A 57,671-nucleotide genomic window follows, 5' to 3' on the forward strand; every position below is an offset into this window, starting at 1 on the left:
ACTTTAAGGTGTTTGATTTGGTATTCTTCTATGTCAATTATGGCTATGTCTGATGCCAGCATACTTTTTAGAACACCACCGAAAAATTAAGGCATTAGTGAATAGACGCTTATAAATTACTCAAAATACTCTGCTGCCCTACAAAATAGTGATAAAGATACAGGCTGTAACGCAAGGCAATCGTAATTTGGACATAGTTTACATAATCTGTGTATCGGTCATTATCCATAGGTTCCTATACTTTAGATGAATCAAGCAATACTGCTGATTTATAAGAGGTAATTTTTAGCAATTATTTTTATTGGTTAATTCTAATATTGCATAGTTTGTTAAATTTAACGCTTTATAAATGAGTGAACAATAAATCTAATATATAACAAATAATTTAAGGATAATATTATGAATAACGATGGACGTATTACCGACCCTAATAACCGCGTAGTGAATGATTATGTTGAAGTGGGCGACAGAGAACGTATTATCGATGATAACGATCGCCGCTTAGCAGGCACTGACCGTGATATTAATGGCAATAGAGTTGTCGGTCATGAAAACGACAATATCATCAACGACCACGATGCCATCGACCGTACTGCCGTTAAGCACATGTCAAAAGAAAGCAGAGAAGATTTAAACGCTGATCCAATTACAGGTGAGCCAGGTTCACATCCAATTGGTACTGGTATTGGTGGTGTTGGCGGGGCAGCAGCAGGCGCGGCAATTGGTACAATGGCAGGCCCATTAGGTACTTTAATTGGCGGAGCTATTGGTGCTATCGTTGGTGGCGGCGTAGGTCATGCAGCAGCAGAAGCGATTGATCCTACTCGTGAAGAAGCTTACTGGCGCGCAGAACATGCCAATGCCGATTATTACCGTGAAGGTCACGACTTTGACCGCGATTTACACCCAGCGTATGCAGTAGGTTATGCAAATCGTGCTCGTTATCCAGCTGGTGCTCGTTTTGAAGACCATGAATCAGACTTAGAGCGCTCATGGCATGAAGTGAGAGGTGAGTCGCGCCTAGAGTGGAATGAAGCACGCCGTGCCTCACGTGACGCATGGAACCGTATATCGTAATAAAGCGATGAGTTCATAGATACTGGCTATAAGTCAGGTTAGCCTTAAAAAATGAAGGATAAGTTACGTTTTGTTGAACTGCTTTTTGCTAAACATATAAGTTAAGTTTAACTAATGAGGTATTTAATATAAGTCAGCAAAGAATAAGAAAACTTACTCCTTCATTACTAGAGTTAGTTTGATTGTAGAACTGGCTCTGCTAACTCATAAATATAGTCAGTTCTATGTTATTTTAAAGCTTCCAAAGATGTCTTTGGAAGCTTTTTTAATGTATATTGTTATATATGAATATATGGTAGTAAAAGGTGATTCTAGAAAATAGTCATTATTAAACAAAGACAATCATCAAAAACAGTTACTCGTAAAAAAGACAATTATCAAAAATAATAATAATAGGTAATTCATGGTTAATAACGCTGAAGACAATAGCCCTAAGCAGTTTTATATAGCAACGGCCAATTTACTTAATTTTGCTAACCCTAATCGAATTTATTATGAAAACGCGCCGGCTTATAGCGATAACGAATACCAGCATAAGCTGCGCGGCATTACTGACTTACTGGCAAAGGCACATGCCGATATTATTGCTGTGCAAGAAGTATGGGACAGTCATGCGCTTGAAGCATTGGCAGTAGGGTTAGGATTCAAACCTGAGCATGTGGTTATTCCGCTGGCAAGTAATGATAAGGCCAGTCCTTATACCCAAGGCAAAGGCGCGCAACAGACGCCAGCTGTCGGAATTATTACGCGTTTTGAGCAGTTAGAAAGCACTTTGTTAGAACAGATAGAGCCAAAAGCGGTCATCGATATTCCTGATATCGGTCTTTATCAGCGCTTTAATCGTCCGCCGCTTGTATTACGAGTCAATGCCTTTGGACAACCGATTACGATTGTCACCGCGCATTTAAAAAGCAAACGGGCTTTTTTCCTACGCGATGAAAATGGTCAGTTACTAGAGGATATGGACGATCCAAATATTCGCGTCCGTGCCAAGCTGCGTAGTTTGTGTATGCGCGCCGCAGAAGCTGCCTCTATTCGTATGTCCATTATTGAGCGCCTGCATCATACGCGTGAGCCACTGATTTTATTAGGCGATATGAACGATGTCACTGGTAGCGTGACCACCCAACTGATGAGCGAGACAGGCGAAGTTAATTATGATAAAAGTATGCGCGATGTTGCGTTATTTGACGCCGCTCGTATTCAAGCACGTTATGGCTGGATGAAAGATGTTGCTTATACGCATATTTATCAAGGTATGCCTGAAGTAATTGACCAGCTGTTTGTCTCAGAAGAGTTTTTACCTGATAGTAAGTTTTCGCTTGGTCAGGTTGAACGAGTTGACTATTTTAATGACCATTTAAAGTGGGACTATGCCGATAGAGTCATCGATCATGGTATTATAAGAGCGAAAATTAAACTTCACAATTAACCCTGTTTACTTAGTAATTAGTGAGTTGTTTTTTAACCTATTCATGTCCCTTGCTTGATAGTTTACAAGCTTTTATCATGCTGCTTCATTTTAGTATAGTAGCGGTGCTATTGGCCCAAATTACCGGTTGATAGAAAATAGTCCTTCGATTTAGGACAAGTACTATCTGATGAAGACTATATAAAGTTAGGGCGTAACCTTAATAAAGTTAGGGCGTAACCTTAAGAGATTTATGATGATTGAAAATAAAGAAGACAAGATTGAAGATGTACTGGTAGATTCTGAGCTGGCGAAAAAGCTAGTGCCAAATAAATTCAAATTTACCAGTCAACAAGGCCGCGCACGCCGTCAAAAACTATTGATGGGCGCGAAAAAATTGAGTGAAACTCAAGCAATTAACGACATCACTTTGGCAGCTGTCTGCGAAGAAGCGGGTATTCCAAGAGCTTCTGCTTATCATTTCTTCCCTAATATCGAAGCGATATTTTTAGCACTGCGTTTTTTAAATGCCATCGATATTTTAGAAGTGCTGACAACGGTTGAAACGGTTGATTATGACAGATGGCAAGCGTACTTGACCGCGTTGATTGAGCGCTGTGTACAAATATTTGATGAGGATCAAACCAAAGCCAAATTAATTTATGACACCAATACGCCTGATTTTGAAGGGGACAGCTATGGTGAGCATATGGACAATCAAGTGGTGCAATTGGTCTATAAGCGCTTATCAGAGCGTTATGAGATGCCAAAATTCGAAGATATTCAAGATGTATTATTGATTACCTTTAGCATTATTAATGCCATCTTTACAGTTTCTTATCGCCGTCATCAAAGCATTACTGATAAGTATTTGCAAGAAGCCAATACGGCGTCTATCGCTTATCTGCGTTGCTATTTGCCAGAAAAATTACCGCGTAAAAACCGTTAATCTTTATTGAGTTAGACAAGAGTTTTGAGCCAAATGACGAATATAAAAAAGCCGACATCAAGTCGGCTTTTTTTTACGCGTCTTTATGAGGGTTTATTAATCGTTTAGTCTTTTAATAGGGTGCTTGATTTTTATTGATTGTCGGTAATATCTGACCATTGCAAGTATTATCGCTTGAATCTAAAGGAGCGTATTCTTCATAATAGCGCACGATAAGCGCTTCTAAAGCGACGTTCGCTTTTGAATCATGAGTATTTACAAAAGCCTCGCGCGCTTGCTCAAGCCAGCGGTCTGCCATCCGAAAGTGACTGTTTGATGATTTCGCGCCCCGCTCACACTGGTCGGTAGCTGCCCATATTAATGACACTTCGCTAAAGGCGATTTCGCGTGGCGCGCTATCGATACCGCCACTATCTTTAAGAGCGTTTAACGTTGCCCATAAATCAGGTCGCATGAGCGCAGAAGTAGACGGAATGTCTTCAATAAGTGCAAGCTCTTCAACCTTATCATTTTTTAACGCTTGCAAGATATTTTCTGCCGTTTGGGCAGCTTCCACACCAACGTCTGAGCGACTATTCATACTGTCTTTATGATTTGCATAGTTTAGCCAAGCTTGGGCTTTGTAAGCAAAGTATTGTTGCCGCGCGCTCATGTTTTTTTGTTGATAAGTTTGTAATTCGTTCAGCATGCAATCCATAGCACGCTGCTGTACGCTTTGTGATTTAGAAGGTGCTAGAGTTTTAGTATCGTTGCTGCTGCGACAGTAATCTGCTGTCTTTAATGTATTCTCTTTTGGCGTAAGACTTGTAGTTGATACACAAGAAACCGCTGACAATAGTAACGCAGCTGATAAGACAGTATATAAAGGTTTTTTATAGCCAGTGGCTTGAATGCTAGTGCGAGGCATAAGAACAACCTTATAGTAAGGTAATAAGTATTTCGAGAAAACTAATTTACCGTGGTATTTAAAGATACATTGGCAGATTTTCTTGCAGGTAAAAGTTTGATATTCCAACGGATATAGCGATATTCAGAAAGCGGCGTATTAGTCATTTTTCCAGCTACTTGACGCACTAAGGGTATATCAGCAAAGTTTTTTCCATCGGTACTAGCTTGAGCGCTAGCAGGATGTGCTTCACCAGTAAATGTCATACTTGAAGGAATTGGTAGAGTAATAATTAAGTCATTGATATCTTTGGCTAAAGTATTAGTATAAATGACTTTATACTGGATAATAGTGCCTACTGGAGCAGTTCTGACAGGTATATAAACTACTTTGCCTTGCTTATCACTCACTACTTTATTAGTTGTCAGTTCCATTTTTACTCCATTATTAGCATATCCCAGAGTTAATGAAAGCATAAATAATAAAACTGTTGACAAAATAACCTTTAAAAATCTAAGGCAATTCATAGTATATTTCTTCCTCAATTCTCATATCGCTATCTACTTGCTGACTGTATCAATGTTAAATGAGATATCACCTTCATTATTTAGAGATAATAAGGTAATTATAAGGAAGATGCTATTTAATTATAGGGGTGGTGAATATTTGCTAATCTGTGCAGTTATAAATATGTACGCTTTTGTTTTTATAGCTCTCTACTAGATTATAAATATTTTTTACCAATTCTCTTATAGCAGCTCTAAAAACGGACGAAAGGCAGTTTTAGTATGACCAAACACATCAAAATGCTAAATTTAAGTAATGGCTCCGTAAAATAAAACGACTAAACAATATTCTGAAGTATCACAAAAAAATATCCACTATTTATTTCAAAAATACTTGTCATATTGGCATTTCTTCATAGCTATAAACAAATCCACAATAAGTACCTATAATAGAGTGTCATTATCATTTGATAGTGAGAATCGCGTAGCGGATATCGTTTAATTTTACTACGATGTTTATTTGCTCCTATGCTACTCTACAGTGATACGATTTATTTAGAATTCTCTGTCATCACCACAAAATACAATTCAATGCTTAGATGCAGCAAGGACGTTATAAGGAAAGCATCAAGTAAAGTGATTGCTCATTAAAATACGTAACACACTCTGATTTAATAACACCCTGTCATCATGCAGGACTGACTGATAAAAAGGATTAATAAAGATGAACTATTATAAGGATGCTGATAGCACCGAAACCCAAGAATGGCTGGAAGCCTTTGAGTCGGTTATCAAACATGCCGATAAGGATCGAGCGCAGTTTTTATTAAAAGCGTTATACAACATGGCGGTACAAGAAGGACTGCCATTTAACCGTCTCGATACCGCTTATATCAATACCATCGCAGTCGAGGACGAGCCAATGTACCCAGGTGACTTGACGATTGAACGTAAAATTCGTGCTTTGATTCGCTACAACGCCTTAGCTATGGTCATGCGCGCCAATAAAAACGATGATGATTTAGGCGGTCACTTAGCAACTTTTGCTTCAAGTGCGACCCTTTATGAAACCGGATTTAACCATTTCTTTCGTGCGGCAAGCGATCATTTCGGCGGTGATATGATTTATTATCAAGGTCACTCAGCGCCCGGTATTTATGCGCGCTCTTATTTAGAAGGTCGTTTAGATGAAGAGCAATTAGATAATTTTCGCCGTGAAGTGGGCGGCAAGGGTCTGTCAAGCTATCCGCACCCATATTTGATGCCAGATTATTGGCAGTTCCCAACCGTGTCGATGGGTTTGGGCCCAATTATGTCCATTTATCATGCGCACGTGCATCGTTATATGGAAAACCGCGGCTTGCTAGAAAAAGAAGATCGCAAGATTTGGACCTTCTTAGGTGATGGCGAAACCGATGAGCCAGAAAGCTTGGGTGCCATTTCGCTTGCTGGTCGTGAGAAGTTGGACAATTTAATTTGGGTCGTCAACTGTAACTTACAGCGTCTCGATGGTCCTGTGCGTGGTAACGGCAAGATTATTCAGGAGCTTGAGTCGGTATTCCGCGGTGCAGGCTGGCGCGTGATTAAGGTGATTTGGGGCGGTCAGTGGGACACCTTGTTAGATAAAGATACCACCGGCGTGCTTAAATATCGCATGGAAGAAGCGGTCGACGGCGAATATCAGTTGTATGAAGCGCGTACGCCTGAATTTACCCGTAAAGAGTTTTTTGGTAAATATCCTGAGTTAGAAGAGATGGCGAACGAGCTGTCTGACCATGACATTTCGCGCCTAAACCGCGGTGGTCATGATCCGATGAAGGTCTATGCTGCTTTTAGTGAAGCGATGAAAACCAAAGGCCAACCGACGGTTGTGTTAGTAAAAACGGTTAAAGGTTATGGTCTGTCAAATCAAGCACAAGCAGTCAATAAGACGCATCAAATCAAAAAACTCGATCATGAAGCTTTGATGTACTTCCGTGACCGTTTTGACTTGCCATTTACTGATGAAGAGTTAGAGACGCTACCGTTTTATCGTCCAAAAGAAGACTCGCTGGAGATGAAATATCTAAAAGGTCGCCGTGAAGCCTTAGGTGGTCATCTGCCCAATCGCCGTAGTGGTCATATCCCATTAAATATTCCAGAGTTGTCTATTTTTGATCGCGTGCTAAAAGGCAGTAATGGTAAAGAGCAATCGACTACCATGGTGTTTGTGCGCTTGCTAGCAGCGATGTTAAAAAATAAAGACATCCAAGATCGCGTCGTGCCTATTGTTCCTGATGAAGCGCGCACCTTTGGTCTAGAAGGTATGTTCCGCCAATTGGGCATTTATTCAGCTTCTGGACAAAAATATACGCCAGAAGACAGTGAAGCTTTGATGGGCTATAAAGAAGCCATCGATGGTCACATGTTAGAAGAAGGCATTAACGAAGCGGGCGCAATGAGTACATGGATTGCTCTGGCAACCAGTTATTCTGTCAACGCCTTGCCGATGATTCCACTGTATATTTATTACTCTATGTTTGGCTTCCAGCGTGTTGGCGACTTGGCATGGGCAGCAGGTGACTGTCAGGCACAAGGTTTCTTACTTGGCGCAACGGCTGGCCGTACCACGCTAAACGGCGAAGGGTTGCAGCATCAAGACGGTCATTCACAAATTTTATTTAACGTCGTACCGAACTGCGTGACTTATGATCCTTGCTTCGGTTATGAGCTGGCAGTGATTATGCATGATGGGCTACGCCGCATGTATGGTGAGGGCGAGCGCGTTTATTATTACTTAACCTTGATGAATGAAAACTACGAACAACCTGCCATGCCAGAAGGCGTGGAAGAAGGCATCAAGCGTGGTATGTATTTGCTAGAAGACAATGGCTCAAGCCAAGTTCAGCTATTAGGTTCAGGCGTTATTTTACGTGAAGTGCAAAAAGCGGCGAAAATACTAAAAGAGGAGTTTAATATCTCATCTAACGTCTGGAGCGTGACCAGCTTTAATGAGCTAACCCGCGATGGTATGGCTTGTGATGATTATAACCGCCTGCATCCAATGGATGAAGAAGTGGTGCCATGGGTGACCGAACAGCTTGCCCCGCACGAAGGTATCGTCGTCGCAGCGACCGATTATATGCGCAATTATCCAGAACAAATCCGCGCGTGGTTACCTGACAATCGCCCTTATACGACTTTAGGTACTGATGGCTATGGTCGCTCAGACACTCGTGAGCAATTACGTAGCTTCTTCCATGTCGATGCCGCGCACATTGTGGTTGCGACACTTAAGCGCTTAGCTGATGAAGGTGAAGTTGAGATGCGTCTGGTAAAAGATGCGATTTCAAGCTTTGGTATCGAAGCGGATCAACCGCCTGCATGGCAACAACAGCCTCATTATGATCATTTCCCAGATGCCCCAGGCCCTGACAATGTACATCCGAACCCTGTGCCAGAGTTTGTCAGTGAAGATGATGACGAAATAAGCAGCGAAGGCCGCGCAGAAGATCCAGCCGATGCTGCTTTACTCAATGATGACGACGTCAAAGAATAGCCGAAAGACAAGGCAATATAATATAAGGAGAATTACGGATGGACATTAAAGCCCCCGATTTGGGTGTTGATAGCGCCGAAGTCAGTGAGATTATGGTCGAAGTTGGCGACGTTATTGCAAAAGATGACAATATTATCTTATTAGAATCTGATAAAGCCTCAGTAGAAGTACCAAGCTCGGCTGCCGGTAAAGTGACTAAAATAAGCGTAGCAGTCGGCGATCAAGTCAGCGAAGGCATGGTGCTCATTGAGCTTGAAAGCGATACTGATGCTAACAATGAAAACGACAGTGACAGCCAAAGCACTAACGCTGATACACAAAACAAAACAGCCGCTGCTGCCGACAAACAAAGTGAAGCGCAGGATAATCAGCAAGCAGATACTAATCCAACTGAGGCAAACACTTCTCAACCAGCAAACCAAGCAGGCGAGCAAGCAGGAAAAGCAACCACGCATGCTTTGCCAGACCTAGGCGTTGATGAGGCGCAAGTTTCTGAGATTATGGTCAGTGTCGGTGATATGGTCACGGCGGATCAATCCATTTTGCTGATTGAATCTGATAAAGCGTCGGTCGAAGTGCCAGCACCAGAAGCAGGCAAGGTTGAAAAAATATTGGTGCAAGCGGGCGATATGGTCGCCAATGGTCAAGACTTTATCGTGATTATTGGTGAAGGTTCAGAGAGCGCCAGTAATAAAGCTAGTGAATCTAAGGCTGATACTTCTGAGGCACAAGCGTCCAAGCCAGCTGAAGCAGAAGATAAAAGCGCTGATTTAGGCCGAAAGGCGAGTAAGCAAACAACTGGTGAACCTAAACAAGCCGCTAAATCTACGACTAATACTAGCGCTGCAAATGCTAAGCTAACCGAATCGCAAGTCAACGAAAAAATGGTCGATATTTATGCTGGTCCTGCCGTGCGTAAACTTGCGCGTCAGCTAGGCGTTGATATTACTCAAGTGACGGGTTCGGCCCTTAATGATCGTATCTTAAAAGAAGATTTGTTTGCCCATGTAAAAGACAGCTTGAGCAAGCAAAAAACTGCGCCTGTGAGTGGTAATATGGCAAGCTCAAGCCTGCCAAGCTTACCTGATATGAGCAATACTGAGATATGGGGCGAGAGCGAAGTACAAGATTTAAGCCGCCTACAAAAAGTCTCGATACCGCAGCTCAATTACAATACTTTGCTGCCGCAAGTGACGCAGTTTGATTTGTCAGACATCACGGACACTGAAAAATTACGTGGTGAGCTTAAAGGTGCTATGAAAGCGGAAGGTATCGGCTTCACGATTTTAGCTTTTGTCGTTAAAGCAACTGCTTATGCATTAACCCAGCATCCACGCTTTAACAGTCATTTGAGTGACGATAATACCCAAATTATCTTACGTAAAAGCGTCAATATGGGCATTGCGGTCGCGATGGATGACGGCCTCATTGTACCTGTTATCAAAAATGTGCAAGATAAAGGGCTTAAGCAGATTGCCATTGAGATTGGTGAGCTTGCGGTTAAAGCGCGTGATAAGAAGCTCACGGCTAAAGAATTACAAGGCGCAAGCTTTACCATCTCTAGTCAAGGTAACTTAGGTGGTACCGCATTTACGCCACTGGTAAATTGGCCGCAAGTAGGAATATTAGGGGTATCAGAAGCCAGTATGCAGCCGCGTTGGAATGCTAGTAAGCAATCTTTCGAGCCGCGTCTGATGTTGCCGCTGTCATTGTCTTATGATCATCGGGTGATTAATGGCGCCGATGCTGCGGTATTTACCCGTTATATCGCAAGTTTGCTGGCAGATCCACGTCGCATTTTGCTCTAGGCTTGCTTATTCATTATAATTAGATATATTGTTAAAAGGACTGTCTGCGGATGGTCTTTTTTATATCTCATTTATAAATGAATAAAAGGTATATGCAGACACAAAGAAGCCAGCTATTAAGCTGGCTTCTTTTACTTATTTTATAGCAATGGACTATATTAGAACTGTTTTACGAAAGCAACGCCATATACCCACGGGCTGATATCGATCTCACCAGCATCTACACCATTCAACTTAGCATCAGTTTTGATGTCCATATAACGCGCATCAATACGGAAAGACTCAGTCGGCGCAAATGGGATATCTAGACCGATATGACCAGCAACACCAACGCTATCGTCAAGATCTAAATCAGCGCCATTAGAAACCTTTTCTTTAAAGAAGGTCGTGTAGTTTACACCAACACCAACAAAAGGCTTTACATTCATAGGCATGTTATAGCCGTCGAAATGGTATTGCAGTGAAAGAGTAGGTGGTAAATGCTGAGTTTTACCTGACAAAACAGGATTGCCAGCTGCATCATTTAGATCAAAATCATGATGAAATGGAATGGCTGCTAATAGTTCAACACCAACGTTGTTAGCGATAAAGTATTCACCACTGATGGTCGGGCGTACATCGCCATCAACATCAACAGATAGGCCGTTATTTAAAGTACCGTTATCACTTTTAGGGTCAACATAATGTGCGCCAGCAGCGATAGACCAAGTACCAGCAGGTACCGCAAAAGCAGTGGTCATAGTAAGGGCAGTTGCAGCAGCTAAAACTAGGGATTGTAGTTTCATCGTTAAGTTCCTCAACATAATAGATGTTATTGGTCAGTTTCTAATGAGGGATGGCATCAGTGACCATTAGATAACGTTAGAGTCAGGATATAACTCGTAACATTATTTCTCTATTATAGTACAAAAACCTCACGAGGAGTAAGATTTTAAACAGGAAGTTGGCTTAATTGTATTTTATGTTACAGTCGTGACGGATTTTATGGGTTAAATTACTCTTTCCATTTTTAAATGCTTGTCTTATGCTACATCTGCGTTTTTAAACATTAATATTAAACAATGACATGGATAGAAGGACAGATTGGATATTATGCTCGGTTATTGTAGTAACTCTCCGCTGCGCTGCGAAAATGCCCGCTCAATTAAGCTTTTAAACCAAATAGATGCCTGTTGTCCTAAATGTGGCTTGTTTTTATTACCAGCCCAAAACTTAAGCAATCAATTACGAGCGGATGAGCGTTTTTTACGTTTGGTCTTTTTTGTCACGGCGCTGCTATTGGTAATCACGACCTACATTTATTACATAAATTTTGTATAATCATAACGTCTGAAGCAAAAATTGCGATAAATTGTTTAAAAAACCCTCATTGAGTCTGCAAGCGCAACTGCCTTTTTGTTGATATCTCCCACCTGATTTTTAATAATATAAAACCGGTATGACACCACATAGGGACGGCATGCTATTCCAATCTATTCGGCGCTTGCGTCTTTTCGTCTATAATATTTTGCAAAACGATGAGCATGACACGCTCTTTAGTCGCTATGTCGATTACTTTCTCATTTTTTTGATTATGGCGAACGTCACGGCGGTTATCGCTGAGTCGGTTGACAACTGGTATTACCCGTATCAAGCGTATTTTACGTGGTTTGAAAACTTCTCTATCGTGATCTTTTCTATTGAGTATTTACTGAGGCTATGGAGTGTCGCTGAAGCCAAACCTGATAATACGACGTGGCGTCAGCGCTGGGATTGGCTAAAAAGTCCGTCGGCGTTGATTGATATCGTTGCCATTGCCCCCGCATTTTTGAATTTCTTTGTCAGTATCGATTTGCGCTTCTTACGTATTTTGCGCCTGTTTCGAATTTTGAAACTTACCCGCTATTTTGCCTCCCTGCGTATTTTATTGGTGGTTATCAGTAAGGAGAAAGGCTCGTTTCAAGCGGTCATTTTTATCTTAATTATTATGATTGTGACAGCGTCGAGTGGCATTTATTTGGTCGAAAACCACGCCCAGCCCGAGGAGTTTGAGTCGATACCCAAAGCTATGTGGTGGGCGGTGGTCACCCTGACGACGGTAGGTTACGGCGATGTCACACCTATCACCAATGCTGGTAAGATATTAGGTGCACTTATCACCATACTCGGCGTTGGTCTTGCGGCTTTGCCAGCGGGTATTTTGGCGACGGGTTTGGCAAATGAGCTGAGTCAGCGCCGAGAAGAGCTCGAGCAAGATTTTCGTGAGCAACTGGTCGATAGTAATTTTGATTTGGTGCAAAATCAGATGATGATTGAAAAGATTCGCCGCGAGCTTGGACTGGATAAGGAGCAAGCGCAAGAAATCGTACTGCAAGTACTGCGCGAAAAAGAGCTTGAGCGTCGAGAAAAGGAAGTGCGGCAAAAGAATTTTTGTCCGCATTGCGGTGAGCCGTTAGAATAAAGTAAGTATTTAAAATTTTTTGGATGAAAATGGAAAGGGTAAAACGTGAAATCTCAACAGCGTTTTGTCCTTTTTTAATTGATAGGTTTTTTAATTGGTAGCTAAAAACCAATCTAATATTGGTTATGTATCAGTTATACATAGCGGGCGTAATCGGTAGAGCGCGTGCCAATTCATGCGCCACTTCTTGCGCGGCAGTTGCTAAATCTTTTGCAGGTAGCGGTAGGTTTTGCAAGGTCAGATGCCAATCGTCCACTTCTCGCTGCAAGTGTGCCGCCCAAAGCGTTATACAGTCACGTGGTAGCTGCTTTAAATTAACCTCAAAAACGCGATTGCCTTCATCATCGCTTAAATGAATCTCGCCTTTTTTGACTCTGCTAAACGCTAGGTTGTGGTAAGAGTTAGCGATTAAGGCAATGTGGGTAATGTGCGCAGGTACTTTATCCAAATAAATTCTGATTTGCTCTTGGTCAAGGGGTGCAAGATACATCGCGTGTTCACCGCGGTCCTTACCGTTGAGACTATCGCCTTGATGTTTGACGGATTCTGCCTTATCCCGTAACTGTTTAAACCAAACGATATCGCTGATGGTGCAGTTGTCGTTATATAGTACGCAGGCCAAATCAATATCAATCGCGCCTTCATTTTTCTTAAAGCGTTTTTTTAGGTTTTTAAATAAGCCTTTTTGCTCAATCTTGGTAAATTCATAATTGAGCGCAAAAAATAATGTCCCCGTGTCTAAACCCAGCGCTCTTAAACTGTCTGAAAGTAACGGTGATGGGGTAGTGGCTGACATAATATTCCTTTTGGGTTTTTAATTTTGTATTAGGTTTTTAATTAAGATAAACGTTGGCTTATTGGCTACAGCGGTTAAATTTTTATCATCGTTAATAATTATAATCATTAGCCACCTTTTTATTGCCGCTGTGCATCATTGATGGGTTTGTCTAAAACCGCTTCGTATAGGAGCGCAGGTTTGGCGTCTAATAGACCACTGCCAAAGCCACGTAGCCACCAAACCAGCTGTGAGGTTAAGTTGACGGTTGCGCGTATGGTTAGGGTTTCATCACTATTGATGGTCACGGTTTGGTCGTCACTCAGCTTGCTTTCCGTTAAGCTTTTGCCCGCTTGTTTGGTAAATTGTAGCTCAACTGCGGTATGTTTGCCACGATCGGGTAGCTGGCTAAATAGAGGATGGCTAAAGCCCATGCCACCTGCATCTAAATAGTTATCGAGGTGGAAATTATCAGGGGTTTGAGCCGCGCTTTCTAGTATCTCAACGCTTGCAAAGCGGTGGAGGGCAAAGGTACGAATAATTACGTCTGGGTCATCGGTACGCGTCGCCAATAAGTAAATAATCACCCCACGCTGAATGATAGCAATGGGATTTAGAATGTATTCGCTGGCTTGTGATTTATCGCTGCGAGTATAACTGGCTTTTATTTGTAGTTGATAAAACAACGCATGATAAATATTGTCTTTACTTTCCAAATCAATATGCGGCGCAATCAAAGGCTGCGAGGCAGGCTCGATACGTACCCTATCAATCCATGAATGGGTGACTTTGCTGTTTCTAAGTTGCCGGCGTGCCAAATCAAACCAAGGAAAAAGCTCATCTAAAATAACCGGCGGCAGCAGCTGGCTTAGATTGGCTTCGACCATATTAAAGGCAACCGCTTGCGATAAATTCATATGCGGCAGACTTTGTAGCGGCGCATCATCTTTCCAACGCCAGCCTTGTGGATTGGCATTGTTTTTTTCGATAGGAAAGCGTTTGGCAAGGGCATTTAAATCGCGTTGCACGGTGCGTAAACTGATATCAAAACCTGCCAACTTAAGCTGCTCGTAGACATGGGTGGTACCTACCCAACGATTGCGCTGCAACTGCGACAACACTTGCCATTGCCGCGCGGTTGTCGCGGCGCCATGACGATTATCTGCTGCTTCCTCAGACGCTTTATTATCTGTCGCAACTTCTTCATTTTGCGCAGCTAATTCTTTCGTTACTTCTTTAGTCACTAGGGCAGTTGCTGACTCATCAACAGCTGATTGCGATTGAAGAGCATTGGCATCAGTAGAATGTACAGTCATTAAAGATAACCTTTATTCAGTCACGAGTTTAATTTTTATAAGGGTATTATTTATGAATACAGCTTATTAAAACAGCAAAGCGCAAAAAACTCATCATCGCAGAAAAGCATATCAGCGTCTAGAGTTGCTCTGCTGTATTTGCGCAGCAGTCATCTGGTTCTTTCTTGGCCTTTTTTTGCTTATCTTGTTTTTTTTGACGTTTGGCCTTACGCTTCTTTTTCTTCGATTTTTTATCATCGACTTCGTCATCAGCGTTTTGATTTTCATCCCAAAGCATCAACCGACTTAACACTTTACCAAATAGAGTGTCTTTACGGTAGCGACCTTTTTTATTCATGGTGTCGACAGGCAGACCCGTCATTAAGGTCAAGGCTTCACTAAGCGTCTGTACGCCATAAATATGAAACTGGCCGGCTTTGACGGCGGCAATGATGTCGTCACGCAGCATTAATTGTTTGACGTTGGCCATCGGAATGACCACGCCTTGTTGTTCCGTCAGCTCTTGCTCACGGCAAGCGTCAAAGAAACCCGCGATTTTAGAATTGATACCGCCGACTGCTTGGACTTCGCCTAACTGATTCATTGAGCCGGTAATCGCAAAAGATTGATTGATCGGGACGTTTGCTAAAGCGGAAAGCAGCGCGCAGCCTTCGCTGACCGTGGCACTATCACCATCGATATGAGCGTAACTTTGCTCAAAAGCGAGTGAGGCGCTAAAGTTGAGCGCATGATGCTGACTAAATAAGGCGCGCAAATAGCTGGTCATAATCAACATACCTTTGGCGTGTAGGCTGCCGCCCAAATCGACATCGCGCTCGATATCGAGGATTTCACCCGCGCCAATATTTGGCTGAATGACGGCAGTCAGACGCGCAGGCATACCAAATTCGCTATCCGCGTAACTGACGACGGTGAGTGCATTGACTTGTCCGACCGCATCCCCTTTGGTCTGAATCAGCTGTTGGCCATTTTTTAGCTCATCCCAATATAGGTCGCGCAAGTATCCTGAGCGCTCGTCCATATCGTCAATAGCGTGGGTCACGTGTATGGCGCTAACGATATTTTTACCGCTCAAACGTGCATGACGGTTGGATTCATGCAGCAGCTTAATCAATAAATCACTATGCAAACTCAAGCGGTCTTGGTCTTCGGCTTGTAAGCTTAAGTGCTCAAGTAAGGCAGCTTGGGCGCTACTATCAAACGGATAAAGGTTGGCATAATCAATGATGTCTGCCATTTTTGCCACCAATGCCAATTCATGTTCAGGGCTACGTGTCACATCATCATGAAAATCGGCACGTACTTTAAATACCGCATCAAACTCCGGCTCAAGCTCGAGTAATTCGTAATATAAATCCGCTTCGCCAAGCAAAATTACCTTAATATCAAGGTCAATCGGTGCGGGCGCAAGCGACAAACTGCCTGTCAAGGTTAGCATCTGCTCAAGGCTAGATAGTCTGATTTTACGTGATTGCAGGGCGCGCTTAAGGCCTTGCCAGGCGTAAGGGTGCTCAAGCAGATGACTGGCTTCTAATAACAAATAGCCGCCATTGGCACGGTGCAGGGCGCCGGCTCGAATCATACTGACATCGGTGGTTACTGTGCCCAATTGGGTGATTTGCTCGACATGACCCAATAGGTTTAAATGCGTCGGCAAATCTTCAAAGATGACAGGGACGCCGCTATCTGACGTGTGGCTAACAATAACGTTGACCGCATAGCGGCTCGGCGTTGTGGCAAGAACCGCCGTCACAAATTCCTCGTCATCACCATTGACGATACGCTCGACATGCGTAACCATATCGGCAAATACGGTTTTTAGATACTCGACAACCAAGGGATGAGCAGCAAATTGCTCATAAATAGGCGCAAATAAAGGTTGTAGCGCACGGCGTGCAATATTGCGATGCAATGCTTCAATGGCATCATTGGCTTCGTCTTCTAATTGCTCTAAGGCGATGGTTAGCTGACTTAAGCGCTTTTGCATATGGTTTTTTTGGGCAAAGTTATTCAGCTCAGCTTCATATTCGCTTTTGCCGTATTCGTTGCCATACTCGCTGTTAGCATTATCATCATCAATATTATTTTTAGTAGGGGGCGCAGTCTTTTCTACTGTTGTTTGATTTTTTTGGCTACTAGAAATTTTTGAATGGTCAGTGCTCTGATTATTTTCCTCGGTAGATAACTTGCTAGGATGGACAAATACCGCTTTATTATCAAATGCGCGAAACGTCAGTGCTAAGTCGTACTGTTTACCTTCGGTATTAAGGTCATCGTAAGCCTGACTTTCTTTTTGATGGGTGTCATTTTTAATCGCTTCGATTTTGCTTTGATACTGGTCGCTACGAAAACGTTGACTAAGTCGTTTTTTTGCTTGCTGCCATAATTGGTTGACCTGCTGTTGCAATATCTGCCCTTGCCCGGCAGGTAGGCGCAGTGCTTGCGGTGTACGCGGATCAGTAAAATTGTGCACATAAACCCAATCATCAGGCGTCGGTGCATCAGCGGCAATGCGTTGTAGTAAGCGACTGATCACTGTGCGTTTGCCTAAACCATTTTCGCCCGCGGCAAACACATGATAGCCGCTGGCATGAATATCCAGCGCCGTCTGCAAGGCTTTTAGAGCGCGCTGTTGCCCAAAGCCAACATCTAAATCAGGGGCAGTGCGGGTATCGCTCGGTAGTTCATCAGGATTGGTATAACGCTTCAGCTGCTCGGCACTAATAAGACAGCGCTCATTAACCTCGATAAATACCGGATGAGGCGTATTAGGCATATCTAAAGTGCGCTCTTGTTCATCAGTTTTGTTCGCTTTCATTGCTGTCGGCTTTGTGTTGGCTGGCTTAGATGCTTTTGTTACTGCTGAATTATTAACAGGTGTTGCCATAGATTTGCTGTCTTTTGAATCTTGATTTATAGGGGTGTTTTGCGGTTCGGTCATAGTTATATAGTAGGTCGTTTTAAAAAGGTGGAATGGTTATTGATTTTTTACTGTTTGCGCTTTAAGTTTAGGAATGTATTTTTAATCATGCTTACATTTATAATAGTAACCCCACTCTCAACTTATTTTTCTAAGGTATTGGTTTACTTAGTTTTTAAAATTTCAGTTAAAACAATTAAAATTTTAAATTCTATAAAAATCAAAGGCCTACGATAAGTTGAGATTGGCGTAATAGTAGTAAATAAGAACATCTTACAAGATATCGGCGCGTTTTAGACAAGACATTCAGCGCAGTTTTGTATCATAGTAAAGTGAAAGGTTTGGCTTATTAGGCTGCAACAATGGAGGTTTTGCTACCATAACTTGCTGGTTATTGAAGAAGATAAGCCATCAACATAGGCGTAGATAGTATAAGATGGCGTACATTGGCGCGATCTGCAACTATTCAATGGGCAGAGCGCATGATAAAATAGACGGTTCACATGTCAAAACTGGATAACCCGTATGTCAGATTCTACTAAAACCTCTTCATCGTCTGCTAGCACGGGTAACAGTCATATTGACCCGACAGGTTTTGTAAAGCTCGGTGCGCAATTACCTAAGCTGGCAACTATGCTGGCGCAAGCAATAGACGAGTTGGGTCTTACGTTAAGCGCACAGCAGCAGCGCACGTTATTATTGTATTTAGACCAGCTTTTATTATGGAATAAGGCGTATAATCTGACCGCGATTACCGATCCAGTCGAGGCCCTTATCAAACATATTATCGATTGTTTGGCTATTATAACGCATTTACCGTCAGGGTCGCTGCTTGATATTGGTACGGGGGCGGGCTTGCCAGCGGTGATTATTGCTATCTGTCAGCCTGAGCGCCAATGTACCGCCCTCGATAGCAATCAGAAAAAAATTCGTTTTATTAAGCAAATCAGTAGCGAGCTTGGTTTGAGTAACATGCACCCAATCGCCTCGCGTATTGAGGCGCATGAAGCCAGCTACGAGGTGGTAACCTCAAGAGCCTTTGCCAGTCTGATTGATTTTGTCGAAGTGGCTCAGCCGCGCTTGGCAGAAAATGGCTATTTATGCGCGATGAAAGGCAAAGCCCCAAGCGATGAAGAGCTACAGGCGCTAAGTGACGCTTGGCAGATAAGAACGATTGCATTAAAAGTACCGCGTTTACAAGATAGTCGTCATTTAATTGAATTATCTTATAAAAATGTCTAAGCTATGAGCACGTCACGCTATGTGAGGCAACAATTGTTCTATAGTCATAAATGGCGTGGACGCTGGTGTCTAAATAGACTTATAGGTAAGTGTTAGGTATTTGAGTAATATAATAAGCATGAGCGGCAAAAATACTGTAGTAAAAATCAGTAACAGATTCTAATTAAATTGAGTGAGTGTATGGAAATCATAGCGATTGCGAATCAAAAAGGCGGCGTGGGTAAAACCACGACGGCAGTCAATTTGACCGCCAGCTTAGCGTCCAAGCGCAAGCATGTACTACTGATTGACTTAGACCCACAGGGCAATGCGACCAGTGGCACAGGTGTCGACAAGAACGCCTTGGACTTGACCATCGCTGATGTACTGCTCGATGGCGTTGCGCTATCTGAGGCGATTGTGAGTAGTCCAGCTGGGTTTGATGTCATCGGCGCCAATCGTGATTTGGCAGGGATGGACATTACTTTAATGAGCAAAACCAATAGTCATGAGCTCTTTAAGACGGCAATGGCGCAGTTGGCCAAGGATCAAATCGCGACCAATAAATCTGCTTACGATTATGTCATTATCGATTGTGCACCAAGCTTAAATTTATTAACGATTAATGCATTGGTTGCCACCGATAGCGTTATTATTCCCATGCAGTGTGAATATTATGCCCTAGAAGGTTTGGCGGATTTGTCGCAGACGATTGAGCGTCTCACTGAACTTAATCCTAAGCTCTATATTCGCGGTGTGGTCAGAACCTTATTCGATGCGCGCAATACCTTGGCGCGTGATGTCTCTGCTGAGTTAGAGGCGCACTTTGGTGATATTATGTATAAAACTCATATTCCAAGAAATATTCGTTTGGCTGAAGCACCCGCACATGGCTTGCCAGTTATTGCTTATGAGAGATGGTCAAAAGGTGCGCGCGCCTATCAAAAACTGGCGGCTGAGGTGATAAAGCAGAGCGCATCATTATAAGTTCATGTTGCAAGTTAATAAAAGAACAGCAAATTATATGTATCAGTAAGCCGGTATTTAGCAATATTTGGCTTTTTATTTTAGCGTTAGAGGATAGGTAATCATGGCAAAGAAAAGAGGGTTGGCTGCCAATCGAGGTTTAGATGCCTTATTAGGGTCAATCAAAAAAGAAAAGCAAATTGCCGCCTCTGCCTTACAAGATGACACGGTAGTGCGTGAGCATACTGAGTCAACCAAAATACCACAACCTATTGAGCAAGAAGATAGCGCAGCTGCGGCTGTTAACAAGCCTTCTGCTCTACCAGTGTCTGAACAAACCACTGACAATAATAATCGTAAAGCGCGGACGATAAAAAAAGCCCCTGTTAATAAAGCGCGCGCGAACGCCACAGAAAATAGCGCTTCTGAAGACCAAATCAGCTTGGTGCAAATCGATGTGACACGTCTGCAAGCAGGTAAGTATCAGCCGCGCCGTGATATGAGCGAAACGGCGCTGGCAGAATTGGCTTCTTCTATTGAGCAGCATGGCGTCATGCAGCCGATTGTTATTCGTCCATTACTGGCCAATGAAGATAAAAGCGAAGCCTTGGTGACGCATGAGATTATCGCTGGTGAGCGCCGCTGGCGTGCGGCAAAAATGGCGGGTAAATCGGTTATACCAGCGATTGAACGTGCATTATCCGATGAATTGGCCATAGCATTAGCCTTGATTGAAAATATTCAGCGCGAAGATTTATCGGTGATTGAGCAGGCAGCTGCCCTGCAGCGTTTTCATACCGAGTTTGGTATGAGCCATGCGATGATTGCCGAAGTTGTTGGTAAAGCGCGTACCACAGTATCAAACCTTTTGCGCTTGAATCAGCTGCACGATACAGTTAAAGATCATTTGGCAACCAGTGCGTTAGATATGGGACATGCGCGTACCCTGTTGGCGCTATCATCAGAACAGCAACCTATCATTGCGCAAAAAATCATTGATGCCGGCATGACGGTGCGCGAGGCTGAGAAATTGGTGAAATCAATCTTGCAGCCAGCACCAAAAGCCAATCGCACCGAGCAAGTACAGTCTCGCGATGTTGAGCGCTTAACCCAGCGTTTAACTGATATGTTAGGCGCAGAAGTAAAGCTTAAACATAAAAAAGATGGGCAGGGTAGTGTTGAGATATTCTTCCACAATCATGATCAGCTAGCGGCTTTGATTAAGTATATAGAAGCGCAGGCTTAGGGCCTTTTATACCCCTGAACTGGTTATTCAAATGTAAAACCGTCTTTTAATAATTAACAAAAACATAGAAGAGAGTGCGTATGTGGGAGCTGGTAAAAGCAGGTGGCTGGCTGATGACACCTATCGTGGTGTGCTCAATATTGGCATTGGTGATTATTATCGAACGTAGCCATACGTTGCAGTTTAATAAAATTGTACCCAATAGATTGCGCGAACAGCTAATAACCCGTCTACGTGAAAACGGCGACATCGGTCGTACGCAGCTGATGAATGTCAAAGAAAAAACCCCTTTGGGTGATATTCTGGCAACTGGCCTGCTGTATCGTCAATACGGCCTCGACTCGATGACAATGCACATGCAAAACCGCGCCAGTGTACAAGTGCATCAGTTAGAGAAAAATATCAATATGCTCGGTACTATTGGGGCGATTGCGCCATTGCTTGGTTTGCTAGGTACGGTGTTGGGTATTATCTCGTCGTTTTTGGCGATTACTGATGGCGCGATGCAAGACCCAACGATGCTAGCTGCTGGCGTGTCACAGGCTTTGATTACCACTGCTGCTGGTATGATTGTGGCTATTCCAGCTTTGGTTGCTTATCGTTATTTTCAGCGCCGTATTATCGATATTAATGCGCAGTTTGAAACGCAAGCGGGACTAATGATTCAAGAGTTATATGACTATCAATTGCTAGATAATATCAACAGTTCCGCTATGTCTCAGTCGATTACTCATGCAGCAGTAGATGATAAATCGAGTCATGTAAGTAATGAGCTTTCAATTGACACCTCAGATTTAAATCATACGGCGGCAGCGACTTAATTCTATTGTTTATATTATGGTAATTAATGATAAAAATAATAGTATGAATCACTGCTTATTAAATATATACCTTTAAGCACATTAAAGAGACTGATATGCGCTTTAGAAAACCGACCGTTGAGCCGCTTGAAATCAATCTGACGCCGATGATTGATTGTTTATTATTTTTAATCGTATTTTTACTGCTTGCTACTTCGTTTAATCACTTTAGCCGCTTAAATATTATTCTTCCTGAAGCGGAAGGGGTAGCATTAACAGAAGAGAAAAACAGTATTGAAGTCGCTGTGCAAGAAGATGGCAGTTATTTGGTTAATGGCATCACCCTTGCGAGTAGCGATGAGGCCGAGCTGACTAACGTGCTTCAGCAAGAGGCGGGAAGCAATCGTGATATGCTATTTGTCATTGCTGCTGATGCAAATGCCACCCATCAATCGGTGGTACGGGTCATGGATATCGCTGGTAAACTGGGTTTTTTAAATCTCAATATCAGTACGGTTGTGCCGCTTGGGCAGCCTTTACCAACATCTGCGCCGCAATAGATTTTAGGGCGTTTGATATATTGCTACAGTAAAAGCATCAAACGCCACTATCATGACCCTTGGTGTTTTTACTGCTGTATTTTATGTTCACTTGCCACTGCTGCATTTGTGTCATTTCTTTTTATACCTAAATTGAGGCTTTTATGAGCCAAGCTTATCAACCTGACTCTAAAAAAAATTCTGCTAAAAAGTTGTCAGCAGCGCCATCAAATACGCCCAGGCATAGGACTTTATTACGTCTGTTAAGCTACCTTAAACCTTATTGGTGGGCGTTAATTTTGGTTATAATAGGTTTTGCGATTAATGCGGCGACAGAGATTTGGATTGCCAAGTTATTGCAATATATCACTGATGCCATCAATCAAAACGATCAAAGCAAACAGGATTTATTTCCATTTATTATTGTGGCGCTGTTTTTTGTCCGCGGCGTGGGCAGTTTTTTGGGTAATTACTATACGGCATTGGTGTCGCGCAATCTTGTTTATGAGTTACGCGTTCAAGTGTTCAATAAGCTTTTGCGTTTGCCAAGCTCATTCTATCTGGCAAATCCAGCAGGGACGATTTCATCCAAGCTTATTTTTGATGTTGAGCAGGTGACTGCTGCCAGTACCGATTCGATGAAAACCTTGTTGCGCGATGGTCTGACCGTTGTGGCTTTGATAGGATTTTTGCTTTATAGCAACTGGCGTTTAACTTTGATTTTATTTGTGGTGCTGCCACCTATTTTATGGTTGATACGGGTGGCCTCAAAGCGTTATCTAAAGCTGTCTAAAGGTATTCAAGAAACCATGGGTAGTGTCAGCCACATCACCAATGAGGTCATCGGCGGCTATCAGGTAGTGAAAAATTATGGCGGACAAGCCTATGAAGCCAAGCGTTTTGATATAACCTCAAAGAAAAACTTGCGCCAAGGCATGAAGGTCGTGGTGACCAATAGCATTAATACCCCAGCGGTGCAATTATTGATGGCGATGGCGATGGCGGTCGTTGTATGGCTCGCGCTGCGCCCTGCCGTGATAGATAATATCTCGGCGGGTGAGTTTATCTCCTATATTGCTGCCGCAGGACTATTAAGTAAGCCGGTGCGCTCGCTCACTGATATCAACCAAAAATTGCAAAAAGGGCTTGCCGCCGGTGAGTCAATCTTTACTTTATTGGATGAGCCAGAAGAACAAGACACAGGCATACTTAGCCCGACTCTAGCAGGTGACATTCAGTTCGATAATGTCAGTTTGGTTTATCCTGATTCAACAGTAGCGCTGCATGATTTTACTTTGGATGTGCGTGCAGGCGAGACGATAGCACTGGTCGGGCGTAGCGGCGCTGGTAAGTCTTCACTCGTTAACTTACTCACGCGTACTTTAAATACGTCCTCGGGGCAAATCACCCTTGACGGTATGCTAATTGACGATATCAAACTTGAAAGCTTGCGCGCGCAGATTGCGATGGTCAATCAACAAGTGGTACTGTTTAATACCACGGTGTTTAATAATATTGCCTATGGCAGCCTAGCGGATAAAACCCAAGCTGAGGTCGAGCGCGCTGCAAAAGACGCTTTTGCCCATGATTTTATTATGAAAATGCCAAATGGCTATCAAAGTGAGATTGGCGCTGAAGGCTTGCAGCTGTCAGGCGGTCAACGTCAGCGTATCTCGATTGCGCGTGCGTTATTGAAAGACGCACCGATTTTGATTTTAGATGAAGCCACTAGTGCGTTAGATAACGAGTCAGAGTACTATATTCAAAAAGCACTCGATAACGTCATGAAAGATAGGACGACACTGGTGATTGCCCATCGTTTAACAACGATTGAATCGGCTGACCGTATTGCGGTGTTAGATAGCGGTCAAATTGTCGAATTAGGCACCCACGAAGAGCTGATGCAACTACATGGCCATTATGCGCAAATGTACGCGCGTGATTTTGAATAAAGATGGCTGCATAACTAGGATAAATAACACATCATCATGAGTATTGAAACCACAATGACGCGTGCATGGCAACGTCAGGCTGCTTGGCTCTGGCTGCTACTGCCTGTCAGCTGGTTGTATGGATTCATTACGATGGTGCGCCGTCAGGCTTATCAGGTAGGCCTATTTTCCAGTTATCGTGCGCCTATTCCGCTGATGGTAATTGGTAATATCACGGTAGGCGGCAGCGGTAAGACACCGTTGATTATTGCCTTGGTTACTCATCTGCAAAAACAAGGAATAAAAGTAGGCGTTATCAGCCGCGGCTATGGTGGTGATAGTAATCAGATGCCAGCTTTGGTACATGCCGATAGCTTACCAAGCATCGTAGGGGATGAGCCGTGTTTAATCGTCAATATGACAGGCGCGGCAATGGCCGTTTGCCCCAATCGTAAGCAGGCTATTACCACTTTGTTAAACGCACATCCTGATTTACAACTGATTATTGCTGATGATGGCTTGCAGCATTATGCGCTGCAACGTGATATCGAATGGATTGTGGTCGATGCGTCGCGTGGTTTTGGTAATCAGCAATTGCTACCAACCGGTTTTTTACGCGAACCCATGTCGCGCTTACAAGGCGCTAATGTAGTCTACCATGAAAAGGCAGAGATGATAGCGACGAATAACAAGCAAGCTCAATCTACTCGTTTAACCATGCATCTACAAGCCGATGAATTGCAAATTTTATGGCCTTCTGCTGTTGATATAGATGGTTTAAGTGTCGCAGCAAAAACGCCTATGCCACTTATGCCACCTATACCAAATGGTCGGGTACATGCGGTAAGCGGTATCGGTTATCCGCAGCGTTTTTTTGATACCTTAATGGCGCTCGGTTTTGATGTCATTGGGCACGCTTATCCCGATCATTATGATTTTAGCTTGACTGAGCTTTTACAATATAGCGAGCTGCCGATCATTGTCACCAGTAAAGACGCGGTCAAAATCAGAGCGTTACTAATAAATATGTCTAGCCGCCAACCACTTAACGATGAATATCAAGAACTCGTTCATCGCTTATGGGTATTGCCAGTGACTGCGGTGTTATCAGACGGTTGCTATGTCAGCTTACAGCAGCAATTAAAAGCTTTAAATATTAATTTATCTAAAAGCACAAAAGCGTAAATGATTTTATAGGAATAAACCATGTCGTCAGACTTAATATCAGCTGAAACAATGCCAATTGAAGCTGCGCCAGCCAAAACTCATATTGTTATTCCTGCGCGCTTTAAAAGTACGCGCTTACCCGGTAAGCCATTATTAAAGATTCATGGCAAACCAATGATACTGTGGGTGGCTGAAAAAGCACAGTTGGCTGATTTTTCTGACGATATGTGTATTGCGACTGATGATGAGGCGATTGCTAAAGTTTGCACAGAGGCAGGTTTTGATGTGGTGATGACCAGTAATGAGCATGCGTCAGGGACCGACCGTTTGGCGGAAGTTGCCGCTATCAGAGGCTGGGCTGAGCACGATATCGTGGTCAATATGCAGGGTGACGAGCCTTTGGTACCGCCGTTATTGTTACAGCAAGTCAAAGCCCTGCTAGTGCAAGATAGCGACAGCGTGATGGCGACTTTATGCGAGCCTATCGAAGACTACGAAACTTTTATGCGCCCATCGGTCGTAAAAGTTGTCAGTCAGACGTCCAGCAATTTACAGCGTGCATTATATTTTAGCCGTGCACCGATTCCGTGCGACCGTGATGTGGTTTTGGCAAAAGATAAAAATATACAGCAGCAACCACCAAAAAATGCTTATCGTCATTTGGGGCTATACGCCTACCGCGTTAGCTTGTTACAGCAGTTTGTGCATTGGTCACAAACGCCGCTCGAGATATTAGAAAGCCTAGAGCAATTACGAGTTTTAGAAAATGGTGGTCATATTGCTATTGCCACTGCAAGCTGTCATCTGCCAGCCGGCGTCGATACCCAAGAAGACTTAGACCGGCTCAATGCCATGAGCTTAGTTGATTTTCAAAACTGCTAATTTACACAAATTAATAATAGCCTAAGTAAATGTTTATAAAGTATTTTATTAAATAGAGTAGGATTGTTTGTTACTCAAAGGTTGTAAGTGTATTTAAGGTATTGAGCGATGATCGTGAATGAGGTAACTGAAATGACCAGCGCATTGCCTTTGACGGATAATATATATTTTGCACCGCTATTACCGTGGCAAAATGAGTTGTGGTCACAGCTGACTAAGCGGGTATTAATGCCGCAGCAATCTTTGCCGCACGCGCTCTTAGCGGCCGGTATGCAAGGGATGGGTAAGCGTGCTTTTGTCTGGCGTTTGGTGGCATGGTTATTATGCCGTGAGCGCGATAGCCATCCGCTCGGCGCTTGCGGGGCTTGTGAGAGCTGTCAATGGCTTAGATCAGGGACGCATCCAAGTTTACAAGTCTTGCCAATGATTAGTATGCCAGTCAGTGCCGATAATGCTCATGCTAAAGAAGCAGCAACTAGCACCGCAAAAGACAAAAAATCTGCCAAAGCTGCCAGTAATGCTGCGTTAAAAATAAAAGTTGATGATATCCGTGCTTTGCAGCCATTTATTTATCAAGGCGGGCAGGGCATGCGGATTTGTGTGCTAGATTATGCAGAGCAAATGACGGTTGCAGCTGCAAATGCGTTGCTCAAAACCTTGGAAGAGCCACAAGCGCAAGTGCATTTATTCCTCATCAGTGATACTCCGGCGCAGTTACTGCCAACCATAAAAAGCCGCGTTCAGCAGCTGGCATTGCAAACGATTGATCCTGCTGTTTCAGTCGATTATGTCACTCATGCTTTAGGCAGTACGGTCAACCGTGAGGCGGTCGGAACGGCGGCTATTGAGCAGCTGATACAGTTGGCAAATGGCGCGCCTTTAGCAGCGGTGGCCCTTGCACAAGCGCCTTGGTATAGTAAGCGCGCGCTATGGCTGACAACGTGGCAAGCGTTACGTAGCGGTAAACGCAGTAGCGTGGCGGCAAGCGATTATTGGCAAACCCAGTTGAGTATAAGCGAGTTTATTCAACTGTCGGAGCTGATGCTGGTCGATATGCGCCGTGTATGTTTGGGTCTCGATGCGCTGCAAAAGGACATCGATTTATCCGCCTCTTTCAGCAATTACAAACCTGCTGAAAGTAGCTTTGAGGCGTTTATAAACAGTCTACAACAAACAAAAATCGCCCTACAACAAAATGTGCAAGAAAAATTCGCTTATGATAAGCTGATGCAAGAATTGGCGTATTTATAAATTAAAATAAAGTAAACCTCACTCATAAAGGAAGCTAACTATGGCAATGCCAGGACGTGGCGGGATTTTAACCTGCCATATTGAAGATATGGAAACGTTATACGCAAGCTATTTATCCTTTGTGACCAATGGCGCGTTGTTTGTGCCGTCTGATAGAATACAAAAACTGGGCGATGAGGTGTTTATTGCCGTCACTCTGCCCAATTCTAGCGAACGCTTACCGATGAATGGTAAAGTGGTTTGGATCAATTCAAAAAGTCAAAGCGGCCGCCCAGCAGGTTTTGCGGTACAAATAGGCACTGATGTCGCTGGGCTAAGAATTAAAAACGAGGTCGAGCGCTTATTGGCCGGTAAGCTTGATAGCTTGCAGTCGACTTATACGATGTAGTATTTTGCAGAGCTTGAAATGTATTTGCTATGAGCATAATACATTTAGCGAAAAAATGAAAAAAGCAGCCTTCTATATTGATGAGGCTGCTTTTTTATGCGCCGTATTTTATTGAATGCTATAGTGAGTGAAAAGTAATATCGATACATCACGCACTGCTGATATCAATTTTTCTTGCTTGCTGTGCCTGCGCAGACAGAGGCTACAAAAAATTAATACCAGCAATACCGTCGCGTTTTTAGAATATTTTGATTATACAGGCATACATTTGGCTAATAGCGCGGTGGCACGTACATATCATCGGGAATTGGCTCGCGGTAATATTCATCATCGCGCTTGCGTTCGGGCAATTCAATCTCATCGCGCGGTACTTCTTTATAGGGGATTTGCTCAAGTAAATGAGCGATACAGTTTAGCCGTGCGCGTTTTTTATTATTGCCTTCGACCACCCACCACGGCGCTTCAGGGATATGGGTGCGCTCAAACATGGTCTCTTTGGCTTTGGTATAATCCTCCCAGCGCCGACGTGATTGTAAGTCCATCGCTGACAGTTTCCACTGCTTAAGTGGGTCATGAATCCGGCTCATAAAGCGTGAATGCTGCTCATCATCGGTAATCGAAAACCAGTATTTGACCAAGCGAATACCTGAGCGTACCAGCATACGCTCAAATTCAGGTACTGATTGAAAGAACTCTTCGTACTGGGCATCGGTACAAAACCCCATGACGCGTTCAACGCCCACCCGGTTGTACCAGCTGCGATCAAACAAGACAATCTCGCCAGCGGCGGGCAAGTGCGCTACATAACGCTGGAAATACCACTGCGACTGTTCGCGTTCGGTTGGTGCGGGTAGCGCAGCAACGCGGCAAACACGCGGGTTTAAGCGCTGGGTAATACGCTTGATAGCACCACCTTTACCCGCAGAATCACGCCCTTCAAATATCACCACAATGCGCTCGCCGTATTCGACCACCCAATCTTGTAGTTTGATAAGCTCTCGTTGTAGTCGCAGTAATTCTTCAAAATAAGTACGCCGATCGAGCTTTTCTTGCTCACTCATCACGCGGCCATCAAAACGAAAGTCGCGCACGTAATCGTCTATCTCATTTTCCAGCTCTTCGTCATAGCTGTCGATCAAATCTTGATGCATTTTGCGTCGTAGCTCATCGTCAAACACCTCTTTATCCATACGAGTAATAAAGCTGTCTTGTTCGAGTGCTGACCGCGCTTGCCGCTTTGAGGCATTTAAGGTTTGTCGGTCGATCGATGAGGAATCTTTGCTCATAATAAGCTCCTAAGCAATATTTTTATGGTTATTATTCATTATGATAGCGCTATATGTGGTTTATTACTCTAGCATATTTACAATAACGCTATGAGTACACCGTGTTTACTTGTTGCAGTCTTTTTAATGTTTTTTTCAACCAAAACAAAAAACTCCCTCTAATCATCAGATTAAAGGGAGCATTAACATTGAATGCTATTTATTGGCTAATTAACTTAACTAATAAATTATTTCTCTAGAATACAGGTTACGCCTTGACCGCCAGCGGCGCAAATTGAGATAAGCGCGCGACCTGACCCTTTTTGGTCTAACAATTTGGCAGCAGTGGCTAGGATACGACCACCGGTTGCGGCAAATGGATGACCTGCGGCAAGTGATGAGCCATTGACGTTTAGCTTGCTACGATCGATAGAACCTAGTGGTGCATCAAGACCTAGACGCTCTTCACAGAATTTCTCATCTTCCCAAGCCGCCAATGTTGACAATACTTGTGAAGCAAAGGCTTCATGGATTTCATAAAAATCGAAATCTTGCAGCGTTAAACCAGCGCGCTCAAGCATACGTGGTACTGCATAAGCAGGTGCCATCAATAGACCTTCAGTGGTACCAGATTTGCCAATGAAATCAACGGCAGCTGTTTCTTGATGGACGATATAAGCCAAAGGCTTAAGACCGCGCTCTTTTGCCCACTCATCAGTACCCAGTAGTACACAAGAAGCACCGTCAGTTAGTGGGGTAGAGTTGGCAGCTGTCATTGTTGGGTTGGCGTTCTTTTTGCCAAACACTGGCTTTAACTTACCCAGTTTTTCCAAAGTTGTGTCTGGACGCAAGTTGTTGTCGCGAGTCAGACCTTTATAAGGCGTGATTAGGTCATCAAAGAAACCGTCGTCGTAAGCACGTGCTAGGTTTTGATGGCTATTAAATGCTAGCTCATCTTGTGCTTCACGGCTGATATTCCATTCAAGTGTCGTGATGGCTTGATGCTCGCCCATAGACAGACCAGTACGTGGCTCACCGTTTTGCGGCGCATCGATCAAGTCTTTTGGGTTTAAGCCCATTAATGCTTTTAGACGTTGCTTGTTGTCTCTTGCTGCACCTAACTTAATAAGCACTTTACGTAGACCATCACCAATTGCGATAGGGGCATCAGACGTCGTATCTACACCACCAGTAATGGCTGAGTCGATAAGACCAAGGGCGATTTTGTTTGCAGAGGCAAACGTTGCTTGCAAGCCAGTACCACAAGCTTGTGACACATCATAAGTCGGTGTGTGTGGATTAAGCGCAGTGTTCAATGTCGCTTCACGAGTCAAGTTGATATCACGGCTAAGCTTCATGACCGCACCAGAAACAACTTCACCTATTACTTCGTCTTGTAGGTTGTAACGTTCAACCAAACCATCTAGAGCGGCTGTTAGCATATCAGTGTTGCTAACATCAGCGTATGAACCGTTTGAGCGTGCAAATGGGATACGGTTACCACCTAAAATAGCAACACGGTTTTGACCTGTCGCTGGTTTAGATTTATTGGCTTTCTTAGCAGTAGTGGCTGGCTTTTTAGTAGCAGCTGCTTTATCGTCGGTTGCTTTTTTGCTGGTTGTTTCTTTATTAGCAGTTTCTTTCTTAGCAGAGTCTTTAGCATTGCTGGTTTTAGCGGCGGCCTTAGTCTCAGTACTGCTAGTGTTCTTAGCAGCAGTGTCTTTTGTAGCGCTATCAGTAGACTTAACAACAGTGCTTTCAACAACAGGGCTATCAGGGTGATTGTTTTTAGTACTCATAATATTATCCTTAAAAAATATGGGTAGAAGATAAAAGGGAAAAACAAAATAAAAATAAAAGAGAAAAACATAGTACACGGCAGAGAAGGTTAGCATAAGGCGCTTTTTACGCGCTTACTGTATCTCTTTAGCAAACGATGTGACGCTAATTTTAAGCTCATGCCTTCAATGCTAATTATCAAACGCTACTGATTATACTGGTTAGTATTGACGAATAACATTGCATAACGGCGCTTTTGATAATATATTGTTATCTATAAATGCATTTGCCATAACTTATACGTTATATTTTAACATAAGTGGGGTGTTTTTAAGGCGAGAAAAAGTTGCTATCTTGTATACTGGCTTGTCTACAGATTATGATAGACAGGCGCAACTTTTGGACTTGTTTTGCATGGAAGTGTATAGTTAGAGCAATTTTGAACCTGTTTATTTATATTAATAATTTTTTTCTTCTCATCAATTATAGGATTATATTATGTCAGACCGTTATGGTGATTTTGTGCAGTCTTCTATTGGCCGAAAAGTGGCAAAAAATCTAGGCTTGCCGATGCCAGTAGAGCTAGACCGTTTTGATAGTGGTCAGCCGTCAGTACGCGGTAGTGTATTGGTTGGCCGTGCTGATGGCGACAATACTGCCATCAGTGAATCAGTTGCTCGTATTTTGTCAGACCTGCACGCTGATGTATTTGTAAACAGCCGTGATGCGGTAAAAGACGCGCTGGCTGATGCAGGCGTGAAAGCCAAAGCCAATACCGGCGGCGATGACAAATTTAAAGTTTTATTGTTTGATGCCAGCAATATCAGTAATGCTGATGAGCTCAAACAAGTGTATGAGTTCTTTCATGCAGTAGCGCGCCGCGTCGAAAAATCAGGTCGTGTTATCGTTATCGGTCGTCCACCAGAAGATCTAAAAGATATTGAAGCGGCATTGGCACAGCGCTCGCTTGAAGGTTTTGTGAAATCTGTTGGTAAAGAGTTTAAGCGCGGTATCACCGCCCAGCTTATCTACGTGGCAGAAGGCGCTGAAAAGAACCTAGACTCAACGTTACGCTTCTTTGCCTCAGCGCGCTCAGCTTATGTGTCAGGACAAGTGGTACGTGTGACTAATGGCGCCAACGTTGATGTCGATTGGACGCAGCCTTTAGGCGGTAAAACCATGCTCGTCACTGGCGCAAGTCGCGGTATCGGTGAAGCCATCGCTCGTGTGTTGGCACGCGAAGGCGCTCATGTTATCTGTCTTGATGTACCGCAGCAGCAAGCGGACTTACAAAAAGTCGCCAGCGAAATCAGTGGTTCAGTATTAACCGTCGATATCACCAGTGAAGATGCGGGCAAAGAAATCGCAGAGGCGGCGCAAAAGCGTGGCGGTTTAGATGCCGTTATTCATAATGCTGGCGTGACCCGTGATAAGACACTAGCAAAAATGGATGAGAAAAAGTGGGACATGGTTATCAACATCAACTTGGGCAGTATTGCCAAGCTAAACCGCTACTTGCTAGATAATGATGTACTAAAAGACCATGCACGTATCGTCTGCGTTTCATCTATCTCAGGTATCGCTGGTAATCTAGGTCAAAGTAACTATGCTACTTCTAAAGCGGGCGTCATCGGTTTGGTAAACGCGACTGCTAAGCAATTAGACGACGGTTCTAAAGGCATGACTATCAACGCTGTAGCGCCAGGGTTTATCGAAACGCAAATGACAGAAGCCATTCCGTTTGCCATTCGTGAAGCCGGTCGCCGTATGAACTCAATGAGCCAAGGCGGTTTACCAATCGATGTGGCTGAAACCATTGCATGGCTTGCGTCGCCAGCTTCTGGTGGTCTAAATGGCAATATCGTACGTGTTTGTGGTCAAAGCTTGTTGGGTGCATAATTGAGAGAATATAGATAAAATATTGCTCGATAAATGACTAAATCATAGTGAGCAAGCCTATATTAAGTAAGTAGGGTGTATGAGGTTTTTAAATGGACCTCACATATGCTTACGAAAAATTGCTGACAAATTGTAATAAAGCTGCCCAAGGGTGGCTTTTTTATGATAAAAACAGGTATGAATAAAAGCATGTGCCAGTAAATGAACCAGTAAACCAACCAGTAAACAAATAAGCCGACAAACGAATGCTTCACTGTTTACAAGTAGCCAGATAATTTGCTCCAGCCTCAGTTAGCTCAACCCCATTTAGGATTTATTATGTCAGACAAACATTATGATGCGTTGCCAAAAGCGCATACCACCTACGCCAATATCGTCAAGAGCTTATTGCCTATTGGTAATAACGAAAAGGTCAGCCGCGATCAGTTGCCACAAGCGACGTATTATGTAGATAATTTGCACATCGACCAAAATAATCTTGACGATTATCGTAAGATTTGTGGTTTCGCCGACAATGGCAAAATACCGATTACCTATTTTTCTGTTTTATCACAGACGTTACAAATGAATATGATGGTCAAAGAGCCATTTCCCTTTGCTATGCTAGGTTTGGTGCATGTGGATAATAGCGTGACGCAGTATCGTCCTATCGGTGAGCGTGAAACGGTAGCGATGGCGGTGAAGTTTGATAATCTACGCGACCATGCGCAAGGCCAGCAGTTTGATTTTGTCACCACGGTGAAATCAGATGACGAGGTAATTTGGGAAGGCACTTCTACTTATTTGTCACGTGGAAAAAAATCAGGTAGCAAAGATAAAAAAAGCACGCCGCGTCCAGTGACCGTTAAGCCTTTGGTGAATGAAGAAGGCGTGCACAGTATCTTTGAAGTACCAGAAGATATCGGCCGTCGTTATGCGTTTGTTTCAGGGGATTTTAACCTCATCCATCTCCATCCACTATCGGCACGCGCATTTGGTTTTCCAAAAGCCATCGCTCACGGCATGTGGTCAAAAGCTAAATGTCTAGCGCTGATGGATGAGCTACCAGATGCTTGCACGATCAATGTATCATTTAAGCTGCCTATCTTTTTGCCAGCAGAAGTAGAGCTGATCGCTGAGCCGATAGCAGCGTTAAAGAGCCCTACCGATACTTGCGAATTTGGCTTATTTAGTGCTAAAAACGACAAGCCGCATCTTGCTGGTGTGATTAAATTGCAAAGCGAAAATCAATAGATTGCGCCATATTTTTAACCTTTATATTTTATTAACCAATTATTCATTATGACTTTACATGACAATGCAACAAGCGTAGCTGCGCCCGATAACTCAGCTACCATAGATGAAGCTACTGCTAAAGATAACGGTATCGATTTGGAAAATATGTTTGAGCCGTATTTTCGCCCTGATGACAACACCATCGTGTGCGGCGCCCTCGACGACGAAAAAGTCGCTGCTTTAGCGGCGGCTGGCGTTGAGTTGGTGCTTAACTTGCAGCCAGATGATGAGCTAAATTTTGATGAGCGCGCGGCGGTAGAGCGCGCCGGTATGTATTACGAGCAGCTACCTATCAGCGGGGCCAAGGATTTAAAACAGTTAAATATATTGGCGTTTGATAACATCTTGCGTCAGTACCATGGCAAAAAAACCGTCTTGCACTGTGGTTCTGGTAATCGCGCTGGTGCAGCGGTAGCATTGCGTGCGGGCTGGTTACGCGGACGCAAAATGGATACGGCAATGGAGCGCGGGCGCAGTCATGGTTTGACGAAGCTAGAAGAAGAGGTTCATAATCGTTTATTGGTTCCACGCTAGACTCATGGCATACTAAGCATGTATGGCAAACTGTACGCGTTACATATGAGCGATATACAACAAAAAAGGCGACCAATAGGTTGCCTTTTTTATGAGCAAATTTCGTGATTAATTAGCTAATGAATTTTTTGACTATAAAAAATGTTTTTATAAATAAAGCGAGTGAATAATGAAAAATAATAATGAGAAAGCTAATAATCAAAACGTCAATACGTCTACTAATCCTGTTATTCAGCAAAAATTACAACAATTGCTAACATATTTGCAGCTTGATGACGCACCAGCTGGCGGTGCCTTGGTAGTTTATCAAGCGGGGCAATGTATTGCTCAGGCTAGTGTGGGAATGGCGCGCGCGGATTTGTCATGGAGCCCCGATACCCTATCGCTGAATTTTTCAACAGGGAAAGGGGTGTTGGCGACATTGGTGCATGTGTTGGTCTCCGAGCATATGCTTGATTATGACCGAGCGATTGCGGATTATTGGCCTGCTTTTGCCGCGCAAGGAAAAGAACAGATTACTTTACGTAGCGTCATGTCGCATCAAGGCAACTTGTTTTCGATTCAAAGTATCGATGTCGATAATGACATGGTGCTCGATTGGCAGCTCATGCTAGAAAAGGTTGCTGCTATGCCAGTAACAGCGCCTGAAGACAGCGCCTTATATGAGAGCGCTTATAGCGCCTTGGTTTATGGCTGGGTACTGGGCGGCGTGATAGAAGCCGTTACCCATATGTCATTAGCTGACGCATTGCGTCACTATTTGACTGAGCCGCTAGGAATTGCAGACAGCTGTTATTTTGGGGTGCCAGACGATAAAGTAGATGAAGTGGCTCATTTGGTTAAATATTTCCAAACAGACGAATACGCAGCCCAGCAAATAAGCAATCAGGAGCTGTCGCAAGCGCGACCTCGCCGCAGCAAACCCGTGTTAAGAGCGGATTCTGAAAATACTTTGCGTATTTATTCAAGCCTACCAAGCTATACTTGTTGGCAAAAAAGAGCGCTAACCAATCAAGCAAGCGAAAATGAAAGCGCAATGGCAGATGAGCTGCCTAATTTGGATACAGCAAAAATTAACCGTTTATACTTCAATAACAGCCAGCTTAATCTAAAAAACTATAAATCGGCTCTTGTGTTGGCTAATAAACAACCTATCGATTATTACGATAAACGGACGCTACAAGCCATCATTCCCGCTGCCAACGGCGTGGCATCAGCGCAAGCATTAGCAACTATTTATGCCATGCTAGCCAATGGCGGTACATGGCAGGGGCAGACATTAATTGACGACGCAACATTTAAGCAGCTTTCAACCCCGCAAACCACTGGCATGGACGCGGTAATGCCGGCGAAAATGAACTGGCGCTTGGGCTATCATCGCAGGTTTAGCATTTGTCAAAGTGAAGCTTCTAATATGAGCGCGCAAGGTTTTGGGCACATGGGTTATAACGGTTCGGTTGCGTGGTGTGATCCTGCGCGGCAATTGTCGTTTACCTTTATCCATAATTTTGATGTAACAATGCTCAATGATGTCCGCCAGTTTGCGCTGACGGAAGCGGTATTAGATTTGATTGACGCTGGAATCTAGTAGACGTGACTCTTGAACTTAACTCAATATTCTTGTTGCCAGTATGAAAAACAGAAATACAGGTGCTTAAAGGATAAGTAGCAACACTATAACTAACAAAAGTATTGAGGTAGTCGTCCGAAATTATCCATGGCGCGGCTTATTAGGCGTGAGCTTAAGCAACCTTGGGGAAATCAAACCATGGATAAAGATAGACGCCAAAATGACAATTGAGCAGACTATCCAAAGTTTAACAGCGTCTACTTCATCAAAGAAGCCTTGATTGAGGGCGTAAGACAGATAATATAAGGTGCCAATACCGCGTATACCGAGCGCAGAAATGGCATACTTTTCAGTATAGGGCAGCTTTAATCCTGATAGAGCAATCAATCCGCCAATCGGTCGAATCAATAATAAAAAGGTAAAGCTGACGATATAGACGCGCCATGTCAGCTCAACGCCAGCTTGCAGTCCTTGACCTAAAAACATGCCAAAAACCACAAGAACTAAGGACATCAGTAAGCCTTCTGACTGCTCAGCAAAATCGTGCAGCTTTTGGTGATAACTGTGTTCACGCTCCGAGCGCCGAAAAGCAAAGGCGGCGACAAATACTGCAATAAAGCCATAGCTGTGCACATATTCTGCCAAACCATAGGCCAGCAAGGTGAGAGCTATGACGACATAGCCTTGAGAGATGGTGGTATTGTGGCTGTATTTCGAAAAAACCAATTTTGCTAGTAATTTACCAACCACAATCCCGACCACCAAACCTGCGCCAATTTTCCACAGCACATCAGTCGTAAACCATTGCCACAGCATTTCACCTGTGAACTGCTGCCCGCCGCTATAAGCTTCTGCGACCTTAATCGCTAAATAGACAAATGGGAACGCCAAGCCGTCATTTAACCCTGCTTCTGAGGTCAAGGTAAAGCGCGGTGTATCCTCGCCGCCAGTATTGGGCGGTCCGACTTGGATACTAGAGGCTAGCACAGGATCGGTCGGAGCCAGTACCGCACCGAGCAAGATGGCCGCGCCTAATGTCAAACCAAAAGCATAATAGCCCAATGCTGCCATTACAAAAATACCAATCGGCATGGTGATAAGTAGTAAGCGCACAGTCGGACGCCATAAGTGCCACGACAGCTCAGTATCTATCTTGATACCTGCACCAACCAGCGAAACCAATACCACGATTTCGGTCAGTTTTTCGATAATTAAACCGTTATCCATCGGATTTAAAAAAGATAAACTGGTCCACCAATAGCCCATGAGTAAACCAAAGCTTACTTGCAGCATGGGCAGCGAGATGGGCGTACGTTTAAAAAGAATAGGAAACAGTGCCCCGAATAAAAAGGCAATACCGCAGACCAATAAGAATAAATTATAGTTTTCAATCATAAGTTTGGTGCACGCTATTTTTTGGTTTTAAAAAGATAAAGTTACAAGAGGTTTAATCGCTATTAATAATGAGCGCAAATGCTTTTTATTACCGCAAAAAAACGTTAACAGAACGGCAGTAGCGTTGTTTTTTGGTGAAAAAAAGCCTACATGGCGCAGGCTTTGGGTAATTCTATAAGGTTAGTGATAAATTATTGCGTTTACAGATTTATTTAACGCTCAACTTGGCTCACATCACGGACGGCACCCGTATCGGCACTGGTAGTCATAGCTGCATAAGCACGCAGCGCAGGCGAGACGTGACGCTCACGGCTCACAGGCTTCCATGCGTTACGTCCACGCGCTTCCATCTCTTCACGGCGCGCAGCAAGCTCGGCATCGCTGACTTGCATATTGATGGTACGGTTCGGGATATCAATATGAATGGTGTCGCCTTCTTGTACTAAACCAATCGCGCCACCTTCAGCTGCTTCTGGGCTGGCGTGACCAATGGATAAGCCTGAGGTGCCGCCAGAGAAACGACCATCTGTGAGCAGCGCACACTCTTTGCCCAAACCTTTAGACTTAAGATAAGTGGTTGGATACAGCATTTCTTGCATACCAGGCCCACCTTTTGGGCCTTCATAGCGAATGATGACCACATCGCCGGCGACAATTTGGTCATCAAGCACGGCGGCTACGGCAGCGTCTTGTGATTCAAAGATACGTGCGCGTCCGGTAAAGACTAAGATGCTTTCATCGACGCCTGCGGTTTTAACCACGCAGCCGCGCTCAGCAATATTGCCGTATAGTACTGCTAAGCCGCCATCGGTTGAATAGGCATGCTGAGCACTACGAATACAGCCCGACTCACGATTGACGTCAAGGTTTGGCCACTCTTTTGATTGCGAGAAGGCCTGCGTGGTACGGACGCCACCAGGAGCGGCAATATAGCGCGCACGTGCCTCAGTATTATCAGGATTCATGATATCCCATTTATCGATAGCATCTCTCATGCTTGCGCTATGAATGGTTGGGATATCGGTAGTCAGTAAACCGGCACGGTCAAGCTCGGCAAGTAACGCCATCACACCACCAGCACGGTGGACATCTTCCATATGATATTTTTGTGAAGCAGGAGCGACTTTCGACAGGCAAGGGACACTACGGCTTAGGCGGTCAATATCATGCATTTTAAAATCAACTTCCGCTTCATTGGCGGCGGCAAGTAGATGCAAGATAGTATTGGTCGAGCCACCCATCGCAATATCTAAGCTCATCGCATTTTCAAAAGCGGCTTTGGTAGCGATAGAGCGCGGTAATACCGAATCATCATCTTGCTCATAACGGCGCTTGGCCAATGATACAATCGTGCGACCCGCTTCTAAAAACAACTCGCGGCGTAACGAATGCGTGGCCAATAGCGAGCCATTACCCGGCAATGATAAGCCTAATGCTTCGGTCAAGCAGTTCATTGAGTTGGCGGTAAACATTCCAGAGCATGAGCCACAAGTTGGGCAAGCCGAGCTTTCAATCGCTAAGACATCTTCATCGCTGATATTATCGTCGGCGGCGTCCATCATGGCATCGACCAAATCAAGCTTACGAATGGCATTGCCTTTACTGTCAGTGGTATGGACGTCGCTACCGCCATCATTATTATGGCTATGAGCGACAGTACTAGCGATGACCTTGCCAGCTTCCATCGGGCCGCCAGAGACGAAAACAACAGGGATATTGAGGCGCATGGCTGCCATCAGCATACCAGGGGTGATTTTATCGCAGTTAGAAATACAGACTAGGGCGTCGGCGCAGTGGGCGTTGACCATATACTCAACCGAGTCCGCAATCAAATCACGGCTTGGTAATGAATACAACATCCCGCTATGACCCATGGCAATACCGTCATCGACCGCAATGGTATTAAACTCTTTTGCCACGCCGCCCGCTTTTTCAATCTCACGCGCCACCAGTTGCCCCAAGTCTTTTAGATGCACGTGACCGGGGACAAACTGGGTAAAGGAGTTGGCAATGGCGATAATTGGTTTGCCAAAGTCGCCATCCGTCATACCCGTCGCACGCCATAGGGCACGCGCACCTGCCATATTACGACCGCCAGTAGAAGTTTTTGAGCGATAATCCATGTGATATTCCTTACAAATAAGCGAGATTTATAAACGTCTGCAGCATCCGCTGTCATACGGATAGTGTGCTTTTTATGCCATGTGAGTACTAGTGAATAATACTAAGGCGTTACCATACCATTAGATATGGATAACTGAAAATCATTAACCAATAATCATAAAGACTTGAGGGTCAATATTTAAACGAGGTGCTCTAAAATAGCGCTCTCAAACCAAGGCAAATCGGATTTATCGGTTTCAAGTTTGGCGATGACGACTAAGGCGTGAGGCGCTGGCAAGAATTGATAGTCAGGACTGGCAGCAATAGTCAGTAGCTGTTTATCGTTTTCGGCTTGCTCATCAATACTGATAAGTGTTTGCTTAGTATTCTTATAAAGCACATCAATACGACCAAAAAACTGCCACTCTTTAAAAGCAGCAGTAAGCGCATCGGCTTCATCTTTGGTATAAATTTGCTGGGTGTCTTTACCAGTATTGGTCCAATGCAGGCGTACGGCCAATTGCAGCGCTTCGCTAAACACTACCAATGAGCCAATCACTTTGACATGCCAAGGGCTGGTGATCAGCGCCTTATCAATACCGATAAGTTTCGCTGCCTCGTCAGCTGTCATGGGGGTATTAAACTGGGCAAGTAGGGCAGGTGTTAATGAATAAGTCTGTTTAATACTGTCATCTAAACTGTCGTAATGATACAAAAAGGGCAGTGGCATATCCTGCGTCATGATTTTTTTGCTGATTTTACAATTATGGATGCGCCAACTGATCGTTTTATCAGTCAATGCTTCAGCTAAAATAATGGCGTTTGGCTCAATGCTTGACAAGGTTGACGGTGCGCTATCTTCAAGCGTTTCATTAACCGCAGTATGATTTCTCATAGTGTCATAAGCGTGGTCGCTATGAGCGTCAGTAGTGTTTGATGATTGGGGTAATTGGGTTGGCAAGGCAGTCAAATCCATAAACCTGAGGTGATTAAAATAGAGGATTAATATAACATTTAAAGCGCACGGCTCGCCAATAAATTAATCGTATCACTTATAGAATTGTTGGTAGCAAAACTCAGTAAAATTGAAAGTGGCTAGTGAATGTATCAGCCACTTGTACTCAATCCAAATTTCGTCCACTATATTTGCTGAGCTATTTACCCTTTAGTACTGATAACCACGTAATGATAAATAATTAATGACCACCAATTAAGGAATAAAAATGAGTCAAGATAATCAAACCAAATACGATGATAATAATATCTTTGCCAAAATGTTAAACGGTGATATTCCTTATCATAAAGTGTTCGAGGATGACAAAACCCTTGCCTTTATGGATATCATGCCGCAAGCAAAGGGTCATGTATTGGTGATTCCTAAGCAAAAAGCCGTTGATTTGGCCGATCTTGAGCCAGAATACGCCGCCGCTGTGTTAATGACGTCCAAAAAAGTCATACAAGCGCAGCGCCAAGTATTCGAGCGTGAGGGTATTATTCAAATGCAGTTAAATGGCGCGCAAGCAGGGCAAACCGTCTTTCATTATCATGTCCATCTGATTCCATCTAGCATCCACGAGCTAGGCCGCCATGCGGTCACGCAAGCAGATCAAGGTGAGCTTGCGGAAATGGCCAAGCAGTTAGCCGAGGCTATTGATGCTTAATATCTTAAATTAACTATTAATAATACAACCATTAAAAAAAAGGCAGCTAACAAGTTGCCTTTTTTATTGCTGAGTAATAGTCATGTAACAAACGTTAAAATAGTGTTACGAGTTCGGCACTTGCCTAGGGTTTTTGCAGAGAGTGTGATAAAAATTATATTTGCTTTATAAGCGGTTTGATAAGAGCCGAACCATCTACTGCCTTTATTCCTGCCTTTATTCGTACAAATTCATAAAGTAGGCAGTGCTACCTTTTCTTGTTGTATTTAGCTTTCTTATTGATTGTTATTTTTTGAGGACATCACTTTTTATGAGTAAATTACCTCGCTCCACTATTTTGTTACCCGTCTTTGTGCCCGCCGCCACCATTATGTTGTTATTGGTGATTGGTACAGCCATTAATCCTGAGGCAGCTGGTGAGTTGTTTAGTAAGGTATTGGCATTTACCACCGATACGTTCGGCTGGTTTTATATGTTGGCAGTTGCCATATTTTTGATGTTTATTATCGCCTTAGCATTTTCACCGTATGGCAGTATTAAGTTGGGCCCTGACCATGCCGAGGCTGAGTATAAGTTCCTTGAATGGTTTGCCATGCTATTTTCAGCTGGGTATGGCATTGCTTTGTTATTTTATGGTGTCGCCGAGCCAGTATTACATTTTGCCAGTCCACCACTCTCTACGCCGCAGACTATTGCGGCGGCAAAAGAGGCGATGCAAATTGCTTATTTTCACTGGGGTTTTCATATTTGGGCGATTTATGGTGTGGTTGGCTTGTCACTGGCGTACTTCTCGTTTCGGCATGGTCTGCCATTGTCCGTGCGCTCAACGCTCTATCCACTAATCGGTGACAAAATCCATGGCCCCATTGGGCATACCGTCGATGTGTTTGCGATTGTCGGTACTATGTTTGGTATCGCCACCAGTTTGGGATTGTCAGTCGCGCAAATTAATGCAGGTTTAAATTATCTGTTGCCAAATACGGTGCCAGTCAGTACCACGGTGCAAGTGATTATCATTGCCTTGGTGACGGCGGCGGCACTCGTTTCTGTACTAGCAGGTATGGACAAAGGGGTAAAGCGCTTATCTATCTTAAATATGGTGCTCGCCACTGCCTTGATGCTATTTGTGTTTATTGTTGGGCCTTCAGTATTTATTCTAAATGCCTTTATGGAAAACACGGGCAGCTATCTAGGTAATATCGTCGAGCGTACCTTTAGTTTACAAGCCTATCAATCGAGCGATTGGATCGGTAGCTGGACGCTATTTATTTTTGCATGGACCATTGCTTGGGCGCCTTTTGTTGGGCTATTTATCGCCAAGATTAGTCGTGGACGTACCATTCGTGAGTTTGTTCTTGGTGTAATGCTGGTGCCAACGTTGTTTACCTTTTTCTGGTTCTCGGTATTCGGTGATACTGCGCTACACATGATTATGGTCGATGGTTATGAGGCACTGATTAGCGAGGTACAAAACAACCAAGCCATTGCGTTATTTAAGCTATTAGAGCAATTACCATTTACCCAAATTGTTTCATCATTGACTGTGCTATTGATTATTACCTTTTTTGTGACTTCATCGGACTCAGGCTCATTGGTGATTGACTCGCTCGCGGCGGGTGGACGTAGCGATACGCCATGGTGGCAGCGTACGTTTTGGGTCGTCACTGAGGGTGCCGTCGCGGCGGTGCTACTTATCGCCGGTGGTTTGAGTGCATTACAAACTGCCGCTATCGTCAGTGCCTTGCCGTTTGCGGTGATTATTTTGATCTCGACCTTTGGTATGTGGCGAGCGCTGCGTATCGAAGGCCATCGTAACGAGAGTTTGGCCAACGACAATCATTTACCGCCGCATCTGTTAAAACTAGACGCTTGGCGTGACCGTATTGATTATATGACCAATCAGCCAACGCGCGATAAAGTACTGGGTTATATTAAAGGTACAGTGCTATCGTCGATGCAAGAGGTGGCAGAGAAATTTGCCGAAACCGGCTGGTTACCTGAGGTCAATTATGATGAGATTAATAATCGCGCCGTACTAGAACTAAGACGCGGGGATAATGTGGAATTCTGGTACGAAGTGCGCTTGTCAGAGCACGAGGTGCCTGATTATTACACCGAAGATATGGCCAATGAATTACCACAAGAGCATCATTACCGTGCCGAAGTTTATCTGCGCCGCGGTGGACAGACCTATGATTTATATGGCTATCAGTCTGAATCGGTGATTAATGACATCATCGATCAGTTTGAAAAGTATCTACACTTTGTCAATGTTTCGCCAAATATCTTGCCGTGGCGTATGCAGCAACATGATGATGACATCACGCTGGAGCAAGGCAGTGTGTTTGATAAATAAATGTGTATTCGTGTGATAAAAAAGGCAGCTAAGCAGCTGCTTTTTTCGTTAAATAGCGATGTTTTTCAATATTAATAGACAAAGCAATATTAATAAAAAAGCAATGTTAATGAATAAAGCAATATTTTTTATCATTATTAGGTAATGTAACTATTGGCTCAGTGATTTAAAATTTATTTGAATAACTGGGCGTTATATAACAATATTAGACGCATACCCAAATTTAAGATTTTTTGAGAATTTTTTATGAGTAAACCTCGCTCTACTATTTTGATGCCAGTATTTATACCGACGGCCATTGTCATGTTATTGCTGGTAGTGGGGACATCGGTCAACCCACAGCTGGCGAGTGGCTTGTTTGTCCAAGTACTAGAGTTTACCACCGAGACATTCGGCTGGTTTTATATGCTAGCAACCGCGCTGTTTTTGATGTTTGTGGTGGTGCTCGCATTTTCGCCTTATGGCAGTATAAAGCTCGGTCCCGATCATGGTGAGGCACAGTACAATTTTATTGAATGGTTTGCGATGTTGTTTTCGGCAGGGTACGGGATTGCTTTGCTATTTTATGGGGTAGCGGAGCCAGTGACGCATTTTGCCTCGCCGCCGCTATCAGAGCCACAAACTATAGCTGCGGCAAAAGAAGCCATGCAGATTGCTTATTTTCATTGGGGGTTTCATATTTGGGCAATTAATGGCGTGGTCGCTTTAACCTTGGCGTATTTTGCTTTTCGGCACGGTTTGCCGCTATCGATGCGCTCGACGCTGTATCCCATCATCGGTGAAAAAATTCATGGACCTATTGGTCATGCGGTTGATGTGTTCGCCATTTTGGGTACTTTATTTGGTTTGGCCACCAGTCTTGGCATTTCAGTGTCGCAAATAAATACGGGACTCCATTACCTATTACCAAGCATTCCAGTCAATACAACCGTGCAAGTAATCGCCATTGTCTTGATTACGGGGTTGGCCTTGATATCAGTGCTTGCAGGTATGGATAAAGGAGTCAAACGCTTATCTATCTTAAACATGATACTGGCAACGGCGCTGATGCTGTTTGTATTTGCGGTAGGGCCGACGATATTTATTCTCAACGCCTTTATGGAAAACACGGGTAGTTATCTAGGTAATATTGTCGAGCGTACCTTTAGTCTGCAGGCGTATCAGCAAGGCGATTGGATTACCAGTTGGACGCTATTTATTTTTGCGTGGACGATTTCTTGGTCGCCTTTCGTCGGTATTTTTATTGCGAAAATTAGTCGTGGTCGTACCATTCGCGAGTTTATCGTTGGCGTGATGCTAGTACCTACCATCTTTACTTTCTTTTGGTTTGCGGTGTTTGGTGATACAGCACTAAATATGATTATGATTCAAGGCTATGAATCGCTGATTACTGAAGTGCAAAATAACCAAGCGATTGCTTTATTTAAGCTACTCGAAAATCTACCGTTTACCCAAGTGGTGTCAGCACTTGCTGTAGTACTTATCATTACCTTTTTTATCACCTCATCCGATTCAGGTTCATTGGTGATTGACTCGCTCGCAGCGGGCGGTCGTAGCGATACGCCGGCATGGCAGCGTACGTTTTGGGTATTGATACTTGGCGTTGTTGCCTCGGCGCTGCTCTTAGCAGGTGGCCTGCAAGCGCTGCAAACAGCGGCAATTGTTAGCGCCTTGCCCTTTACGGTTATTATTTTGATTGCGATGTTTGGCATGTGGCGAGCGCTGCGTATCGAAGGTCATCGCAATCAAAGCCTGGCCAGTGACAATCATCTGCCGCCGCATCTGCTTAAACTAGATGCTTGGCGTGACCGCATTGACTATATGACCCAGCAACCAACGCGCGATAAAGTACTTGGTTATATTAAAGGTACGGTTTTATCGTCGATGCATGAAGTTGCAGAAAAGTTTGCCGAAACGGGTTGGTTGCCTGAGGTGAATTTTGATGAGGTGAATAATCGCGTGGTGTTCGAATTGCGTGGCGGCGACAACGTTGAATTCTGGTACGAAGTTCGCTTGTCAGAAAACAAGCTTCCTGACTACTATACGGAAGATATGGCGAGTAAACTGCCGCAAGAGCATCATTATCGGGCGGAAGTTTATCTACGCCGCGGCGGTCAAACTTATGATTTGTATGGTTATCAACCAGAATCGGTGATTAACGATATCATTGATCAATTCGAAAAATATTTACACTTCATCAATGTTTCGCCCGATATCTTACCGTGGCGAATGCAAGCTCACGATGATGATATTACCTTGGAGCAGGGCAGTGTATTTGATAAATAATCGTCTTGCCATTAACTAGCGCTGAATAAATGATTTGTTGAATAACTTGCAATATACGCACGAACCCTTAGAATAACGGCTTGTTTTCACTACGAATCAAGCCGTTTTTTATGCTTATAAATAATCCCGTGTCTAATCAAGCATCAGCAGAAGCTAATAATGATCATCCCTTATTACAACCATTGGTCATTGGTGGCTTGACGATTGAAAACCGTCTGATGGTCGCCCCGATGGCTGGCGTGACCGACAATCCGTTTCGTAGACTGTGCAAATCCTTTGGCGCGGGTCACGCGGTGAGTGAAATGATTATCGCTGATACTGCACTTTATGCGCGCAAAAAATCGCTCTACCGCGCCAATTTTGATAACGAAATAGCGCCTATTTCTGCGCAGATAGCGGGCGCAGAACCGGATAAATTGGCAGAAGCGGCACGTTATCAAATTGATAATGGCGCGCAGATTATTGATATCAACATGGGCTGTCCTGCCAAAAAAGTGTGCCGTAAATTGGCAGGATCTGCGCTCTTGCAAGACGAAGATTTGGTCGCGCGCTTACTGGATGCGGCGGTAGGAGCCGTTGATGCTCCTGTGACCTTAAAAACGCGTTTGGGGTTTGAAAATGGCCGCGAAAATATTTTGCGCGTGGCCAAGCGAGCAGAGCAGGCGGGTATTGCTGCGATTGCCATTCATGGTCGAACGCGTGAGGATATGTATACTGGGGAAGCGCGTTATGAGCTGATTCGCGAAGTCAAAGAAAGCATTAATATCCCTGTGATTGCCAATGGCGATATCGATAGCGCGCAAAAAGCGCAGCGTGTCTATGAGCTGACCGGTTGTGATGCGGTGATGATAGGGCGTGCTGCGCAAGGGCAGCCTTGGATATTTCGCGATATCGAGCATTTTTTGCGCTCAGGAGAAGTGCTTGCTGCACCTAGTGTGAGCGAGATAAAAGAGATTGTCCTAGCGCATTTGCAAGAGCTATATGAGTTTTACGGCGAATATTCAGGCTGCCGAATTGCTCGCAAGCACATTGCGTGGTATACCACCGGCATCCCTAATTCCAACGCTTTTCGCCAAGCCATGTATGGTGAAGAGAGTACCGCTGGGCAGTTTCGCGTGGTCGAAGACTTTTTACACGCGCACGAATAGCAAGAAAAAACGGTCAGTTTAAGCAATCCACTTGATAATAAATACCTAACTGCTAATATTCATGATATTAAATGCATTTTACGGCTTATTTATTAACTTCAATCCAATTATATTTGTTATGCTTTAGGCGAACATTAACGGAAGTATCATTTACGAAAAGGATCTTTTATGGCCAACCCCTCAAAAAAAGCAATCAGAAAAGCGGTTAAAGACAAAAACGTGATTATCACAGGAGCATCCAGCGGTATCGGCGAGCGTACAGCCTATCTGCTCAGTGAATGCGGCGCGCATGTTATCTTGTTGGCGCGTACCGAAGACAAATTAAAGGCTGTTAAAGACAGTATCGAGGAGTTTGGTGGTAAGGCTACTTACTATCCTTGTGACTTGACCAATATGGATGCTATCGAATCAGTTAGCGCACAAATTTTGGCAGATTTCGGTCATGTAGACGTCTTGGTCAATAACGCGGGTCGCTCAATTCGTCGCTCGGTGCACGAGTCTATAGATCGTTTCCATGATTTTGAGCGTACCATGGATATCAATTACTTTGGCGCCGTTAAAATAGTGCTTGGATTTTTGCCGACCATGATCGAACGCCAAACTGGACAAATCGTTAACATCTCATCGATTGGCGTATTGGCGAACAGTCCGCGATTTGCCGCTTATGTCGCTTCAAAATCAGCATTGGATGCCTTTAGTCGCTGCTTGGCTGCTGAAGTAAAAGGCGATAATGTCACCATTACCAATATCTTTATGCCATTGGTGCGTACGCCGATGATTGAGCCCACTAAGTTATACCGCTACATGCCTGCGCTTATGCCGGATGAGGCGGCGATGATGGTTGCCAAAGCGATTGTCCATAAACCAAACAGTATTGCCAGTAACATGGGTAAATTTGCCTCAGCGACTTACTCATTAGCACCAGCAATTAACGTTGGTATTCAATCGATGGGTTATCGTATTTTCCCAAGTACTCGTGCTGGATTGACTAGCAATAAAAAACCAAACCTTGCTCAGCGTGCCTTTGCTAGAATTTTACCGGGTGAGCATCACTAAGATAATATGCCTGATGAATTTAAAAAAGAGATGCTACGGTATCTCTTTTTTAATATCTTGAAGTTATTCGTAATTTATATGAATTGGTAGGCGGCGAGGTTTATTTACCATAACGCCCGTTATAGGAACAATATTAGGATGGATATTTCTTCCAGTTAATTTACTACCCGTTAATAGTAGAGTGGTGCACTATCACTGCACTGGTTGTGTATAGGTAACGATATCGATAACAACGCCATTAGGGTCAGTAATTGCAAAATGCCTGTCTCCCCAAGGCTCATTTCTAATCTCAACATCGATAGTTATACCTTTTTGCTTTAGTTGTTCATATATTGCTTCCACATCATCTACTTCTATAGTCAGGTAGACGCCATGACCAATGAAGGATGTCTGAAAAATAGGATTTTGACTCGGATGATTTGGAAGTAGAAAGCTAATCTCAGCGGACTCGTTAGGAGTATGCATGAGTAGATAAAACTCATTTTCAAAACGGATACCAAAATTTAGTATCTCGCTATAGAAGTCTTTTGTTTCTTGTAATTTATCTGTAATAATGCCAGCATTTAATTTCATATTATTTCCTTATTTAATATTGAGGTTATTATGATGTTATTAAGAATATTTGGATTGTAGAAATCGGACAGGCTTCAAAGGAAGGCTTTAGACGGGGTAATACCGTAAAAAGATTTGAAGCTTTTAATAAAATGTGCTTGATCAAAGAAGCCTAGATCTAGGTATAACTTATCATTTTTCAACGTTTGCTTTGAGGGAGTAGCATTAAGTATGTACTGAAATCTGACAACATTACTGAACTCTTTCGGTGTTGTGCCGATATAAAAATTAAATATCCGCCTGAGTTGTCGAGAGCTTAGATTGGTACTTAAATCTGTTTCAGTATTTAAAAAACCATGCTCCTTAAATATCAGAATTAGAGCATGATAAAAACGCCAATCTAGGTAGGAACCTTGAGTATCAACCCTTTCCAATAGTCTGCTATTTAATAATGTTAAAATATTTTCAAAAGACTTCGTTGACTGTAGAGTGGTTGCGATCCAATTCGAAAAGTCAGGTAGTATTGAGTTAAGCACATGAGATTGGTTACTTAACGTTTTTGCATCTATACCAAACAACATTGGGAAAGCTGCGGGCAAAAAGCGAATACCTATATAATCAAAATCTTCACCAATAGGAAATTCAATATGCCTGCGACAAAAACCCAAAATAGTACTATCACAAGTGTATCTTCGATCAAAAAATATATCGATGCAGCCGTCTGCAACAACCAGATAATTATAAGAATAGCTTAATTTATGATTAGATTTTAGCTGCCAGAAACAGTGGATATAGCTTTGTAATGCTTCTGTAGGAAGAATTTCCTGATATAAAATTTCAGAGTTTTTAACCTGCGTAGTAGGTTGAATAGGTTGATAAAAAGCTCTTATATTTTCGAGTGTTTGCATTGTTAGTCTCACATGTGTTTATCAGAGCCTTTCCTAAAAAGTGTGTAACTGCTTATAATCCACTAACAGGAGAATAAGCAATGACTAACCAATCTGACATCAAGAAACTGGCTGAGCAAATGGCTGGTAGCATGAACAGCTTTGATGATATCAAAGACTTCCAAAAGCAGCTCATGCAATCGTTTATCGATACTGCCTTAGAGGCTGAGATGGAAGACCATCTCGGCTATCCCAAGCATGAAAAGGCGGATAAACCTAATAAGCGTAACGGGCACACTAAAAAGAGAGTCCGCAGTGACATAGGCGAGCTTGAGATCTCCACCCCCAGAGACCGCGACAGTAGCTTTGAGCCTGTACTTGTCAGTAAGCATCAAACCCGTATTAGTGGCCTTGATGATAAAATTATATTCTTTTACGCTAAGGGTCAAACCACCACTGAGATCGTAGAGAGCATTAAAGAGCTCTACGATGTCGACATCTCAAGCAGCTTGGTTTCCAGAGTCACTGACAACATCTTGGATGACATCACCGCTTGGCAGAACCGGCCACTGAGCAGCGTCTATCCTATCGTCTACTTAGACTGCATTGTCGTCAAGTCTTGGCGCAATAACTGGGAGGGCTTAACGGTGTTCTTTGAGTACCCGAAAGACATCAGAAAAGCCATCTATACCACCAATGCTATCGAGTCGCTAAACAGCGTGATTCGAACGGCGGTGAATAAGCGTAAGGTGTTTCCCTCTGATCAGGCAGCATTCAAGGTAGTATATCTGGCAACCCAGCAGGCCTCTAAAAAGTGGTCGATGCCAATCCGTAACTGGACGTCTGCTTTAAATCGCTTTATGATTATGTTTGATGACCGTATCAGCAAGCATTTAATCTAAACGGCAGTTACACAGAATTCGGGATGGTCTCCCACCAGATTCTTATCAAAGACTTCATCATCTATTATTCGCCAAACGGCAACTTGCTGATGGTCTTTGGTGGTGACTAGATTTAAAGTTTGTTCAATCATTGCTTGAGGTCTCATATCCTTATGATGTTTATTTGCTTCAAACCCAGTTACTTTACACTTAGCGGTTTAATTAAGCTACTTACTTGAGCTATTTGCTTCAGTTATTAGGCTTGGCTACTTACTCAACTTCAATATTCTAAAGGCGCCCTGAATAACTAAAGCAAATACGATGCTACCAATAATCAAATCAGGCGTACTAGAGTGTAACCAATTAACCAAAATCCCTGCAACAATTACCCCTAAATTGATAATCACATCGTTTGAAGTGAAAATCATACTGGCTTGCATATGGGCTTCTTCTTCTTTGCTTTTCGATTTTTGTAGTAAATAGAGGCAAATCGAGTTTGCAATTAGCGCAAGAATCGATATGACTATCATGGTAGAAAAGTCAGGTAACTGCTCATTGCCAAAGAAACGTCTTAGTACTTCTAAAAAACCAAGAATCGCTAGCGTAATTTGAAAATATCCGGCAATTCTAGCAATCCGTTTTTTCTTAATGACCGTTCCACCGACCGCAAATAAGCTAATTCCGTACACGAAGCTATCTGCTAACATATCTAAGCTGTCGGCGACCAACCCCATCGAACGAGAAATCAGTCCCGTGCTCATTTCAATAATAAAGAAAGCAAAGTTAATGACCAGCACTATCCATAGTAGCTTTCTTTGCTCAGCATCTTTTTTGTGACTAGAATCAGCATCAATTTTAAAATTATTGTTGGGATCAGAGGGGTCAATGGTTTCGGTCGAGAGTAGGGTGTCTCCTAATTTTAGGTCATGAATAGCAGTCTCTATCCCTTCTATATTGTCATGATGAAACACAGTTAATTGACGGTTAGGAATGTCGAACTCAAGATGTTCAATATTCGAGTGGCCCTCTAATTTCATTCGGATTAGGTTTTCCTCCGAAGGGCAGTCCATCTTCGATATTTTAAAAGTTGTTTTATTCATAGCTACATTTATATCCGGGTGGTGGTTCAAAAAGTAGGCTGGAAAAAAACAGGCTGAGAAATTGATAAATAGTGAAATGCAAATGACACTATACATCAAATGCCCAGCCTGTCTAAGTGACAATATAAAGAAAAATGGTTTCAAAAGCTATACCCCAACGGAACCAGCAATTTCACCCTTAAAACCTATTAACAGACCACTTAAAACAGACTGCTATAATGGAACCACTTATAACAGGCTAGCCAAACACACGCCACATTATCCAAAATAACCCTGCCATCACCGCAGCAATGACCAATAGCCGCTTTGCCCAATAAGGAATAAGCGGTTTTTTATAGCCCAAATCATTAAGCTGGCTGTCAACGCCGTCTTGTAGACTTTGGAAGCCTTGCTCAGAGGGCGTGCTTTTGACTTTACTTCTAATCAATTGCTCAGGCTCTTCTTGCACTTGTTCTCTATCAAAGCTAAAAGCTTGGCTTGGGATACCTTGTTTATTGGCGATAGTCGTGAGAGTTTGCTGCTGCTTGTTCTTTAGCGCAAGCTCGTAAGCATCTATGCGAGATTTAGCGGCATCCATACTGATATTTTCATCAGCGGCCAAGGTTTTAATTGCCTGCACCAAATTGCCTTTTTCGACCATCATCATCACAGCTTTTGGCAGTTTTTTATTGGCGGGCGTTGAGCCTGAATCAGAGTCGAACATGACAGTCCTTATTTGGGTGAGATACTAGGTAGGTGAGGGTATTATAACCATTTTATCCCCGCAAAATTCAAGCAAAAAAATACCGCAACCATTATCATGTCTGCGGTATTTTCATAGCGCTTAGCGAATTTTAATAAAAAATTGCCATAAACGCTTGTTTAAATTATCTAGGATAATTTATAGGTCTTTCCAGCGTTGGATAGACTCTTTGATGACTTCTTTAGCTTCTGCAACGTCACCCCAAGATTCGACCACCGTTGTACCGGCTTTTTTAAGGTCTTTATAGTGGCTAAAATGGAATTGTAATTGGTTGATCAGCTGCTTTGGTAAGTCTTCTAGGCTGTTGTAAGCATTGCCTGTATCACGGTCGTCAGCCGGTACGACGACGATTTTGTCATCGACTTCGCCATCATCAACGAATTTCATCACGCCGATAACTTTCGCTTTTAAGAAAATGCCAGTAGGCAAAGGCTGTTCTGTGATGATAAGCGCATCTAACTCATCGCCATCTTCATCAAGGGTTTGCGGGATAAAACCATAGTTACAAGGTTTAGCAAAAATCTGTGGATCAACACGGTCAAGCTCAAAAACTGCCAATTCGCGATTCCACTCAATTTTATGGCTGCTACCAGTTGGGATTTCTACGACCACATTAATGATGCCACCATCGACGTCGCCTGCGTCCAAAATTTTATTAAAATCTGCCATAAATTGCTCCAAGGTGCTTTTGTTATGAATGCTTCAATGATAAAGGGTTAGATGTTGGCGCGCTAAGGTTATTGCTGCGCCCAATTTGTGCGCCTGCGATTATAACAAGTTTGACTCAAATTTTCTCACAATGCTTAAGTCTAAGCGTGCACGATATTATGCAAAAAAGGATTATGCAAAAATAGTAATTAAAAACTATTTAGGAGCGAGGGCACGTAATTGGATATGTCCAGCATGACGTTTGGCAATATTATCGATAAGTTTTTGCGTCACTTGTTCATAGCTTAAACAGTTGGTCATTGCTGGCATAGATTGCTCTGCTGCCTGCGCTGCCAGTTGTTTATCCTGCGCTTGCTTATCCATGGCGGCAAAGTCAGCCAGTCGTAACATTTGCATGCCCGCATAGCCGCACGGATTAATCGCATTAAAGGCCGATAAATCACAATCTAAATTAATCGCGACCCCATGATAACTAAAACCATGCTTGATTTTAAAGCCAAGTGAGGCAATTTTACCGAGCATAATGGCGTCATCAATCGGAAGCTCAGTGACTGGTTGAGCCTTGTCATTGCTGGCAGTATTCAGATGGCTATATAAATAAACCCCGGGCGCATCGCGGCGGGCATGGGCGCTGATAAGACTGCTATTAGACGCGTGGCTTTTTAGGCAGTCATTGACCACATCTTCAATCGCTTGCTCGGCGTGCGATACCATGTTACGCACACTCCAGCCCAGACTTTCCAAATCAAACAACCAATAGATAACCAACTGTCCATGCCCGTGCCATGTCACCTGACCGCCGCGGTCGGTCTTGATAATCGGGGTATTGGTACGTTGTAGGATATGCTCTTCTTTACCGGCTTGTCCAAGCGTATAGACATCATTGTGATCGACAATCCATAGCTCATCAGGCGTGCGTAGACCTTGCTCTTTTTTGAGCGCGATACGTGCTAACGTACGCGATAGCATAGCATCAAGGGTAGGGACGTAATCAGCAGCTGAGAGTGATTTGCTGACCAGCATATCATTGAGTGGTTGCGCGGTATTTTGCATGAGAGTGATTGTCTTATGTTTTGGTTATTAAAAAAGGGGCTTCTTATTGATATTTAGTGTAGCAGTTTTAGCTTTTGTGCCCAAATCTAAATTTCGCTATTTAATCTATGAATTAATTGTCCGAGCTGCGTTAAAACTACGGTTAAATTGCGGCAATATAACCCTTGCCTGACACGTATTTCATACAAACCCAGTAGTCAATCAAAGGTGCTGTTCATTGATTGGACAATGCGCTACATTAAACGGCATTGAATAAAATACTGTTTAGCAGTATTGAATGGAATCTCAGGCGCTTTTCGTACTTTAGAGACTGCTTATTTTAACGACCATAGATTCAGAGTCCTAAATCGATAATAGCGTACTGACTCTAACGCTCATAACAAGGAAGACAAATGACTGATAGTAATCAAAATACACCCTCTCAAAATGAGCCTACGCCAACCAATCAAACTCAAAAACCAAATCATGCTCATAATGCAGATGAGTCTCTTAGTATCATTAAAACGGTCGCTGATATGCAAGCGCAATTTGCGCGCTTACAAAAGCTGAGCCGCACGCAGCCTATCAATGATTGGACCACGCGTGAAAATCAACTCGATAATTTAGAGGTGATGCTAAGCGACAACCAAGCGCTACTTGCCAAAGCGATTAGTGCCGATTTTGGCTATCGCAGTGAGTCCGAAACACAGTTTGCTGAGCTATTTCCAAGCTTTACCGGTATTAGCCATGCAAAAAAGAATGGTAAAAAATGGATGAAGCCGCAGCGGGTATCGATTTCAGCGCTTTATATGCCAGCTCATAATGAGATTCAGCCGCAGCCGCTTGGCGTGGTCGGTATTATGGTGCCTTGGAATTACCCGCTATTTTTAGCAGTCGGACCGATGATTGATGCGCTGGTAGCGGGCAATCGCATTATGATTAAGATGAGCGAGGCGGCACCGCAATTTGCTCAAACCTTTGCTGAAACTATTTCGCGTTATTTTTCACCGGATATGGTTTCTGTGGTGATTGGCGAAGTTGAGATTGCCGAAGCCTTTAGTAAACTGCCTTTTGACCATTTATTGTATACTGGCTCGACTGCGGTCGGCAAAAAAGTCATGGCGGCGGCGGCACCGAACTTAACGCCAGTCACCCTTGAGCTGGGTGGTAAGTCGCCGGTTGTCGTTTTAGAAGGTGCTAATTTAGAAAACGCTGTTAATCGCGTGATGATGGGTAAAACGCTTAATGCGGGTCAAACCTGTATTGCGCCTGATTATGTATTGGTTCAACGTCAATATCATGAGGAATTTACCCGTCTGGCAAAAGAGTGGATGGAAAAGCATTATCCCAATATTGCAGACAATCCTGATTACTCGCACATCATCAACGGCGAGCAGTTTAAACGCGTCAAAGGCTATCTCGATGATCTAGAAGAGGACCATATCCATCAGTTGACGGATGCAGATGCTGATCACGACAGCCGCCTGATGCCGCCAGTGATTGTCAAAGAGCCTGCGCCTGATAGTGAGCTGATGCAAAACGAGATTTTTGCGCCGATTTTGCCCTTGATGCACTATGACACTCTCGATGATGCTATTGATTTTATCAATGAGCGTCCACGCCCGTTGGCACTTTATGTCTTTGGTGACAACAGCAGCGAGATAGATCAGGTGCGTAACAATACGGTGTCAGGCGGTCTGTGTATCAATGAAGTCATTATGCATGTGGCGCAGCATGACTTGCCGTTCGGCGGGGTTGGGCACTCAGGTACGGGCGCTTATCACGGCAAAGCGGGTTTTGAGCGTCTTAGTCATATGAAGCCGGTATTCATACAATCGAAGCTCAATGGTCTTAATATTTTATTGCCGCCGTATGGTGGTGTATTTAAAAAAGCCATGGCACTGTTCTTAAAATAACAATACGCTCTAAATAAGTAGCGTTATAAAAAATAGCATCTACTCAGGTAGGTGCTATTTTTTATCTAAAAGTTAATCCATTACCTTCAGAACATTCAAAATAAGTAGTTGAAAACCGCTTTTTAGAATGAATGAGCATTTGTCATCTTATCTATAAATCGCTACATTTTGTAGACCACCTAAACAAAATGGTGCTATTTTTTAGACGCACTCTAAGTAAATAAATTAATAATAAACAACAGACTTTAGGTGTAAAAATAAGCTTTACTAAACTTAGAGATAATTTCAAGAATAATAACGATAAATAGGATCTGCCGTGCGCCAATGGATTGCTTTTAGCTTATTGTTAATAAGCTCACTCATATTGTCGTTGCCCGTATCTGCTGCTGTATCAAGTTGTGATGCGCCGATTAAATTTGGCGCGCTTACGTGGGAGAGTGGGCAATTTACCACTGGGGTGTTGAAATATATCACTGAAAACAGCTATGGCTGCCAAGTGACTGAGGTACCGGGTGCTGGTCCGGCGCTTGAAAATGCCCTGCTGCAAGATGATATCCAAGTAATCGGCGAACAGTGGATAGGGCGCTCGCCGATTTTAGAGCAAGCGATCGAGGACAAAAAGGTGTCCATTATTGGCGATACGCTTGAGGGCGGTGCGACTCAAGGTTGGTATGTGCCCAAATATGTCCTAGAGGAAAATCCGGGTCTGCGTCGTTATCAAGATTTGCCCAAATACGCTGAGCTATTTAAAGATCCTGAAGACCCGAGTAAGTCGCGCTTTATGAACTGTCCGTCAGGATGGGCATGTGAGATTTTTAATACCCGTTTATTAAAAAATACCGGTTTAGATAAGACTTTTAACAGTGTCCACCCCGGTACAGGCGCTGCGCTATTTGCCACCATTATTTATGCCTTGCCGCCGCTGATTCGTCTGACCACACTTGGAATTACCCAAGTTAATCATGAAATGGTCGAAGCAGGGCGCTCATTTGGTAGCACGCATCTGCAACTGCTGATTTGGATTAAATTGCCGCAGGCGCTGCCGAGCATCATGGCAGGTATCAATCAAGCGGTAATGATGTCGCTGTCTATGGTGGTGCTGGCTTCTATGATTGGCGCGCCGGGTCTTGGTGAAGATGTGTTGCAATCGATTCAAACGCTCAATATCGGTCAAGGCTTACAAGCGGGTACTGCTATTGTCATCGTTGCCATTATTATTGATCGTATAACGCAGGCTTTTGGGCAAGGAAAACGCGCGCGGCAAAAACCATTGATGCGGGCAGACGCCCGATTGGTTAATGATGAATCATAAAAATAAAAAATGAGAGCCACAATGAACCATATTCAATTAGAAAATATCAGCAAGGTTTATAATGCCAATAGCTCGCAAGCGCAGTCGGTCTTGGCATTATTGGCAGAAGGTATGGACAGCATTGCCGTCAAAAAGCAGACTGGCTATTCGGTCGGTCTTTATGATATCAATTTAAGCGTTAAAGCGGGCGAGCTGCATTGTATTATGGGTTTGTCAGGCTCTGGTAAATCAACCTT

Annotated in this window: 46 protein-coding genes and 1 pseudogene (1 of these 47 running past the window's edge); 30 read left to right on the forward strand and 17 right to left on the reverse strand. The window is 43.5% G+C overall.

From position 1 onward, the window contains the following. Positions 1-606: 606 nt before the first annotated feature. The 3 genes from FOR85_RS08560 (at position 607) to FOR85_RS08570 (ending at position 3,437) form a co-directional block, all read left to right on the forward strand. Positions 607-1,077: a glycine zipper domain-containing protein gene (locus FOR85_RS08560; RefSeq protein ID WP_223808586.1), complete on the forward strand. Its 471-nt coding sequence runs from the start codon at positions 607-609 to the stop codon at positions 1,075-1,077. 403 nt (positions 1,078-1,480) lie between these two features. Further along, positions 1,481-2,509, forward strand: a complete 1,029-nt coding sequence (locus FOR85_RS08565; RefSeq protein WP_144297582.1) for an endonuclease/exonuclease/phosphatase family protein — start codon at positions 1,481-1,483, stop codon at positions 2,507-2,509. 235 nt (positions 2,510-2,744) lie between these two features. Continuing rightward, positions 2,745-3,437 carry a TetR/AcrR family transcriptional regulator gene (locus tag FOR85_RS08570; RefSeq protein WP_144297639.1) on the forward strand — a complete coding sequence of 231 codons (693 nt, stop codon included), beginning with the start codon at positions 2,745-2,747 and terminating at the stop codon, positions 3,435-3,437. Between the two features lie 112 nt (positions 3,438-3,549). Here the strand turns inward: FOR85_RS08570 and FOR85_RS08575 are convergent, their stop codons facing one another. Beyond that, positions 3,550-4,344 (reverse strand): hypothetical protein, encoded by a 795-nt coding sequence (locus FOR85_RS08575; RefSeq protein WP_144297583.1) that lies wholly within the window; start codon positions 4,342-4,344, stop codon positions 3,550-3,552. 41 nt (positions 4,345-4,385) lie between these two features. Then, a complete protein-coding gene (locus FOR85_RS08580; protein ID WP_223808581.1) occupies positions 4,386-4,757 on the reverse strand; it encodes a hypothetical protein in 372 nt (123 codons plus the stop codon). 796 nt (positions 4,758-5,553) lie between these two features. On the opposite strand from FOR85_RS08580, the gene aceE reads away from it, so the two are divergent. Next, positions 5,554-8,367, forward strand: a complete 2,814-nt coding sequence (gene aceE, locus FOR85_RS08585; protein WP_144297584.1) for a pyruvate dehydrogenase (acetyl-transferring), homodimeric type — start codon at positions 5,554-5,556, stop codon at positions 8,365-8,367. 38 nt (positions 8,368-8,405) lie between these two features. Further along, the gene (locus FOR85_RS08590) at positions 8,406-10,175 is read left to right on the forward strand and encodes a 2-oxo acid dehydrogenase subunit E2 (protein WP_144297585.1); all 1,770 of its coding nucleotides are present in this window, start codon (positions 8,406-8,408) and stop codon (positions 10,173-10,175) included. Between the two features lie 158 nt (positions 10,176-10,333). Here the strand turns inward: FOR85_RS08590 and FOR85_RS08595 are convergent, their stop codons facing one another. Continuing rightward, on the reverse strand, positions 10,334-10,960 hold the full coding sequence (locus FOR85_RS08595; RefSeq protein WP_144297586.1) for an OmpW family protein: 627 nt from the start codon (positions 10,958-10,960) through the stop codon (positions 10,334-10,336). A gap of 674 nt (positions 10,961-11,634) precedes the next feature. Between FOR85_RS08595 and FOR85_RS08600 the strand changes: the two genes are divergently transcribed. Beyond that, complete coding sequence (locus tag FOR85_RS08600) at positions 11,635-12,615, forward strand: ion transporter (protein ID WP_144297587.1); 981 nt, start codon at positions 11,635-11,637, stop codon at positions 12,613-12,615. A 130-nt stretch (positions 12,616-12,745) separates the two neighbouring features. On the opposite strand, the gene FOR85_RS08605 is transcribed toward FOR85_RS08600, so the two are convergent. From FOR85_RS08605 to FOR85_RS08615, 3 genes are all read right to left on the reverse strand, one after another. Further along, positions 12,746-13,411 (reverse strand): TerD family protein, encoded by a 666-nt coding sequence (locus tag FOR85_RS08605; protein ID WP_144297588.1) that lies wholly within the window; start codon positions 13,409-13,411, stop codon positions 12,746-12,748. A gap of 119 nt (positions 13,412-13,530) precedes the next feature. After that, positions 13,531-14,706 carry a YafY family protein gene (locus tag FOR85_RS08610; RefSeq protein WP_223808582.1) on the reverse strand — a complete coding sequence of 392 codons (1,176 nt, stop codon included), beginning with the start codon at positions 14,704-14,706 and terminating at the stop codon, positions 13,531-13,533. A gap of 118 nt (positions 14,707-14,824) precedes the next feature. After that, complete coding sequence (locus FOR85_RS08615) at positions 14,825-17,647, reverse strand: ATP-binding protein (protein WP_144297589.1); 2,823 nt, start codon at positions 17,645-17,647, stop codon at positions 14,825-14,827. 504 nt (positions 17,648-18,151) lie between these two features. Between FOR85_RS08615 and rsmG the strand changes: the two genes are divergently transcribed. The 10 genes from rsmG (at position 18,152) to FOR85_RS08665 (ending at position 28,017) form a co-directional block, all read left to right on the forward strand. Beyond that, positions 18,152-18,868: a 16S rRNA (guanine(527)-N(7))-methyltransferase RsmG gene (gene rsmG / locus FOR85_RS08620; RefSeq protein ID WP_144297590.1), complete on the forward strand. Its 717-nt coding sequence runs from the start codon at positions 18,152-18,154 to the stop codon at positions 18,866-18,868. Between the two features lie 180 nt (positions 18,869-19,048). Continuing rightward, the gene (locus FOR85_RS08625; protein ID WP_068404866.1) at positions 19,049-19,834 is read left to right on the forward strand and encodes a ParA family protein; all 786 of its coding nucleotides are present in this window, start codon (positions 19,049-19,051) and stop codon (positions 19,832-19,834) included. Positions 19,835-19,937: 103 nt separating this feature from the next. Continuing rightward, complete coding sequence (locus FOR85_RS08630; RefSeq protein WP_144297591.1) at positions 19,938-21,059, forward strand: ParB/RepB/Spo0J family partition protein; 1,122 nt, start codon at positions 19,938-19,940, stop codon at positions 21,057-21,059. 80 nt (positions 21,060-21,139) lie between these two features. Further along, positions 21,140-21,880, forward strand: a complete 741-nt coding sequence (locus tag FOR85_RS08635; RefSeq protein WP_144297592.1) for a MotA/TolQ/ExbB proton channel family protein — start codon at positions 21,140-21,142, stop codon at positions 21,878-21,880. Positions 21,881-21,975: 95 nt separating this feature from the next. Further along, positions 21,976-22,419 carry a biopolymer transporter ExbD gene (locus tag FOR85_RS08640; RefSeq protein ID WP_144297593.1) on the forward strand — a complete coding sequence of 148 codons (444 nt, stop codon included), beginning with the start codon at positions 21,976-21,978 and terminating at the stop codon, positions 22,417-22,419. Positions 22,420-22,562: 143 nt separating this feature from the next. Continuing rightward, on the forward strand, positions 22,563-24,350 hold the full coding sequence (gene msbA, locus FOR85_RS08645) for a lipid A export permease/ATP-binding protein MsbA (RefSeq protein ID WP_144297594.1): 1,788 nt from the start codon (positions 22,563-22,565) through the stop codon (positions 24,348-24,350). 36 nt (positions 24,351-24,386) lie between these two features. Next, positions 24,387-25,514 carry a tetraacyldisaccharide 4'-kinase gene (gene lpxK, locus FOR85_RS08650; protein WP_144297595.1) on the forward strand — a complete coding sequence of 376 codons (1,128 nt, stop codon included), beginning with the start codon at positions 24,387-24,389 and terminating at the stop codon, positions 25,512-25,514. Positions 25,515-25,535: 21 nt separating this feature from the next. Further along, on the forward strand, positions 25,536-26,378 hold the full coding sequence (gene kdsB, locus FOR85_RS08655; protein ID WP_223808583.1) for a 3-deoxy-manno-octulosonate cytidylyltransferase: 843 nt from the start codon (positions 25,536-25,538) through the stop codon (positions 26,376-26,378). 132 nt (positions 26,379-26,510) lie between these two features. Further along, positions 26,511-27,629, forward strand: coding sequence for a DNA polymerase III subunit delta' (locus FOR85_RS08660; protein WP_144297596.1), 1,119 nt, complete (start codon positions 26,511-26,513; stop codon positions 27,627-27,629). A gap of 40 nt (positions 27,630-27,669) precedes the next feature. After that, entirely contained in the window at positions 27,670-28,017 is a 348-nt protein-coding gene (locus FOR85_RS08665; RefSeq protein ID WP_144297597.1) for a PilZ domain-containing protein, read from the forward strand. A 272-nt stretch (positions 28,018-28,289) separates the two neighbouring features. Here the strand turns inward: FOR85_RS08665 and ppk2 are convergent, their stop codons facing one another. Both ppk2 and FOR85_RS08675 read right to left on the reverse strand, forming a co-directional pair. Beyond that, positions 28,290-29,303, reverse strand: a complete 1,014-nt coding sequence (gene ppk2, locus FOR85_RS08670) for a polyphosphate kinase 2 (protein WP_263390485.1) — start codon at positions 29,301-29,303, stop codon at positions 28,290-28,292. 227 nt (positions 29,304-29,530) lie between these two features. Continuing rightward, positions 29,531-31,081, reverse strand: coding sequence for an acetyl-CoA C-acetyltransferase (locus FOR85_RS08675; protein WP_144297598.1), 1,551 nt, complete (start codon positions 31,079-31,081; stop codon positions 29,531-29,533). A gap of 478 nt (positions 31,082-31,559) precedes the next feature. Between FOR85_RS08675 and FOR85_RS08680 the strand changes: the two genes are divergently transcribed. The 4 genes from FOR85_RS08680 (at position 31,560) to FOR85_RS08695 (ending at position 36,357) form a co-directional block, all read left to right on the forward strand. Further along, positions 31,560-32,960: a 3-oxoacyl-ACP reductase gene (locus tag FOR85_RS08680; RefSeq protein WP_144297599.1), complete on the forward strand. Its 1,401-nt coding sequence runs from the start codon at positions 31,560-31,562 to the stop codon at positions 32,958-32,960. Positions 32,961-33,278: 318 nt separating this feature from the next. Then, positions 33,279-34,193, forward strand: a complete 915-nt coding sequence (locus FOR85_RS08685; RefSeq protein WP_144297600.1) for a MaoC/PaaZ C-terminal domain-containing protein — start codon at positions 33,279-33,281, stop codon at positions 34,191-34,193. Between the two features lie 48 nt (positions 34,194-34,241). After that, positions 34,242-34,769, forward strand: a complete 528-nt coding sequence (locus tag FOR85_RS08690) for a beta-lactamase hydrolase domain-containing protein (protein ID WP_144297601.1) — start codon at positions 34,242-34,244, stop codon at positions 34,767-34,769. A gap of 169 nt (positions 34,770-34,938) precedes the next feature. Continuing rightward, positions 34,939-36,357 carry a serine hydrolase gene (locus FOR85_RS08695; protein WP_144297602.1) on the forward strand — a complete coding sequence of 473 codons (1,419 nt, stop codon included), beginning with the start codon at positions 34,939-34,941 and terminating at the stop codon, positions 36,355-36,357. Between the two features lie 123 nt (positions 36,358-36,480). Here FOR85_RS08695 and FOR85_RS08700 read toward each other — a convergent pair whose 3' ends face one another. The 3 genes from FOR85_RS08700 to FOR85_RS08710 all read right to left on the reverse strand — a co-directional run bounded on the left by FOR85_RS08700 (position 36,481) and on the right by FOR85_RS08710 (position 40,813). Beyond that, entirely contained in the window at positions 36,481-37,734 is a 1,254-nt protein-coding gene (locus FOR85_RS08700; protein WP_144297603.1) for a sodium:proton antiporter, read from the reverse strand. Positions 37,735-37,946: 212 nt separating this feature from the next. Continuing rightward, positions 37,947-39,857 (reverse strand): dihydroxy-acid dehydratase, encoded by a 1,911-nt coding sequence (gene ilvD, locus FOR85_RS08705; RefSeq protein ID WP_144297604.1) that lies wholly within the window; start codon positions 39,855-39,857, stop codon positions 37,947-37,949. 179 nt (positions 39,858-40,036) lie between these two features. Beyond that, entirely contained in the window at positions 40,037-40,813 is a 777-nt protein-coding gene (locus FOR85_RS08710; RefSeq protein WP_144297605.1) for a hypothetical protein, read from the reverse strand. A 247-nt stretch (positions 40,814-41,060) separates the two neighbouring features. On the opposite strand from FOR85_RS08710, the gene FOR85_RS08715 reads away from it, so the two are divergent. The 5 genes from FOR85_RS08715 to FOR85_RS08735 all read left to right on the forward strand — a co-directional run bounded on the left by FOR85_RS08715 (position 41,061) and on the right by FOR85_RS08735 (position 48,344). Then, positions 41,061-41,498 carry an HIT family protein gene (locus tag FOR85_RS08715; protein ID WP_144297606.1) on the forward strand — a complete coding sequence of 146 codons (438 nt, stop codon included), beginning with the start codon at positions 41,061-41,063 and terminating at the stop codon, positions 41,496-41,498. Between the two features lie 310 nt (positions 41,499-41,808). After that, positions 41,809-43,854, forward strand: a complete 2,046-nt coding sequence (locus FOR85_RS08720; RefSeq protein ID WP_144297607.1) for a BCCT family transporter — start codon at positions 41,809-41,811, stop codon at positions 43,852-43,854. Positions 43,855-44,100: 246 nt separating this feature from the next. Continuing rightward, on the forward strand, positions 44,101-46,140 hold the full coding sequence (locus tag FOR85_RS08725; protein ID WP_144297608.1) for a BCCT family transporter: 2,040 nt from the start codon (positions 44,101-44,103) through the stop codon (positions 46,138-46,140). 110 nt (positions 46,141-46,250) lie between these two features. Beyond that, positions 46,251-47,288: a tRNA dihydrouridine synthase DusB gene (dusB, locus tag FOR85_RS08730; protein ID WP_144297609.1), complete on the forward strand. Its 1,038-nt coding sequence runs from the start codon at positions 46,251-46,253 to the stop codon at positions 47,286-47,288. 168 nt (positions 47,289-47,456) lie between these two features. Continuing rightward, positions 47,457-48,344, forward strand: coding sequence for an SDR family NAD(P)-dependent oxidoreductase (locus tag FOR85_RS08735; protein ID WP_144297610.1), 888 nt, complete (start codon positions 47,457-47,459; stop codon positions 48,342-48,344). A 192-nt stretch (positions 48,345-48,536) separates the two neighbouring features. Here the strand turns inward: FOR85_RS08735 and FOR85_RS08740 are convergent, their stop codons facing one another. Both FOR85_RS08740 and FOR85_RS08745 read right to left on the reverse strand, forming a co-directional pair. Next, positions 48,537-48,917 carry a VOC family protein gene (locus tag FOR85_RS08740; RefSeq protein ID WP_144297611.1) on the reverse strand — a complete coding sequence of 127 codons (381 nt, stop codon included), beginning with the start codon at positions 48,915-48,917 and terminating at the stop codon, positions 48,537-48,539. A 74-nt stretch (positions 48,918-48,991) separates the two neighbouring features. Continuing rightward, entirely contained in the window at positions 48,992-49,804 is an 813-nt protein-coding gene (locus FOR85_RS08745) for an AraC family transcriptional regulator (RefSeq protein WP_223808584.1), read from the reverse strand. Positions 49,805-49,884: 80 nt separating this feature from the next. Between FOR85_RS08745 and FOR85_RS08750 the strand changes: the two genes are divergently transcribed. Then, a complete protein-coding gene (locus FOR85_RS08750) occupies positions 49,885-50,685 on the forward strand; it encodes a transposase (RefSeq protein WP_144297613.1) in 801 nt (266 codons plus the stop codon). A gap of 245 nt (positions 50,686-50,930) precedes the next feature. On the opposite strand, the gene FOR85_RS08755 is transcribed toward FOR85_RS08750, so the two are convergent. Then, entirely contained in the window at positions 50,931-51,764 is an 834-nt protein-coding gene (locus tag FOR85_RS08755; RefSeq protein ID WP_025644116.1) for a cation transporter, read from the reverse strand. 76 nt (positions 51,765-51,840) lie between these two features. Between FOR85_RS08755 and FOR85_RS08760 the strand changes: the two are divergent. After that, positions 51,841-51,915, forward strand: a pseudogene (locus tag FOR85_RS08760) (IS1 family transposase); the annotation flags it as partial. An 87-nt stretch (positions 51,916-52,002) separates the two neighbouring features. Here the strand turns inward: FOR85_RS08760 and FOR85_RS08765 are convergent. From FOR85_RS08765 to FOR85_RS08775, 3 genes are all read right to left on the reverse strand, one after another. Continuing rightward, entirely contained in the window at positions 52,003-52,467 is a 465-nt protein-coding gene (locus FOR85_RS08765; protein WP_144297614.1) for a hypothetical protein, read from the reverse strand. Positions 52,468-52,644: 177 nt separating this feature from the next. After that, on the reverse strand, positions 52,645-53,175 hold the full coding sequence (locus FOR85_RS08770) for an inorganic diphosphatase (RefSeq protein ID WP_025651820.1): 531 nt from the start codon (positions 53,173-53,175) through the stop codon (positions 52,645-52,647). Between the two features lie 195 nt (positions 53,176-53,370). Beyond that, positions 53,371-54,228, reverse strand: coding sequence for an octanoyltransferase (locus tag FOR85_RS08775; protein WP_144297615.1), 858 nt, complete (start codon positions 54,226-54,228; stop codon positions 53,371-53,373). 392 nt (positions 54,229-54,620) lie between these two features. Between FOR85_RS08775 and FOR85_RS08780 the strand changes: the two genes are divergently transcribed. From FOR85_RS08780 to FOR85_RS08790, 3 genes are all read left to right on the forward strand, one after another. Beyond that, entirely contained in the window at positions 54,621-56,123 is a 1,503-nt protein-coding gene (locus FOR85_RS08780; protein WP_144297616.1) for a coniferyl aldehyde dehydrogenase, read from the forward strand. A 349-nt stretch (positions 56,124-56,472) separates the two neighbouring features. Beyond that, positions 56,473-57,435 (forward strand): glycine betaine ABC transporter substrate-binding protein, encoded by a 963-nt coding sequence (locus FOR85_RS08785; protein WP_373681950.1) that lies wholly within the window; start codon positions 56,473-56,475, stop codon positions 57,433-57,435. A 21-nt stretch (positions 57,436-57,456) separates the two neighbouring features. Beyond that, positions 57,457-57,671 carry the 5' portion of an ATP-binding cassette domain-containing protein gene (locus FOR85_RS08790; RefSeq protein ID WP_144297617.1) on the forward strand. Its footprint extends 697 nt past the window's final position, so only the first 215 of its 912 coding nucleotides appear in the window; its start codon is at positions 57,457-57,459; the stop codon falls past the right edge of the window.

This window comes from Psychrobacter sp. YGAH215, assembly GCF_007280595.1.
Classification (GTDB): Bacteria; Pseudomonadota; Gammaproteobacteria; order Pseudomonadales; family Moraxellaceae; genus Psychrobacter; species Psychrobacter faecalis.

Bases quoted from the DNA above. Each gene is read 5' to 3' on its own strand.
- FOR85_RS08725 (WP_144297608.1), top strand. From the start codon at position 44,101: ATGAGTAAACCTCGCTCTACTATTTTGATGCCAGTATTTATACCGACG.
- FOR85_RS08700 (WP_144297603.1), bottom strand. From the start codon at position 37,734: ATGATTGAAAACTATAATTTATTCTTATTGGTCTGCGGTATTGCCTTT.
- FOR85_RS08560 (WP_223808586.1), top strand. From the start codon at position 607: ATGTCAAAAGAAAGCAGAGAAGATTTAAACGCTGATCCAATTACAGGT.
- FOR85_RS08610 (WP_223808582.1), bottom strand. From the start codon at position 14,706: ATGACTGTACATTCTACTGATGCCAATGCTCTTCAATCGCAATCAGCT.
- dusB (WP_144297609.1), top strand. From the start codon at position 46,251: ATGCTTATAAATAATCCCGTGTCTAATCAAGCATCAGCAGAAGCTAAT.
- FOR85_RS08755 (WP_025644116.1), bottom strand. From the start codon at position 51,764: ATGAATAAAACAACTTTTAAAATATCGAAGATGGACTGCCCTTCGGAG.
- FOR85_RS08600 (WP_144297587.1), top strand. From the start codon at position 11,635: ATGCTATTCCAATCTATTCGGCGCTTGCGTCTTTTCGTCTATAATATT.
- FOR85_RS08765 (WP_144297614.1), bottom strand. From the start codon at position 52,467: ATGTTCGACTCTGATTCAGGCTCAACGCCCGCCAATAAAAAACTGCCA.
- FOR85_RS08635 (WP_144297592.1), top strand. From the start codon at position 21,140: ATGTGGGAGCTGGTAAAAGCAGGTGGCTGGCTGATGACACCTATCGTG.
- FOR85_RS08675 (WP_144297598.1), bottom strand. From the start codon at position 31,081: ATGAGTACTAAAAACAATCACCCTGATAGCCCTGTTGTTGAAAGCACT.
- FOR85_RS08695 (WP_144297602.1), top strand. From the start codon at position 34,939: ATGAAAAATAATAATGAGAAAGCTAATAATCAAAACGTCAATACGTCT.
- ppk2 (WP_263390485.1), bottom strand. From the start codon at position 29,303: ATGAGCAAAGATTCCTCATCGATCGACCGACAAACCTTAAATGCCTCA.
- FOR85_RS08735 (WP_144297610.1), top strand. From the start codon at position 47,457: ATGGCCAACCCCTCAAAAAAAGCAATCAGAAAAGCGGTTAAAGACAAA.
- FOR85_RS08625 (WP_068404866.1), top strand. From the start codon at position 19,049: ATGGAAATCATAGCGATTGCGAATCAAAAAGGCGGCGTGGGTAAAACC.
- FOR85_RS08690 (WP_144297601.1), top strand. From the start codon at position 34,242: ATGACTTTACATGACAATGCAACAAGCGTAGCTGCGCCCGATAACTCA.
- FOR85_RS08780 (WP_144297616.1), top strand. From the start codon at position 54,621: ATGACTGATAGTAATCAAAATACACCCTCTCAAAATGAGCCTACGCCA.
- FOR85_RS08595 (WP_144297586.1), bottom strand. From the start codon at position 10,960: ATGAAACTACAATCCCTAGTTTTAGCTGCTGCAACTGCCCTTACTATG.
- FOR85_RS08590 (WP_144297585.1), top strand. From the start codon at position 8,406: ATGGACATTAAAGCCCCCGATTTGGGTGTTGATAGCGCCGAAGTCAGT.
- FOR85_RS08660 (WP_144297596.1), top strand. From the start codon at position 26,511: ATGACCAGCGCATTGCCTTTGACGGATAATATATATTTTGCACCGCTA.
- lpxK (WP_144297595.1), top strand. From the start codon at position 24,387: ATGAGTATTGAAACCACAATGACGCGTGCATGGCAACGTCAGGCTGCT.
- FOR85_RS08775 (WP_144297615.1), bottom strand. From the start codon at position 54,228: ATGCAAAATACCGCGCAACCACTCAATGATATGCTGGTCAGCAAATCA.
- aceE (WP_144297584.1), top strand. From the start codon at position 5,554: ATGAACTATTATAAGGATGCTGATAGCACCGAAACCCAAGAATGGCTG.
- FOR85_RS08605 (WP_144297588.1), bottom strand. From the start codon at position 13,411: ATGTCAGCCACTACCCCATCACCGTTACTTTCAGACAGTTTAAGAGCG.
- FOR85_RS08570 (WP_144297639.1), top strand. From the start codon at position 2,745: ATGATTGAAAATAAAGAAGACAAGATTGAAGATGTACTGGTAGATTCT.
- FOR85_RS08745 (WP_223808584.1), bottom strand. From the start codon at position 49,804: ATGCAAACACTCGAAAATATAAGAGCTTTTTATCAACCTATTCAACCT.
- FOR85_RS08770 (WP_025651820.1), bottom strand. From the start codon at position 53,175: ATGGCAGATTTTAATAAAATTTTGGACGCAGGCGACGTCGATGGTGGC.
- FOR85_RS08665 (WP_144297597.1), top strand. From the start codon at position 27,670: ATGGCAATGCCAGGACGTGGCGGGATTTTAACCTGCCATATTGAAGAT.
- rsmG (WP_144297590.1), top strand. From the start codon at position 18,152: ATGTCAGATTCTACTAAAACCTCTTCATCGTCTGCTAGCACGGGTAAC.
- FOR85_RS08710 (WP_144297605.1), bottom strand. From the start codon at position 40,813: ATGGATTTGACTGCCTTGCCAACCCAATTACCCCAATCATCAAACACT.
- kdsB (WP_223808583.1), top strand. From the start codon at position 25,536: ATGTCGTCAGACTTAATATCAGCTGAAACAATGCCAATTGAAGCTGCG.
- FOR85_RS08680 (WP_144297599.1), top strand. From the start codon at position 31,560: ATGTCAGACCGTTATGGTGATTTTGTGCAGTCTTCTATTGGCCGAAAA.
- FOR85_RS08580 (WP_223808581.1), bottom strand. From the start codon at position 4,757: ATGGAACTGACAACTAATAAAGTAGTGAGTGATAAGCAAGGCAAAGTA.
- FOR85_RS08715 (WP_144297606.1), top strand. From the start codon at position 41,061: ATGAGTCAAGATAATCAAACCAAATACGATGATAATAATATCTTTGCC.
- FOR85_RS08740 (WP_144297611.1), bottom strand. From the start codon at position 48,917: ATGAAATTAAATGCTGGCATTATTACAGATAAATTACAAGAAACAAAA.
- FOR85_RS08615 (WP_144297589.1), bottom strand. From the start codon at position 17,647: ATGACCGAACCGCAAAACACCCCTATAAATCAAGATTCAAAAGACAGC.
- FOR85_RS08630 (WP_144297591.1), top strand. From the start codon at position 19,938: ATGGCAAAGAAAAGAGGGTTGGCTGCCAATCGAGGTTTAGATGCCTTA.
- FOR85_RS08640 (WP_144297593.1), top strand. From the start codon at position 21,976: ATGCGCTTTAGAAAACCGACCGTTGAGCCGCTTGAAATCAATCTGACG.
- FOR85_RS08750 (WP_144297613.1), top strand. From the start codon at position 49,885: ATGACTAACCAATCTGACATCAAGAAACTGGCTGAGCAAATGGCTGGT.
- FOR85_RS08575 (WP_144297583.1), bottom strand. From the start codon at position 4,344: ATGCCTCGCACTAGCATTCAAGCCACTGGCTATAAAAAACCTTTATAT.
- msbA (WP_144297594.1), top strand. From the start codon at position 22,563: ATGAGCCAAGCTTATCAACCTGACTCTAAAAAAAATTCTGCTAAAAAG.
- ilvD (WP_144297604.1), bottom strand. From the start codon at position 39,857: ATGGATTATCGCTCAAAAACTTCTACTGGCGGTCGTAATATGGCAGGT.
- FOR85_RS08565 (WP_144297582.1), top strand. From the start codon at position 1,481: ATGGTTAATAACGCTGAAGACAATAGCCCTAAGCAGTTTTATATAGCA.
- FOR85_RS08685 (WP_144297600.1), top strand. From the start codon at position 33,279: ATGTCAGACAAACATTATGATGCGTTGCCAAAAGCGCATACCACCTAC.
- FOR85_RS08720 (WP_144297607.1), top strand. From the start codon at position 41,809: ATGAGTAAATTACCTCGCTCCACTATTTTGTTACCCGTCTTTGTGCCC.